This window comes from Metapseudomonas boanensis (assembly GCF_018704125.1).
Taxonomy (GTDB): Bacteria; Pseudomonadota; Gammaproteobacteria; order Pseudomonadales; family Pseudomonadaceae; genus Metapseudomonas; species Metapseudomonas boanensis.
Map to the genome: position 1 here is coordinate 112,599 of NZ_JAGTIS010000008.1, position 54,981 is coordinate 167,579.

A 54,981-nucleotide genomic window follows, 5' to 3' on the forward strand; every position below is an offset into this window, starting at 1 on the left:
GACCACCGCCGTCAGTGCTGCGCGCCCCCTGCCGTAGCGCTGGAAGACGTACTGCAGCACCTCTTCCCGACGCTCGTGTTCGAAGTCGATGTCGATATCCGGCGGCTCGTTGCGCTCGCGGGAGAGGAAGCGTTCAAACAGCATTTTCATCCGCGACGGGTCGATCTCGGTGATGCCCAGCACAAAGCACACCGTGGAGTTGGCCGCCGAGCCGCGTCCTTGGCAGAGAATGCCGCGATCACGCGCGAAACGGACGATATCGTGCACCGTCAGGAAGTAGCTCTCGTAACCCATCTCGGCGATAAGCTGCAGCTCCTGCTCCACCTGTTTCCGTGCCGACAGCGGAGCACCATCAGGCCAACGCTCCTCCATCCCCGCCTCGGTCAGTACGCTTAGCCAACTGGTGGGGCTGTGCCTTGCGGGCACCAGCTCATGCGGATACTGGTAGCGCAACTGGCCGAGGTCGAAGGTGCAGCGCCGGGCGATGCGCAACGTCTCGGCCAGCAGTTCCGTCGGGTAGAGAGCGGCCAGCAGGTCACGTCGACGCAGGTGGCGCTCGCCATTGGGAAACAGGCGTAGCCCGGCCTCGGCCACCGTGCAGTGGTGGCGGATGGCGGTCATGCAGTCCTGCAAGGCACGACGGCCCCGTGCATGCATGTGCACATCGCCCGCCGCTACGGGCGTTATTCCCAGGCTCTCGGCCAGCTCCAGCAAACGGGCCAGGCGCTGACTGTCGTCCGGCCCATGGTGCAACTCCACCGCCAACCACAGGCGCTCGGGAAACTGGTCGAGCAGCCAGCGTCCTTCGGCTCCATCGTCGTCCGGTCTGGGCAGCCAAAGTGCTAGCAGCCCCTCCAACGGCACGTTCAGATCCTCGCGCAGCAGGCGGTACTCGCCCTTTTTCGCTCGACGCCGAGCCTGAGTGATCAACTGGCAAAGGTGCTGATAGCCTGTGAGGCTTTCCACCAGCAGCACGACCTTCGGACCATTCTCGATGCACATCTCACTGCCGATGATCAACGGCAGGCCCGCGTCCTTAGCGGCCTGCCAGGCACGCACGATGCCGGACAAGGTGCACTCGTCAGTAATCGCCAAGGCTTGATAGCCATGCTGCGCAGCCCGTTCGAACAATTCCCGGGCGCTGGAAGCTCCGCGTTGGAAGCTGAAATTGGACAGGCAATGCAGCTCCGCATAATCGAGGCTCATGCGAACCATCCATGCAGCCACAGCGGGCCACTGCCATCTACCGACCGGTACACCCAGGCACGCTGGCCATTACGGGTCTCGACCAGATAGTAATCACGGCGCACGTCGCCGCCGTCCCACCAGCCGGACTCGATGCGTTCGGGGCCGGCGAGGATGCGCGGCGTAGTTTCGCGCAGGGGGACCGGCTCGCGAAGCAACCAGCCAGGCCGCAGCGAGCCTGGCAATAACGGGGCTGATCGGCTGTCGCTCTCCATCCGCCAGGCGCATTCGGGGCGATGGTCGGCCTGCGCGCTCAGCCCATGCACCGCGTCATCGCCAAGGCGAGCACGCAGCCGCTCGCGTAACTGTTCCCAAGGTACGGACTGCTGTGGACGCTCGTCGAACAACTCACGCCGCTCCGGCATGAACGCCGGCAGGTCTCGCGCCACCAGGCGGAAGCCACGCACCGGCGCGGGCACCTGGATCTGCTCCAGCCGCCCCCGCGCCAGTTCGAACAGCATGGCCGCCTCGCGCTCTGCACTGAGCAGCCCGACCGACACCTGCGTATCCACACGATCGCGGTGCTCCAGATGCAGGGTGAAGCGCTGCACGCCGCTATCACGACCGGCAAGATAGGCCGCCAGATCGGAGGTCAGGCGCCGCAGCGGGAACAGCAGCGCCTGGTGCGACTCGACCTCGAAGTTCAGCTCGATGCGCACATCGAACTCATCCGGCGGCGTGTAGCAGCCCAGCGCCAACGGTCGGACGCCGAGCAGGGTATCCAGGTGCCGTAACACATCGGCCGGGAAGCGTTTGGCCAGGGTTTCGCGCGGCAGGGCCATGACCTGGCGCACGCTGCGCAACCCCATGCGACCGAAAGCCGTAGCCACCTCACGGGACCATCCTGCCCTGTCTACGGGCAACTGCCCGAGTATCAAATGCAGTTCGGCCTGGTCTGTCACCGCCAGGCCGTCATGGGCATTGGCCAACATCCGAGCCGCTGCCGGGTTAGGGGCTGCGACGATGCGATGGCGAAACCCGAGCTCCGCCAGCTCACTGCGCAAACGCGCCTCAAACTGCGGCCAAGGGCCGAACAGACCAAAGCTGGACTGCACCTCCAACAGCAGTGCACGTGGGTAGAACAAGCTCACCTGGGAGCTGAAGCGGTAGGCCCAGGCGGCAAGGAAGCGGTGCCAACGCTCGATATCCGCCGAGTCGTACTCGGCCATGGCGAAATCCCGCGTCATGGCATGGGCGGACGTCAGCGATTGGCCGGGACGCAGGCCCAGTGCTCGCGCTGCCGGATTGAGCGCCCGCAGCATGCGGCGCTGCGGCGTGCCCGTCACCAGTGCCAACGGCGCATCAGGCGTGGGGTGGCCACGCAGGACGCCATCCAGCGCCAGTTGCGGTAACAGAATGCAGGCCCAACGCATGTGAAGCTCACCCGCCCAAGGCAATGGGCGATGCAGGCGGCAGCCCACCCCGACACTTCAGCACCCGTATCTCCGCAGGCCGCGCGTCGAGAGCGATGCGCAAAGCGGCCGGCGAAGGGTTATGTGCAGCATCCAGGGGGCGGTAGGCAAACGCCAGGGTCTGGCCGGTTTCGGCAGCGACCTGCAGGCGACGCATGGCGCGATCATCCGCCTGCTGCGGCCAGCACAGCACCGCACCGCAACTGCCCGAGCGCAGGCACTGCTCGGCCGCCCACAGGGCATCACGGCCACTCGCCTCTATCAGCGCCAACCAACGCAAATCCACGCCAGCGGCCTGCCAGGCCAAGGGATAGGGAATGTAGGGTGGTGCCACCAGCACGACACGCTCGCCGCTGGCGGTCAGCCGCGCCAGGGTCGGCCACAGCAGGCAAAGCTCGCCCAATCCATCACACGGAGCCAGTATCTCGGTGAGTGCGGCCTCCGGCCAGCCACCGGTCGGCAGGGCCATATCCAGTGCAGCATGGCCCGTCGGCTGAGTGCTGGTCGGCAAAGCGCTCGGCTGGCCCCTCCAGACCCGCCGCTCGTTGAGCAGCGTATCCAAAGCAATCACGGCGCCCATCAGGTACGCCTCGCCAACGGCTTGCAGGAATAGAAAGACAGCAGCTCGAAGAGCGAGCTGCCGATGGGGCCAGGAACGATTACCGAGGCCATGAGGGGAATCCACGAATACTGTATTTATATACAGTAAATCGCAGAGACCTTTCCCGGTCAATCCGGGAAGACGGAAGGCAGGCGGTCAAGGACCCGCGGGAGCGCATCGCTCCCACAGGTCAGGTCGTCAGCCTATGGTTACTTGACGTAGTCGCTGCCCCAACGCTCGATATCGCGTACCGCCTGCTTACGCAGAGTCGGGCCTTGCGCCTGCTGCGCGGCAGCGATTTCGTCATCGATGATCTTGGTCGACAACGAGAGCCAACTGGTAGCAAACGCCATAGCATCGCCATTGACCTCCAGAGCATTCAGATCGAGATTGCCGATACCATCGCAGGCTTGGTGATAGCAGGGGTCGAAGGGCTGACCCGCAGCACCACCATAGCGTTGCGCCTGCTCCTCGCTCTTGATGTCTTCGGCACCGGTGAACAGGCCGCCGAAGGCAATGCCATCGTCGAAGAACTGCGCATAGTCGGAGCGAAAGTCGATCTCGGTGCCCTCATAGGCCTCCCCACGCAACTTGAAGTACGCCTCGAACAGCCGCTCGATCGCCGCCGAACCGGGCGGGCCCTGCAGGCCGAAGGACGAGCCATCGCCGTCATAGATGAAGTTGGCGAAGTTCGGCGAGCCGATCATGTCGAAGTTCAGGTAGGCCTTGATGTGCTGCTTCTCCTCGTCACTGAGACTGTTGACGTAGAAGGTCGAGCCGACAAGCCCCGACTCCTCTGCCCCCCACCAGGCAAAACGTACCTTGTTGTTCGGATGCGCCTTGCCCAAGAGTACGGCCATTTCCAGCAATGCTGCACTGCCCGAACCATTGTCATTGATGCCGGGGCCCTCGAACACCGAGTCCAGGTGCGCGCCCGCCATGACCACATTGTCCGGACTGCCGCGTCGGGTTTCGGCGACGAGGTTGAAGGTCTCGGTCTTCTTGCGCAGCACGTCCGACACCATGCGCAACCGCAGCCCGGGGGTCTGAGACCAGGTCACGCCGTTATCGTAGGTTGCGAAAAACACCGGTATGCCACCTTCATAGCCATCACCCAGGGTGACGTTTTCCAGCCCCTTGCGATCCTCGGTATTGCCCTGATTGAAGATGATGACCCCGGCAGCACCTGCGGCTGCAGCATTCTCCGCCTTGATCTCAAAGGTACAGCTGCCACGCTGGACCAAGGCGATGGAGCCACTGAGGAAACCAGCGAAATCTTCAGGCTCGCAAGCGCTGCTGGAGGTATTGCCAGCCCCCAGGGACAGATCCACCGCCACCACCGACGCACTGACATCACCCGCCTCGGTCTGCGACAGGTAGTTGAAGTCCTCTTCCCACACATAGTTGGCTGGCATGGGTGCCAGTGCCGTCAGCGTTCCCGGCCCCTTGGGGAAGAACGCGGTGAAAGGAAATGGCTGCACCTGCACCTGATAGCCGGCTTGCTCCAGGGTTGTCTTCACATAGTCGACGGACGCCTGGTAGCCCGGCAGGCCGGCGGCACGGTTACCGTCGTTGAGAGTGGCAATGTCCTGCAAGGCTTGTAGGCGCGTCATCACATTGGTCGCTTCCAGGCAGCGCGGAAGACCTAGCGGTGTGCCCACCAGCACGGACGACTTGCATATGCCGGGGTTGGGTTTTCCTGGGCTCCAGTACTCCTTGAAGGCTTCACCTTCCAGCTCTGGTGCGGCAAGGGACGACGTGGAAACGGCAAGAACGAAAGAACCAACAACACATCTGACGCTGTTCTTCTGAGTCATGACTTCAATCCTTTTGAAGTGGTTGTGGCAGGCCTGCAATGGCATTGCGCCATCGTCCTGTACGGCTTCCTCGGGATGTGGCCTAGGAAACTAGACTGGCCGCAGTCTGTTCAGTTCGCGTCGGGTTGATGAAAAAACGTGCTGTTAGTCGCCCTTTTGATGAAAAGCTGGAACGCCGCAAAGTATCGGCAATTCACCCGGGATATGCCTTGCCAACCTATGCTGTTAGTTCACCCTTTCAACTGGATTCAGCCATGTGCGGTCGCTTTGCCCAGAACCGCAAGCCGCATCGCTACGCAGAAGCTCTCGGCCTGCAGCCGGAACAGCTGCGCATGAGCGAACTGGACGAACCGATCGGCCGCTACAACGTGGCGCCACACACACCAGTCCATCTGCTGCACCTGGATGACGATGGCCTGCGCGACGACTTGGTGACTTGGGGCTGGGCGCCCATCTGGGCCACAGGCAAGCACCCGACACCGTTCAATGCCCGGATCGAGACCGTAGCCACGAGCAACTTCTTCCGCAGCATCTGGAAAACCGGTCGCGCACTGATCGGTGCCGACGGCTGGTACGAGTGGAGAGCCAGCCTGACCGATCCCACACTCAAGCAGCCCTACTTCATTCGCCTGAAGAATCACCAGCCGCTCTTCTTTGCCGCCATTGGCCAGTTTCCCCGCGAGGGCCAGGAGCCCCTGGAGGGTGATGGCTTCGTGATCCTCAGCAGCGCCGCCGATGACGGGTTGACAACCATTCACGAGCGCAAACCCATCGTCCTGTCCCCTGGCCTCGCACGAGCCTGGCTCGACCCCGGCGTCACTTCCGAAGAAGCCGAAGACATTGCTCGCTTCAATGCTTCAACTGCGGAAGCGTTCGAGTGGTACCCGGTCAGCCGGGCCGTAGGCAATACCCACAACGACCACCCCGGCCTGATCAAGCCGATCAATGATCCGTTGGTGTGAAGGGTTATTTGCGGTCGATAAAAAGCCCCCGACTCCTTGCGGAATCGGGGGCTCTTTGAATGGCGGGAAGATAGGGATTTGAACTCTAAAAATGACTGGCTCAGTCTGTCGCAAAGCTTGTCATTGCTGGGGGGGCTGGCGATTCGAGGTGTCGATTTGGGCCTTTGACTGTCTATGATTTCGACACCTCTTCGACACCTACCCAGCAGTGAAGGCGCCCGATACAAGCGCTAATGATCTTGAGTAGTGCTCAGACGCTCAATAAGATGCCAACGAGCCAGCTTACTGCCCCCCATCTGCATCAGGACTACCGTTGAGCATCACAACAATCTCGATCCCCCGCCTGAATGATGAATTGTGGGATTACATGCAGCTCGCAAGAATTTGGCAGGCTACAGTGTCCGCACCTCCAAGGAGCGAAGTGCATTTTGAGTTCCTAGGTTGTGATTTTTTAAGGCCCAATGCAGTGGTGATCTTGGGAGGTCTGATCCGGCTCCTACAAGGAGCCGGGAGGATCGTACGGGTCCACGCCAACACCATGCGTGACAGCGTCCAGGCCAATCTGATGCAGAACGGCTTTCTTCATGCAATGGGAGCGTCCTGCAATCCTTGGCGTGGTAATGCGATCCCATATCAAGAGTTCACGGTCGCAGACGAAGAAAGGATCGTAAGCAGTCTGCGTAACGACTGGCTCGGCCGCGGATGGATTTCAGTCAGCGACCGGTTGGCTTACGCGATCATGGGACAGGTCTGGGAGCTCTTTATAAACGCCTTTGAGCATGGCCAATCGCCCATCGGGGTGATTTGCTGTGGGCAGCACTTTCCTAGACGAAGAGAGCTGCTACTCTCCATCGCAGATTTCGGGGTAGGAATTCCTGCAAACGTGAGGGATTTCCTGCAACGCGACTGCCACGGAGGGGATGCAATGATGCAGGCGTTCCACCGAGGCTTCTCTACCGCTGGGAGCGCCATGCCCCGCGGCATGGGCCTTGATCTGGTCAAGGAATTTGTGCAGAAGACCAACGGGTGCCTTGAGATTTTTAGCTACGACGGGCATGCTCGGGTTGACGCCCAAGGCGAGCGGTATCAAAATATTGGCCCCATTTTTGCGGGGACTTTGGTTCAGATTCGGCTTCGGTGTGATGACAAGTTTTACCTGCTGTCAAATGAGCTGAATGAGCAGCCATTTTTCTGATGAGGCACGGTATGTATTTGCAGGTTCGTACGCTAGTCGGCGAAAACGCCATGACGCTGGACGACGGGAAGGCAATCTTTCAGTCGATCCATGAACCTCTTCTTCACGGCGAAAAAGTTGAGCTTGATTTCGACGGCGTAAAAGTCTTCGCCTCGCCCTTCTTTAACGCAGGCATAGGCGCTTTACTTGCCGACTTGAAAGCTGAAGATCTGAGAACAAACCTTCATATCGTTCACATTTCCGACTTCGGATCAAGAGTTCTCCGTCGCGTGATCGACAATGCCAAAGAGTATTACAGCAGCTCTCCGGAGCAACGTAATGCCGCATCAAGGATTGTGGAAGACACCATCAAGGCAATGTAATGCCAATCAACGTAAAAGCTGACGTTGTAGATATCAGAACAGACTCACCTCTTCCAGAAGACAAATTCCTAGTCGATACGAATGCTTGGTATTGGCTTTTCTATCCAAAAGCCACACAGCAAATTCTGCAGGCACAGAACTACCAAACCTCTGAATACCCTGCATACTTGAAGAGCGCCATAAGCGCTGGCTCCTCACTTCTATGCACGCCACTGAATTTCTCTGAGCTCGCGCACAATATTGAGCGTTCAGAAAGAGAGATCTATGCCTACAACGCCAACCGGACGATTCAATCAAAAGAGTTTCGGCATGGCTACCCAATGCAAAGAAAGAAGTGCATTGACCTGATCAAGGATATATGGGAAGACGTTACTAGCATTAGCAGCGTGCTTCCACTAGACCTCCACCAAGCTTTCCTAGACTCGTCTATTGCCAGATTCGACGCCATAGCGCTCGACGGCTACGACTTGTTCACAGTTGAACAGATGCTTAGCCAGGGAATTACCAATGTAATCACGGACGACGGAGACTTCTGTACCGTTCCTGGCATAACAGTCTTCACCGCGAACCGAACAGCGATTAGAGACGCAACCGCAGCCAAAAAACTCGTTGCCCGATAACTCTCTGGCCACACCCTCTTGCACTAACGACACATATGTGTTGAAGCGCATACGCACCAACTGATGCAGCCATGGCAAACCTGTTACTACTCCGCTCGAACCGTACTGCGCCTCCCTGGCAGTAGTTTCGCGGTAGGATTCCGCTAGTACCACTGCCACCAAAGTTGGAATTCTGGTCAAGCTTTGTGGCTTTCACACCACGCCCCATCCAACCCCGATAGATAGCGTCACGTATAAAAATTCGATATTGCAGATGGCTTTATTTTTTCATAGTCAGTAAAAGCAAGTTCATTATAAGTCTCGAGCGCCATTCTCTGCCCCGCGAGACAACCAGACAGCTCAAGATGTTTTAGCATCGAATATTTTTCTACATACTTTTTCAGACCTCCACCTGTCTTAGTAAGACAGTTTAAAGACAACATTATCAATTCATCATTTGTAAGAAGAGCCCTAAGCATGTTGCTATATTGGCGGCACGTAAAGTAGCGCACAGCAGGATCATTTTCACCTTGCGAACCAGCCTTAAACCCATCAATAATCTTCAATATTTGATACATATTTCTGTAATAATGAGAAAGTACGTTTTTATGTCTAATCTCAAGAATTTCAGAAGCAGTAGAAGAGAGAATGCTTACTTCATGCTGGCGTCTCAAAAACCACTCCCCCGCCAGACCAAGGTTTTTAGGCATAACAAATGGCTTTGAAGACGTCTGCACAGCTATTTCGCTTCTGGCATCTGCATTAAGAATGTCAAACAAAGACCGTCCACTTCGCCCTCCATCCATTAAACGCTCAGTAATTTTCACATGCACATCCAGCAGGCGAAACAGCACCGACTCAAAGTTCTGCCTTTCAAATATTTCTGTTTGCTTATCTTGTATTTTATTTGCGATTCGCGTTTCTTCTCGCGCCTCTTTCAACTCTTCACGCTGCAATCTAATCGTGTATAGAACCGCCATCAGCGCCATAAAGCTCAGAAGAGGATTCAATATACCCCCAAAAAAATCGCCTATCTGCCCCCAATACTGAATTTCTGCCTTATTGACAACCTTCACTGCCGGAATATCTACCCCAAGAGCAAATCTGGAAAACAAAACAACTCCAACAATCAACACAAGCGTAATACTGGAGGCAAAAATCACACCACCCAAACTAGCCTTCCTGTAAACATCCCTAACCCTAAAAGCGTTAAACAACGCAATTCGGCGGACTTGCTCCTTCAGCACCATCCATCTAAAAGACCACTTCAACCTGCTAATACTAGGACCGTTTTTTAAATTATCATCCAGATATTTTTCACGTGTGGTCATGATGTGCCTTAAACATCCTTCTACTAGGTTCCCTCTCCTACCATTGCGGGCAGAAAAGTGCAGCTTGGAAAATTGCGCTGTAGGAGTAACCCACAAATAGATTATGCCCTACCATCTTCGAGTCGATGTGGATAATGATTACAGAAAAATTGATTTTCACTAATTAGAAGAATCAGGCATCGACCCATGACTGCCGTTGGTTATCCTCTCGTTTCACCCTTTCACGGCCCCAGTTGGTGAACCAGTTTTCGATTCTGCTGCATGCGGCAGCCAAGAGGCCTTTTGACCTCAGGGAAGGTAATCGGCAAGCCACTCTCGTTCAACGGTTTTTCTCGTTTAGCACAAGGAAATTTCTGAGCCTTCATCTCCTATCTTACATACACTCGACACTGTGTTTTCCTCTCGCCAAACGCACGAGGATAACCCCATGCAAGTCCACGAAGGTGAGTGTCAGAAGGGTGATGTTCTGTCGCTGAACATCCTAGAAGGCAGGGCGAGTGAGGAGCTGATGCGGTTGCTGCTCACTCACGGGATAGAGATCGAGGTTGCGGCGATCCAGGGCGACTCGGTGAGGCTGATTGTTCGGGCGCCGGGGAAGATGCTGATCGTTGAGGAGCTGGCTGGCCCGCCTTGAGGTGGCGGGCAGCCGTGAACGACTCGTGTTATGAGTAACTAGAGATATCAGAACTCAATACAGATGGCGGTTATGTCGTCCCAGCTCACCTTGTAACCGGCCGCAGATAGCTCCTGAGTCACTTCATTTATGAGGTTATCCAGGTCAGCGTCTGGAATTCCCACATCGAGATGTAAATCCCCGACCTCAACGGCCGCATTGCTGTGGCCGAGTCTGACTGCGCGAGCAATAGCCTCAATAGCTCTTCTGCGGATCTCATCGGGTATCCCCGCTCTGGCCATAAGCGCCAACTCTCTTGCTCTCTCTGCCGGCATCAGCTTTTCGAGCGTGGACGCACCAACGAAGCTCCCCTCAATGCGGGCAACTAGCTCGGAGTTCAGTGATCGGCCTGAATTCTTGGCTGCTTGCTCAACTTGAGCACGCAACTCGATAGGCATCCGTAGTTTGAATTGGGGGTCTTCTCTGCTCATGCGCAAGAGAATGGACCACGGTGGTCTTGACATCAATGGAACCACCGTGGTCCTATCCAATCAAAATGAACCACCGTGATCCCATCGAGTGAAACGGAGTCAGCTCATGGAACTGGAAGACCTCTCCCCGGCCAATCTGGCCGGCCCGCAACAGGACGTAGAACCCATCGCCGCCTGGGCGGATCGCAACGGCGTCACCTGCGACACCGCCCGCGCCTGGGTGTATCGGGGAATCATCCCCTCGGTGAAGCTTGGCAAGCTGCGCATGGTGAACTGCGCCCTGCTCCGCCAATGGCTTCTGGAACAGGAGTGGACCGCATGAACGGCAACAACGAACACCTCAACCTCAGCCGCCTGCCCGTTGGCCGCGTTGATGCGGTGTGCAGCCCGGAAGCCTTTGCCGAGATGTGCGGCGTCTCCGACGACACCGTGATGGGCTGGATGCGCACCGGCACCGTGCCCACCGTGAAGGTGCGCGACGCCCGACTGATCAACATCGAGCGCCTGTGCGAGGACCTGGAGCAAGGCAAGGACCTGTTTGCCGAGGGGGACTACGACAATGACTAGCCCCCGCTCCATCGTGAACCCCGCCACCGCTGCCTCCCTCATCGGCCAGACCGTGATGGTTGAACTGGTCCTGGAAGAAGAGCCGGAATCCCTCTGGCGCTGCTTCCACATCGTGGGGCTGGTGGCACCTGTGCCGGGCCTCGTCAAGGAAGGCCACTTCCTGGTCTTCAACGCCTTCCAGGATGAGCAGTTCCCGAACGAAATCTTCTGGTCAGATATCCGCACCCTGACCACGCTTCACCGCCGCCCGCTGGAGGGCACCGACCAGCTCCCGCCCGCGCTCGGCGGCCTGATCCGGTCAGGGGCCGCGCTCCCGGCTCGTCGGAACAGCTCCACCGTTCCGGCGAACGGAAGCACGGGCGCAGCGCACCCTTGACCGCCCTCCTGCCCGAACAGCCTCGGCTGGGGAGTGCGGGGCCGCTTCACCGCCCCGCGCTCCCGAGCCCTCGGCGGCAAGAGCGGGATGACAAGGGCAGCGCCCTTGGTGTTTTCAGTGTCCTGCTCTGCGCCCTGCCGCTCTTCGCTGCACTGGCCGCCCCGCCCCGGGTTCAGTTCCGGGACCCACCGCCTCCGCTGGAAAGCCTGCTGTTCCTCTGTTGGTTCGAAAGCCCTTCCCCATCCATCACGTCGATAAGCCCTCCCAGGGTGAATGTGAGTACCCGAGCGCTCGCACGTTTTGCACGGATAGCCGCGCAGCGGGTATCCGCGCAAACGCGTGAGCGCGGGAGGGCTCCCGCGTGCGGGTGGGACCCGCGCTCAAGCGGCCTGCCGGACGTCCCTGTAGCACGTCCTATCAATGGCTTAACGCCGTTTCAATTCGTGTCATTTCATGGAGTTTGACGACATGAGAAAAGCCGTAGACCAGATTCGCGTCGATTTGCAGACCGGCCAGGAGTGCCGGAACTCCCGCCTGTTCTTCGACCCGAAGGCAGCCCGCATGACCAACCTGTCGAAGGTCCGCCTGTTGGGCTGTCGCGTCGACACCGTGCGCCAGTTGTACCGGGGCATGGTCCGCCCCGAGGTGCTGGCCCTGTTCGAGGAAAGCGGTCTGGTCAGCTTTGCCGGGCACCAGTGGCATGCCGGGCGCGTGAGCCGGGATTCCGGCTACCAGTACAAGCTGCAGAACAACGACCTGGGCTTTGTGCTGCTGCTGAAGAACTTCAACGTGAAGGCCGATGTGATCGGCGCGCACATGAAGATCGAGGTCAGTCCTCACGCCATCCAGTCGAGCCCGCCAGACGTGCTGCAGGAGTGGATGGACCGCTTCGCCAAGGCCGCCCTGGAGTGCATGGAGGCCAACCAGTGCGCCGTGCACCTCGCCCTGGACGTGCAAGGCTGGCAACCCCCGAAGGACCTGATGGACCGTCTGCTCTGCCGCGCCCGGACCCGCCGCAGCATCACCGGCATCAACGAAGTGTTCTATGACGGGGAAGCCGTCTCCTACGGCAACGGCCAGTCCTTCCTGTTCGGTTCCGCCTCGGGCATGCAGCTCGCCATCTACGACAAGACCCTGCAGGCCTACAGCATCGACAAGCTCGACTACTGGCAGTCGGTGTGGAAGACCATGGACAACCCCTTCGCCCCCGACGACGACCAGAACTACGACGCCAAGGCCCCGGTGTGGCGGGTGGAGCTGCGCTTCCACCACTCCATCGTCCAGCAGTTTGCCGACGGCTCGGCCAGCATGGACACCGGCGCCATGATCGACAGCCGCACCTACCGCGAACTGGCCCCGCACCTGGACGGACTGTTCCAGTACGGCCTGGAGTCCTTCCGGCTGTGCTCCAGCAAGGGCGTGTTCGATGCGTTCTGGACCCTGCTGCGCCAGGACACGAAGGTTTCCGTGCCGGCCGTGTCCCTCGCCGGCCGTACCCACTACAAGCGCCACTACAAGACCTCGCAGGGCTTCTCCGGGAAGAACGTGGACCTGTTCATCGGCAACTTCATCAGCCTGGTGGCGCGTGAGCGGGTCGGGGCAAAAAAGGCCTTTGCCAGCCTCCGTAACTGGGAGTGCTGGCCGGTGATCCGTGACCACTACGCCCACAAGGGCATGGATGAGCGGGCCCTCTACAAACGCATCAAACAGCTCCTGGAGGAACGCGTCGTCCGATGGGGGCGAGCCGTCTGATGGCCATCGAGCAACTGCCTGACGGCCGCTGGAAAGTCGATACCGAGCCCATCAAGGGCAAACGCTTCCGCAAGACGGTGAAAACCAAGGCTGAAGCCCTGCGCTTCGAAGCCACCTGCCGAGCCAAGGTGATTGATGCTCCCGACTGGTCACCGCGGCCCAAGGACACACGACGACTCCTGGACCTGATCGACCGCTGGGCCGTGCTGCATGCCCACACGCTGGCGGATGGGGAAGCACGGCGACGCCTGCTCGACTCCATGGCCAAGGACCTGGGCAACCCGATTGCCGTGCGGATGACGGGCAAAGATTACGCCGAGTACCGCGCCTCGATGCTCAAGAAGGGAGCGAATCCGAAGACGCTGAACAACCGGCTCGCCTACCTTCGCGCGGTGTTCAACGTGCTGTTCCAGCTGGAAGAGATCGACTACCCCAACCCGCTTGCCCGGGTACGCCCACTGCGCCTGCAGGAGCGAGAGCTGGCCTATCTGAACGATGACCAGGTCCAACAACTCTTTGCAGTTATCCACAAGCGCTGCAAGACGCCCCACGTCGCCATGATCGCGGCGATCTGCCTGTCTACCGGCGCTCGATGGGGTGAAGCGCAGGCCCTGACCCCGCACCAGGTCAAGGATGGGCGGGTGCTGTTCGTGAATACCAAGGGCAAGCGAACCCGCTCGGTGCCGATCGATCCCGTCCTGGAGCAACGCATCCTGGAACACTTCAAGCGGCATGGCCTGTTTTCGAAGTGCCTCAACAGCTTCGACCAGACCTTGGGCGTATCCGGTTTGCCGATTCCTGCCGGGCAGTCGTCACACGTGCTACGGCATACCTTCGCCAGCCGATTTGTGATGAACGGCGGCAACATACTTACGCTTCAGCGGATTTTGGGGCACACGTCGCTGGCGATGACGATGCGCTATGCGCACCTCGCGCCTGATCACTTGCAGGACGCGGTGAGATTCGGCCCTGTCCCCGACTTTCGACAGTTCTTCGACAGTTGGCCGACCTGAAAAACAAAAGCCCCCGAAACTCTAGGAATTTCAGGGGCTTAGGCTACGTATATGGCGGGAAGATAGGGATTTGAACCCTAGGTGCCATTGCTGACACAACGGATTTCGAATCCGTCCCGTTCGGCCACTCCGGCATCTTCCCGTAGCGGCGCGCATGATATCAGCTCAGAGGGCATTGGCGAAGCCCGAAAAGCGATTTTTTCGCGTGGTTTCAGATGGTTGCGTGGTGAGACAGGGTTGGCACGCGCATTTGAAGTATTGAAGTACCTGATACAGGTTGGGTTGGGCGAAGCAAAGCCCAACGGGGCGCGGGAGATTGGCATCCCTCACGCCCGCCCCTCTCGCAGAGAGAGGAGAGATACGACCCGTCAGGACGTCAGTTTGGTCAGGGCTTCGCGGTATTTGTCGGCGGTCTTCTGCGCGACTTCGGCAGGCACGGCCGGAGCTGGCGGCTCTTTGTTCCAGCCGGTAGATTCCAGCCAGTCGCGAACGAATTGTTTGTCGAAGCTGGGCGGGTTCTTGCCTTCGACGTAGCTTTCTACCGGCCAGAAGCGGCTGGAGTCAGGAGTCAGCACCTCATCCATCAGGGTCAGGGTGCCGTCTTCATCGAGGCCGAATTCGAACTTGGTGTCTGCGATGATAATGCCGCGAGTGGCAGCGTATTCGACGGCCGTGCTGTAGAGGGCGATGGCGGTGTCGCGCACCTTGGCCGCCAGCTCTTTGCCGATGATGGCTTCGCACTGTTCGAAGGAGATGTTCTCGTCATGGTCGCCGACAGCGGCCTTGGTCGAGGGGGTGAAGATCGGCTGGGGCAGCTTGGAGGCTTCTTTCAGACCGGCCGGCAGTTGAATGCCGCAGACGGTGCCGGTCTTCTGGTATTCCTTCCAGCCGGAACCAACGATGTAGCCACGCACGATAGCTTCGACTGCAACCGGTTTGAGACGCTTGGCCACCACTGCGCGGCCTTCCACCAGCGGCAACTCGGCGGCCGGCACGACGTCTTCCACCCTGTCACCAGTGAAGTGGTTGGGCACCAGACCGATGAGTTTGTCGAACCAGAAGTTGGAGATGGCGGTGAGGATCTTGCCCTTTTCCGGAATCGGCTGATCGAGGATCACGTCAAATGCAGAGAGGCGGTCGGTCGCGACCATCAGCATGCGCTTGGCATCGATTTCGTAGAGGTCGCGGACCTTGCCCGAGTAGATTTTCTTCAGGCTCAGAGTGGTGGGAGTGCTCATGTCGTTTTTCCGCCTATATCAAACGAAACAGGCGAAACCCATGGGTTTCGCCTTTCGGTTTCAACAGCCCGCCGCTGAGGAAGCGGCTAGCCAAGATTAGCCGAGGTTTTCCTGGATCAGAGTCAGGATGCGACGTGCCACATCGGCTGGCGCAACGGTGTTGATGTCCTTGTCCACGGTAACCTGCACGGTATCGCCAACCTGGGTCAGGCGAACTTGGTACCGCTCAGCGCGGGCATCGACCTCTTCCTGGCTTGGCTCGCCACCCCACAGGCTGGCGAAGAAGCCAGGCTTCTCATCCTTCTTCTCAGCACGCTCAGCCAGGTTGATGTAGTAAACACCCAGGCTACGGTTGATGTCGTCGACGCGTACGTCGCCCGCTTCCAGGGCGCGACCGATGCTGGACCAGGAACGGTCAAAATCAGCGCCCAGGCTGAGCATGGGGTTGCCGTTGCCATCTTCGGACAGGGTTACGCGATTCGGTGCATCGAAATCACGTGCTGCCAGGAGGGAGACGGAACCGCCCTGCTCCGCACTGCGAGCCATGCTGGCAAGCATCTCATCGAGCAGCGCGGCCTCGAGGCTCGGGCTGTCGGAACGGCTCGGCCAATCGGTATCGGCGCTGCTGCCGGCAGGACGGGTGGTGGTCAGAACAAAGATTTCGCTGCTACCACGCTGCACGCCCGGCTCGATGCGAACACGAGCGCGCATTTCGCTGTTTGGCTCGACACCGCTCACGCGGCTGCCGAGGCGGCGCGCCAGAGGAGCGGAAAGATGGTCTAGGCGTTGCCAGCTGGTACTGAATTCGCCGGTCTGCGGGCGCTCGTCGACGACGCCGAAGCCGCCATCTTCGAAGAACTGACGAGCAACCGGCCAGACTTCCGCAGGAGCACGCTGGGCGACTACCCAGCGAGATTCGCCGCTTTTTTGCAGGCTGTAGTCACTGACCTCGCCCTTGGCTTGCAGAGCCAGCGGACGCGGTACCTCGAATTCACCTTCAGCACGGCTGTCGGCGACGTTCATGGGCACCGGCAGCAACGGGTCGATGCGCTTGGCTTCGACACTCGGGGGCATTTGCATGGGCGCAGTCTGGCGCGCTTCGAGGTAATCACTGCCGCGGTCGCGGAAGTAGCCGTCTTCGCCCCAAAGCCAGCCGCAACCGCTGGTGTTGGAGATAATCAGGGCGAGTGCGGAGAGTCCGGCCAGTCGCTTCATGCGTAATGCTTCCTCGGATTAAGCCAGAATGCCGGACTGGCGGAGTGCCTGACGCAGCGGTTCATGGCAACGCGGGCTGAGCCAGGTCAGCGGCAGGCGGATGCCATCGGGGATCAGCCCCATTTCGTGGAGGGCCCACTTCACCGGAATCGGGTTGGACTCGATGAACAGCGCCTTGTGCAGCGGCATCAGCTTGTCGTTGATGGCGCGAGCGGTTTCGGCATCACCATGCATGGCAGCTGCGCAAAGGTCCGCCATGGCACGCGGGGCGACGTTGGCGGTCACCGAGATGTTACCTTTGCCACCCATCAGCATCAGTTCGACGGCAGTGGCATCGTCACCGGAGTAGACGAGGAAGTCCTTGCTGACACGATCCAGGACTTCCTGGCCGCGCTGCAGGTCGCCGGTGGCTTCCTTGATACCGATGATGTTGCCGATCTTCGACAGGCGCTCGACGGTCTCCGGAAGCATGTCGCAAACGGTGCGGCCCGGTACGTTGTAGAGGATCTGCGGAATGGCCACCGCTTCGGCGATGTGGCGGAAATGCTGGTACAGGCCTTCCTGGGTCGGCTTGTTGTAGTACGGCGTCACCAGCAGGCAGGCGTCAGCGCCGACCTGCTTGGCCGCATTGGTGAGTTCCACCGACTCGCGGGTGGAGTTGCCACCGGTGCCGGCGATGACCGGGATGCGGCCATTGACCTGATCCACCACGCGGCGGATCACTTCTACGTGTTCACTGACATCCAGCGTAGCGGACTCACCCGTGGTGCCGACCGCGACGATAGCGTTGGTGCCCTCTTGGAGATGGAAGTCCACAAGCTTGGTCAGGCTGTCCCAGTCCAGTTGACCCTGTGCATCCATGGGCGTAACCAGTGCCACCATACTGCCCGCAATCATGCAACCGCTCCTGCCGGAAAAAGAGAGCCGTAATGGTACTGTCGCCTATGGCCTTGCACAAGCTGAGCGCACGGCCGTCAAACAGGTCGAAGCATTTCCCTCGGCGGCGCTTTTCGCTAACCTTTCCGGTTTGAACAGTGCGGCCCCGCCCGCCCTCCCCTCGCTTTAGGAATGCTGCATGTCCACCACCCCGCCCCGCGAACAATTCCTTGTGATCAGTGCCCTTGGCCGCAACCCGATGGAGCTGACCAATGTGCTGTGCCGTGCCAGCCAGGAAAACCGCTGCGCAGTGGTCAGCAGCCGACTGACTCGCCATGGTGAGTACTGCGCCCTGGTGGTCCAGGTGTCCGGCACTTGGGATGGCCTGGCGCGCCTGGAGTCCGGTCTGCCGATTCTCGCCAAACGCCATGCGTTCACCGCCAATGTGGTACGCAGCAGCGCGTTGGAGCCACGTCCGCAATCGTTGCCGTACGTCGCCTATGTCAGCGCAGTTTATCGCCCCGACATCCTCAATGAGCTGTGCCAGTTCTTCATTGATCACCGCGTCGAGCTGGAAAGCCTTACCTGCGACACTTATCAGGCGCCGCAGACCAACGGCACCATGCTCAATGCGACCATCACAGTGACATTACCCGCCGGTACGCAGATCAGTTGGCTGCGCGACCAGTTCCTGGATTTCGCCGACGCGCTCAACCTGGATGCACTGATCGAACCGTGGCGCCCGCAACATCCTTGAAGGAGCAGCAGACATGGCAGTAGCCCTGAATACACCCGTTTCCGAGTTTGTCGTCCAAGCCACCAGCGGCCAGCAGGTGAGCCTCTCCGCGCTCAAAGGCAAGCAGGTGGTGATCTACTTCTATCCAAAGGACAGCACACCGGGATGCACCACCGAGGGTCAGGGCTTCCGCGACCAGTACAGTGCTTTCCAGGCCGCCAATACCGTGGTGTTCGGCGTCTCGCGCGACAGCCTGAAGTCTCACGAGAACTTCAAGTGCAAGCAGGAGTTCCCCTTCGAGCTGATTTCCGACCCGGACGAAGCGCTCTGCCAGTTGTTCGACGTGATCAAGCTGAAGAAGCTCTATGGCAAGGAGTACCTGGGCGTGGACCGCAGTACCTTCCTGATCGACAAGGAAGGCGTGCTTCGCCAGGAATGGCGAGGCGTGAAAGTGCCCGGCCACGTGGATGCGGTACTCGCCTCTGCCCAGACACTAAACAAGGGCTGATCCGCCCGACGAAAGCAAAAAAGGCCGCGACCTCCATCGCGGCCTTTTCGTTTCCAGAAGACGTAGACGGGGTCAGCGCATCATCTGCTTGACCACTCTCTGCTGCTCGATCATTTCCTGTTGGCGAGCGTCGATTCGCGCGGCCAGCGGGAAGTTGGTGCTGGCACGGCGCTTGGCGAAGTCCAGCTGCTCAATCGCCTGATCGAAATCGCCAACCAGGGCGAAATACTCCGCGCGAGCCTGGTGCAGGCCAATAGTGTTGCCTGCCAAGCCTCGAACCTCGGCAACCTCATACCAGACATCTGGATCCTGCGGTCGACTCTTGAGCAAGCCATCCAGCATATTCTCTGCTTCCTTAGCCTTGCCCTGCTTGATCAAGAGATCGCTGCGCATCTGCCTGAGCGGGTAGTTGTTGGGGTAAAGCCCCAGCATCCGATCGACGCGTTGCCGGGCAACGTCCAGGCGATTACCGGTGATCTCCAGATCTACCTGGGCGAGGTTGTAGACGATCTCGTTCGGCGCCTTGGCCAACAGCGGCTCGAGGTTCTTGCGTGCCTCGTTGAGCTGGCCGCCCTTGATCTGGGCAATCGCGAGACCATAGCGGGCAGCGTCCAGCTTGGGATCCTCGTCAAGCATGGCACGGAAACGCTTGGCGGCTATGCCTGGCGTTTCCTCGAACATGAGCTGCACCCGAGCACGCATCAACTGGTAGCGCAGGCTGTTTTCCACACCGCCCGGCGGAAACTGCTCCGCCCGATTGCGCGTATCAGCGATCCGCGACTCGCTCACCGGGTGAGTGAGCAGGAACTCCGGCGGCTTGGCGTCATAGCGGTATTGGCGCATGAGGCGCTCAAACATTCGCGGCATCGCACGCGGATCGTATCCTGCCTTCTCCAGGTTGAGCAGGCCGATGCGGTCCGCCTCCTGCTCGTTCTGCCGGGAGAATCGGCGCTGTTCCTGTATTGCCGCCGCCTGGGTAGACATGATTGCCGCCATGCCCGCATCGCCCGCACCAGCTGCAGCAGCAACGATGCCAGCGAGCATGGCCGCCATGACCGGAATCTGCATCCGCTGCTGGGCCTCGACACCCCGAGCGAAGTGCCGCTGTGACAAGTGCGCCAATTCGTGGGCGAGTACCGAGGCATACTCAGCCTCGGTTGGCGCGTATAGAAACAAACCACCATTGACGCCAATGATCCCACCAGGGGCAGCGAAGGCGTTCAACTGTGGGCTATTGAGCAGCACGAACTCCAGCCGCCGATCCTGCAGCTGACTGGTTTCCGATAGACGATAGACACTGGTCTCGACGTAGTCTTTCAGCTGCGGATCAGATAGTTGGTCGACCTGACCGCGCAGTAGGCTCAACCAGGCCCGGCCGAGTTGGTGCTCTTGATCCGGAGATACGATCGATGAACTCGAATCGCCCAACGAGGGCAGGTCATCCGCCATGACTGGCGGCGCGAGGAGGCATGCAAGCGTCAACAGAGTGGGGCGCAGCAGATTCATGCACGAGGCTCTTGGCGGCAAAGCCATCACTTTAGCCTCCCTGCCGGCCGGCTGGCCAGGGTTGCACTGCGTTGGGTATCCTAGTGTGCCTCCCTGGAGATAATCGATGACTGACACAGCGAGTCGAACAGAGACTTTCGACGCCGAGCTGGACGCCAGCGGCCTCAACTGCCCGCTTCCTTTGCTCAAAGCCAAGCTCGAACTCAATCGCCTGCCCAGCGGGGCCGTGCTCAAGATCATCGCGACCGACGCTGGCTCGCAACGCGATTTTCGAGCATTCGCTCAGCTCGCCGGGCACCAACTGCTCCATGAAGAGGTCGAAGACGGCGTCTACCGCTACTGGCTGCGCAAGGCCTGATTTGCACCAGCCCGCACTGCGGGCCTACCCAAGGATTTTTGATGCTCAAGGTGCTTCGCGACTGGGTTCAACGCTACTTCTCGGATGAAGAAGCGGTCGTACTAGCTGTAATCCTCGTGCTCGGTTTCACGGCCATACTTACCCTCGGCGATATGCTCGCTCCGGTGCTTGCCGGCCTGGTGCTGGCCTTCCTGATGCAAGGCGCGGTCAACTTGCTGGAGCGCCTGCACCTACCCCAATCTTTCGCAGTGTGGATTGTATTTACCCTTTTCATCGGCGCCCTGACAGTGATCCTGGTGGTGCTGGCTCCGCTCCTCTGGCAGCAGTTGAGCACCCTTTTCAGCGAAATTCCACGCATGCTCGGCGAATGGCAATCACTGCTACTGCTGCTGCCGGAACGGTACCCACACCTGGTTACTGACGAGCAAGTGCTCAAGGCCATCGAGGTCACCCGCAGCGAGATCGGCAAGTTCGGCCAGTGGGCGTTGACCTTCTCGCTGTCTAGCCTGCCGCTACTGGTCAACATCATGATCTATCTGGTCCTGGTGCCCATCCTGGTGTTCTTCTTCCTGAAAGACCGCGTGCTGATCGGTCGCTGGCTAAGCGGCTACCTGCCGCAGGAGCGCGCCCTGATGACACAGGTTTGGGATGAGATGAACGACCAGATTGCCAATTACATCCGCGGCAAGGTCATCGAGATCGTGATCTGCGGCGGCGTTACCTACGTGGCATTCGTGTCCCTGGGTCTCAACTACGCCGCCCTGCTGGCATTGATGGTAGGTCTTTCGGTGGTGGTGCCTTACATCGGAGCCGTCGTGGTAACGGTACCGGTCGCCCTGATTGCCCTGTTCCAATGGGGCTGGGGAGACCAGTTCATCTATCTGATGGTGGTCTATGGTGTGATCCAAACGCTCGACGGCAACGTCTTGGTGCCCCTGCTATTCTCCGAAGCGGTCAATCTGCATCCCGTTGCGATCATTTGCGCGGTGCTGCTGTTTGGCGGTCTGTGGGGCTTCTGGGGGGTATTCTTCGCCATCCCCCTGGCCACCCTTTTCAAAGCTGTCCTCGACGCCTGGCCACGTACCAGCCCCACGACAGAAAACGAATAGCTTTTTCCCTGGACAAAAAAACCCGGCATTGTTGCCGGGTTTTATTGCTGCATGAGGCCTGGCTCAGGCGTTGCCGGTCGACTTCAGGCGAGCGGCCTGAGTGAAGTCCAACATGCGCTTGAGCGGCTGCACCGCACGCGGGATCAGTGCCGGATCAACTAGGATCTCATTGCTACCTTCGCGCAGGGACTTCAAGGTTCGCTCCAGGGTGTTCATCGCCATCCAAGGGCAGTGCGCACAACTACGGCAGGCAGCACCGTTGCCAGCGGTAGGCGCCTCTATGAACTGCTTGTCCGGACAGAGCTGCTGCATCTTGTAGAAGATGCCCCGGTCAGTGGCGACGATGAATGTCTTGTTCGGCAACATCTGGGCAGCCTTGATCAGCTGGCTGGTGGAGCCTACTGCATCGGCGAGTTCGATGACCGCTTCAGGTGACTCAGGATGGACCAGCACAGCCGCGTCCGGGTAGAGCGCCTTCATGTCCTCAAGTTGCTTGGCCTTGAACTCTTCATGGACGATGCAGGCACCGTCCCAGAGCAGCATGTCGGCTCCGGTTTCACGCTGGATGTAACGACCCAGATGCTGGTCAGGCGCCCAGATGATCTTCTCGCCGTTGTCCATCAGGCTTTCGACGATCTCCAATGCACAACTGGACGTCACCACCCAGTCAGCACGCGCTTTCACCGCAGCTGAAGTGTTCGCATAGACCACCACCGTGCGCTCCGGATGCTGGTCACAGAAGGCCGAGAACTCCTCCACCGGGCAGCCCAGGTCAAGCGAGCAAGTTGCCTCCAGGGTTGGCATCAGCACACGCTTTTCCGGATTGAGTATCTTGGCGGTCTCGCCCATGAAGCGGACGCCTGCCACAACCACCGTCTGCGCCGGATGCTGATTGCCGAATCGGGCCATCTCGAGGGAATCGGCCACGCAGCCGCCCGTCTCTTCAGCCAACGCCTGAATCACCGGATCACAGTAATAGTGGGCCACCAGCACAGCATTCTGAGCCTTCAGCTCAGCGGTGATGGCAGAACGAAAATGCGCTTCCTCTTCCGCCGTCAGCGGTTTGGGCTGCTTGGCGGCAAGGTGAGCTTGGACCAGGAAGCGTTCGGAAAGCTGTGTCATGTGTGCTGAACCTGCCGGCGCAGTAATACGGAAGAAAATTATACCACCCACACCTGAGGCCCAAGTCGCTGGCCACTAGCTGCAGGTCGCGGATGATAGCGCAGATTGAGAGCCACCGGGTCAGCCCTGCAGACTGCTGCTTGGCTTGCGAACACAGAGGTGGGTCGGGCAGGAAAAATGGAAAATCCCAGGCTCGGCATCCAGGCAGAAATACCCGAGACATGAGCCTTAACTTTCGATTTTTGGGAGAAGATGCCTGAACGGCGAGAATGAAAGCTACAACAGGATGGAAGGAGTGGTGGGTCGTGTAGGATTCGAACCTACGACCAATTGGTTAAAAGCCAACTGCTCTACCGACTGAGCTAACGACCCAACGCGAGGCGTATAATACTGATTTAATTCAGGAATTCAACACCTCATCGTAATTTTTTTACAGATAGCGTGTGGGATCCTGCACCCCTGCTACAACGAAACCCGCAGCGCGCAATCTGCAGCTATCACATTTCCCGCAAGCACGGCCGTCGTCGTCAGCCTGATAGCACGATACCGTCAGGCCGTAATCAACCCCAAGCCGTATTCCCGCCTGAACAATTTCCGCCTTGCTCAGGTTCTGCAACGGTGCGCGGATACGGAATCCCTGCCCTTCTACGCCGGCCTTGGTCGCCAGGTTCGCCATGCGCTCAAACGCCTCGACAAACTCTGGGCGGCAGTCTGGATAGCCGGAATAGTCGACCGCATTGACGCCGATGAAGATGTCACGCGCTCCTATCACTTCGGCCCACCCCAGCGCCAAGGAAAGAAAGACGGTGTTACGCGCCGGGACATAGGTGACCGGAATGCCCTCGGTGGGGCTCTCGGGCACCTCGATGGAATCATCCGTCAACGCCGAGCCGCCAATACCATTGAGGTTGAGCCCGATCACCTTATGCTCCACCACACCCAACTGCCGCGCAACACGCTCAGCCGCGTTGAGTTCGGCTCGATGACGCTGCCCGTAGTCGAAACTCATCGTGTAGCAGGCGTAGCCTTCGGCGCGAGCCATGGCTACGACGGTGGCCGAATCCAGACCACCGGACAGCAGGATGACAGCATTCTTCTCGCTCATAGTATTTCCCTCGATATCGCTCTGCCTTGCGCCGTAGCGCAAGGACTGGAATGGTGCGCAACCGGGCTCGATCAATGACCCGGCTCGTCGTTCCAGAGAATCTTGTGCAACTGCAACTGCAGCCGAACAGGCAGGTTGTCGGAGACGATCCAGTCCGCCAGCTCTCGGGCGTCCACCTGCTTGTGGCTTGGCGAGAACAGGACCTCGCCAGCCCGCTGGTCCAGCCCGTACTCGATAAGCTTGGAAACGGCCCAGTCGTAGTCTTCGCGCGAGCAGATGACGAACTTCACCTGATCATTGGGCGTCAGGTGTGCGATGTTCTCATAGCGATTGCGTCCGACCTCGGCCGAACCTGGCGTCTTCAGGTCAACGACCTTGCTGACGCGCGAATCCACCGCCGACACATCAAGGGCGCCACTGGTCTCGATGGAAACCTCGTAGCCCACATCGCAGAGGCGCTGTAACAACGGGATGCAATTGGGCTGGGCAAGTGGCTCACCACCAGTGACGCAGATATAGCGAGGCTTGTAGCTCGCTACCTGCTCGAGGATGGTGTCGAGCGTCATGATCTCACCACCACTGAACGCATAGGCGGTATCGCAATACTGACAGCGCAGGGGGCAGCCGGTGAGGCGCACGAAAACCGTCGGCAGGCCGGCGGTACGTGTTTCCCCCTGCAGCGAGTAGAAAATCTCTGTAATTCGCAGGGTATGTTGCATATCAGCCACGGGCGTGACGGCGAAACAGGCCATCCGCCTCCGTTGCGGGAAAAGAGGGTTAGAGGACGGGGATTCTAACGAAAAAACCCGCGACGAGCGCGGGTTTTCTTGATCTCTGAATCAGGATCAGGGAAGACGTTGCAGATCGCGCTGCGCCAGCTGGGCGGCAGAGCTGCCAGGATACTGCGCGACGACCTGCTGGAGAATAGTCCTGGCCTTGGTGGTGTTGCCCATGCGTTGCTCGACATCCGCCAGCTTGTAGAGCGAATCAGGTACCTTGGGGTGTTGCGGATAGGCTTGGCCAACGCGGGCGAACGCCTGGCTCGCACCCGGCAGGTCACCTTTGGCCAGATTGACTTCGCCCAACCAGTACTGGGCATTACCGGCGTATTGGCTATTGGGGTACTTGCGCAGGAAAGCGTTGAACGCCTGGCTGGCCTTATCGAAGTCCTTGGTCTTGATCAGGTCGAAGGCAGCGTCGTAGTACAGCTTTTCCTTGGCCGGATCGCCAGGCTCAGCACTGGCTGCGGGCTGCTGAGGCGACGGGGCGCTGCCGGCTGCGGGTGCGCCAGCGGGAGGAGTACTCAGAGTAGCCGGCGCGCCAGCTGCGGCACCTCCGGAAAGACGACGATCCAGGTCCTGATAACGCTCCAGGTTTTCCTGCTTCATTCGCTGAATCTCGTACTGCTGCTCCTCAAGCATTCCTCGCAGACGGGAAATTTCTTCCTGCATCTGCTGGAGCTGCATGAATAGCTCGCCCTGCGCCGAGACCGGGGCAGAGGCAGGGGCCGAAGCCCCCGTCCCGGCGTAGGCGCCAGCCGTGCCGTAACCGGCAGGCGGATAGGTGCCACCGTAGACGGCAGCATCATTGTCCACCACGGGAACCTCAGCCAGCGCCGCGAACGGCAGGCTGGAGAGGGCCAAGAAGGTCAAAGCACGACGGCACTTGCGCATGGCGAATTACTTGCGCAGTTCTACGCGGCGGTTCTGCGCCCAGGACTGCTCGTCGGTGCCAGTGGCAACCGGACGCTCTTCGCCGTAGGAAACCAGTTCCAGCTGAGCCGGGGACACGCCCTGCAGGACCAGGTAGCGCTGAACTGCCTTGGCACGACGCTCGCCCAGAGCCATGTTGTACTCGCGGGTACCGCGCTCGTCGGTGTGGCCTTCCAGAACGACGCGAGCGCCGTTGCCTTTCAGGTCCTTGGCGTGTACGTCCAGAGCGCGCATGGCTTCCGGCTTCAGGTCGGAGCTGTCGTACTCGAAGTAGAAGGTGGTGATAGCGCGCAGAGCGGCTTCTTCGCTCATGCTGCCATCTACGCCGCTACCGCCAGCGTTGTAGCCAGCGTTCGGGTCAACGGCACCTTCGCCAGTGCCTTCGCCGCCTTTGGACGAGCAACCAACAGCTACGGCCATGGCCAGTGCGAGAGCAGCAAATTTGCCGAATTTCAGCATTTCCATCATGTAACTCCTAATGAACCCCAGGTGTGTTTAGCAAAAGGTATTTTTTTTGGGTAACCGCTTCAGTTCAGGTACGGCGACCAGGACGGTTCGCGAATGTCGCCCTGAACTGTGGGAATCGGATTACGTACGCGCCCGTTTGTAGACACGAGCATCAGCACGCCCCGGCCCTGCTGGCGAGTTGCGTAGATTAGCATGGTGCCATTAGGCGCAACAGTGGGCGAATCGTCCAGAGAAGTGCCGGAAAGGATGCGCGGAGCCGAGCCGGCGCGGGTCAGATCCTGGGCGGCGACCTTGAAGTTGGTGAAGCCGTCCTGGCGATGGATCATCACCAGCATCTTTTCATCAGCCGACAGTTTCGGGTTGGCGTTGTAGTTACCCACGAAGGTCACGCGCTGCGCTTCGCCACCGCCGATGCTGGTCTTGTAGATCTGCGGCTTGCCGGCACGGTCGGAGGTGAAATAGATGGTTTGGCCATCAGCCCCCCAGAAGGGTTCGGTATCGATCGCCATGTTGTTGGTCACACGACGCAGCTGACGGCTACCCAGATCCATCACGTAGATCTCCGGGTTGCCATCACGGGACAGCACGAAAGCCAGTCGATTGCCTTCCGGCGACCAGGCCGGAGCGCCGTTGAGCCCTTCGAAGTTGGTGATCTGCTCGCGGCGACCCGTGTCTACATGCTGGATAAAGATGCGCGGACGCTTCTGTTCGAAGGAAACATAGGCGATGCGGCGGCCATCAGGCGCGTAACGCGGCGACAGGATCGGCTCACGCGACTGCAGCAGGGTCACGGCGCGCTGGCCGTCATAGTCGGAACGCTGCAGGGTGTAGCGGGTATTGTTCACCGAAAAACGTTCAGCAGTCACATAGAGCATGCGAGTGGAGAAGGCGCCCTTGATGCCGGTGAGCTTTTCGAACGACTGATCGGCAATGTAGTGCGCCATGTCGCGCAACTGGTCAGTGGAGCCACTGACATTACCCGCCATGACCTGTTGCTCGGTAGTGACGTTGAACAAGGCGAACTGCACCTGCAGACGGCCACCGGCCGGGACGATACTGCCCACCAGCACGTACTGGGCGCCCAGGGCTTTCCAGTCGCGGTAAATGACTTCGCTGGCCTGGGTCGGCAGGCTGATCATGTTCTGCCGCGGGATAGGCTCGAAATAGCCGGAATTGCGCAGATCGCTACCAACCACGTCGGAAATGTCGGTGGGCAGCACGGAGCCGCCCTGCCAGCCAAAGGGCACCACGGCGATGGGGGTCGCCCGATCAGTACCGCTGGTGATTACCAGCGGGTCAGCGGCCTGGACGGAGCCAACCAGCATGGCCACTCCGAGCAGGACGATACGAATCAGCGTGTTCACAGACCTAAATCCTCCGGTTTGAAGATGATGCGGCGCTGCCTGTACATCCGGTCAAAGGTAGCGCGATCCAGTTGTTGCATCTCGGGAATACGCCCGACACTGCGCACCGCACTCACGGCGGAGCTGTCGAACGGCGCATCGCCGCTGGAGCGGGTAACACTGGCATTGGTGATGGTGCCGTCGGGCAACATCTCGATCAGTACTTCTACGCTCATGCCATTACGAGCCGAAGGCGGACGACGCCACTGGTCACTGACCAGCTTGATGATCAGATCATCGAGGCTGCCGGCAACCTGGTCGCCGACTTCATCGGCTAATGCCTGCTGACGCCCAACGTCCTCGGACAGCAGTTCCGCCAATGCAGCGGCCTTCTTGTCTTCTGCGGCCTTGCGCTTGGCCTCTTCAGCCGTTTTCTTCTTGGCGGCCTCCGCTGCAGCTTTCTTCTTGGCTTCCTCGGCAGCCTTTTTCTTCGCGGCTTCGGCTACAGCTTTCTTCTTCGCTTCTTCCGCAGCCTTTTTCTTGGCCTCTTCAGCTTCCTTCTTCTTGGCTTGCTCTTCGGCTTTCTTCTTGGCGATATCGGCCAGCTTCTTCTCTTCTGCCTTCTTGGTCTCCTCCACCTTTTTGGCTTCGGCTACCTTTTTGGCCTCTTCGGCCTTCTTCGCCTGCTCGGCCTTTCGAACCTCATCGGCTTTCTTTTGTTCCGCCGCCTTGGCCGCTGCAACCTTCTGCTCGTCGGACTTTTTCTGCTCCATCTGCTCGGTTTCGAACTGGGGAGCAGAGGTCTTCTTGGCCTCGCCGGCGATCTTCTGGTTGGTCTGCGTCGTCGCCTGACTCTGCGATTTCAGCTGGTACAGGGTGGCCTGCACGATCGGCCGGGATGGCGGCAACTCGGGGGTAAAGGCAAAGCTGACGAACAGCATGCCGAACATCAGGACGTGAAGACCCACGGCCCAGACGGTCGGCCAGAAGTAGCTTTCCGAGGAGGAGCGTTCGCTCTGCTGCTGCATCAGGGCGCCTCGGTAATCAGCCCGACGTTGGCCACGCCAGCCTTCTGCAGACCACCCATGACCGCCATGACGGCGCCGTAGTCGACCGACTTGTCGCCGCGCACGAACACCTGGACGGTTTTACCCTGGCGGCTGTTCTCAGCCATGATGCCGGATGCTGCAGTCACCAGTTGGTCGAGGGAAACAGCGGTGTCGCTGTTCTTGCCCTGATCGGTATCGACCTCCTCGCCCATATTCCAGAAATAGGACTTATCGGCCTTGATCGAGATGGTCAGGACCCGAGCATTGTTGTCCTGCGGCAGTGCCTCGCTGGAGACTTTCGGCAGGTCGACCTTGACGCCCTGATTGAGCATGGGCGCGGTGACCATGAAGATCACCAGCAGTACCAACATCACGTCGATGTAAGGCACCACGTTCATCTCGGCGACCGGTTTGCGTTTGTGGCGAATTCTGGCCATGACTTGAAACCTATCCTCTCGGGGTACCTGCGTCTCAGTCGTCGCTGGTGTGCACCTTACGGTGCAGGATCGCCTGGAACTCGTCGGCGAAGGTGTAGTAGCGACCGATCAGGGTTTCGCCGCGAGCGGCAAAACGGTTGTAGGCGATAACAGCAGGAATCGCGGCGAACAAGCCGATGGCGGTGGCGATCAGTGCTTCGGCGATACCCGGAGCCACGGTGGCGAGGGTGGCCTGCTGGACCTGGGCCAGACCACGGAAGGAGTTCATGATCCCCCAGACGGTGCCGAACAGGCCGATGTAGGGACTGGTGGAACCCACGGTCGCCAGGAAGGGCAGGCTCTGCTCGATCTTTTCTTCTTCTCGGGAGATCGCCACGCGCATGGCTCGGGAAACACCCTCCATGACCGCATCCGGGTCTACGCCGGCCTGCTGGCGCAGGCGGGAAAACTCCTTGAAGCCGGCGCGAAAAATCTGTTCGACGCCGCTGTCCGGGTCGGGGTTGCTGCCCGCCTGGCGATAGAGCTTGGACAGGTCGATACCCGACCAGAAGCGCTCTTCGAAGGTTTCCAGGGCCTTCTTGGCGGCGCGAAGCATGTTGCTGCGCTGGAAAATCATGATCCAGGAGGTGACCGATGCGGCCACCAGGGTCAGCATCACCAGCTGCACCACGATACTGGCGTTGCTGATCAGGCTCCACATGGAGGTATGGTCGACGACGTTGGCTTCCACGCTTAATCTCCTGCAGGGGATAGACCCGGATCGACAGCGAAGGCCGAACGCAGCACTTCGGGAATCGCCCGGGGTTTCAAACTGTCGGTACGCACACAGGCGACCAGGAACTGCCCTTCGCAAAGCAGCGCATTATCAGCGACGCGCCTGACCTGTTGACGAAATCGCAGGCTGGCACGGTTCAACTCGATCACTTCAGCACTGACATCCAACTCGTCATCGAGCTTGGCTGGCGCGAAATAACGGGCTTCAGCCGAGTGCACGACGAACAGCAGGTTCTCTCCGGCCAGCTCTGACTGGGCAAAGCCCAGGCTTCGCAGACGCTCGGTTCGAGCCCGCTCCATGAACTTGAGGTAGTTGACGTAATAGACAATGCCGCCAGCGTCGGTGTCTTCGTAATAGACACGGCAACGATGCTGGAAAGGCTGGGCCCCATTTTGCGCGCGCATACTCTAGTGCTTACTCCAAAGGTTGCCAATCCGGGCAGACAACTGTTTTTCCGTCCGTGGTTCCTGAAGACCGCTTTGACCACGGACTTCGCTATTCGTCACCCGCTTCGAAGAGATCAGCGGTCGGGTTATCAGCCATGCGCTTGGGCACATTCAGCCCGAAGTGCAGGTAGGCATGACGGGTCACTACCCTCCCCCTTGGCGTGCGCATGATATAGCCCTGCTGAATCAGGTAGGGCTCCAGCACGTCTTCGATGGTGTGACGCTCCTCGCTGATGGCCGCAGCCAGGCTATCGATGCCTACCGGGCCGCCGTCGAACTTGTCGATCAGGGTCAGCAGTAGACGCCGGTCCTGATGGTCGAAGCCACGTTCATCTACATCCAGCAGGTTCAGAGCCTTGTCGGCGATGGTGCGAGTGATATGTCCCTGGCCGCGCACCTCGGCAAAATCCCGCACCCGGCGCAGCAAGCGGTTGGCGATACGTGGGGTACCACGCGCGCGCCGGGCAATTTCGAAGGCCCCCTCAGCCTCGATCGGCAAGCCAAGGATGCCAGCGGAACGACTGACGATGGTGGACAGGTCCTGCGTGTTGTAGAACTCCAGGCGCTGGACGATGCCGAAACGGTCCCTCAGCGGATTGGTCAGCATGCCGGCACGCGTTGTGGCGCCCACCAGGGTAAAGGGCGGCAGGTCCAGCTTGATGGAACGGGCCGCCGGCCCTTCGCCGATCATGATGTCGAGCTGGAAGTCCTCCATCGCCGGATAGAGCACTTCTTCGACGATGGGCGAGAGGCGGTGGATCTCGTCAACAAAAAGCACATCACCCGCCTCCAGGTTGGTCAGGAGCGCAGCCAGGTCGCCCGGGCGCTCCAATACCGGCCCAGAGGTGCTCTTGATCGACACCCCCATTTCGCTGGCAATGATATTCGCCAAGGTCGTCTTGCCGAGGCCAGGCGGACCGAAGATCAAGGTGTGATCCAAGGCTTCGCTGCGACCCTTGGCGGCCTGGATGAACAACTCCATCTGCTCGCGCACCACCGGCTGACCTATGTAGTCGGCCAACCGGAGCGGGCGAATGGCACGATCCAGTTGCTCGTCACGGTCGCGGCTGCTGGCGGTGATCAGGCGGTCGGCTTCAATCATGGTTGCTTACACCATCCCTTTCAGGGCGCGACGAATCATTTCTTCGCTCGACAGCCCATCTTCCTTGACGGCGGACACTGCGCGACTGGCCTCCTGCGGCTTGAAGCCGAGGGCGACCAGCGCACTCAAGGCATCATTCTCCGCGGCGGAGACTGCCACACCGCCGCGAGGCTCGACCACCAGGGTGGCAATGGCCGGCATACTTTCCCAAGCCTTGAAGCGGTCCTTCAGCTCCACCAGCAGGCGCTCGGCGGTCTTCTTGCCGACGCCCGGAATTTTCACCAGGGTAGAGGTATCCTGAGCCTGCACGCAGCGTACCAGCTCATCCACTTCCAGGCCCGACATCAGCGCCAAGGCCAACTTCGGCCCCACTCCGTTGAGGCGAATCAGTTCGCGAAAGAGCTCGCGCTCGCGCTTTTCGAAGAAGCCATAAAGCAGGTGGGCATCCTCACGCACCACCAGATGGGTGTGCAGAGTCACCGGCTCGCCCACCGATGGCAGGCGATAAAGGGTCGTCATTGGCACTTCCAGCTCGTAGCCAAGGCCGTTGATGTCAAGTATCAGGTGCGGCGGCTGCTTTTCCGCCAAGGTGCCACGCAGGCGTCCAATCACGAATAACGTCCTTTGAAGAGGTTACAAACGAAGCCGACCACCACGGCGCTTGGCACTTGCCAGACCATGGGGAATGAGGCTCTGCCGGTGGTGCGCATGGCACAAGGCAATGGCCAGGGCATCGGATGCGTCGATCTGCGGCTTCTGTACCAGCTTCAGCAGGTGCATGACCATCATCATCACTTGCTGCTTGTCGGCCCCGCCGGTTCCGGCAATGGCCTGCTTGACCTGACTGGCGGTGTATTCGGCAATCTCCAGCCCTTCCTCGGCAGCCGCCACAATAGCGGCGCCACGAGCCTGGCCCAGCTTAAGGGCGGAGTCCGCATTGCGCGCCATGAATACCTGCTCGATGCCCATCGTCACCGGGCCGTAGGTCTGGATCACCTCGCGCACGCCGCGAAAGACAATCTGCAACCGCTCATGCAGCACGCCGGCGCCCGTCCGTATGCAGCCGGAAGCCACGTACTCACAGCCACGACCGGTGTCGCGCACAACGCCATAGCCAGTGATGCGGGAGCCAGGGTCGATGCCAAGTATCAGAGTCATAAACGAGGAACTCGAGACAGAAAGCCAAGAGCCGGAAGTGGCGGCACCTGCAACAGCGCAGCCAGCTTCCGGCCCTCCAGACTCAGGTGACCGGTGTCGATCAGCCGAGCTGCTCCATAATCTCGTCAGGAATCTCGGCGTTGTGGTAGACGTTCTGCACGTCGTCGAGATCTTCCAGCATGTCAATCAGTTTCAAGACTTTCTGGGCTGTCTCGAGGTCAGCGACAGGTGCACTGATCGACGGGATCATCGCCACTTCGGCCTCGTCACCCTTGAAGCCCGCTGCGGTTAGCGCTTCGTTGACCGAAAGGAAATCGGCAAAGGTGGTGTAGACCTCGACCGAGCCGTCCTCCTCAGCCACTACATCGTCCGCACCTGCTTCGAGAGCCGCTTCCATCAGGGCTTCTTCGTTCACGCCAGGGGCATAGCTGATCTGGCCCTTGCGATCGAACATATAGGAAACCGATCCATCGGTACCCAGGTTGCCACCGCACTTGCTGAAAGCATGACGTACTTCGGCCGCAGTCCGGTTCCGGTTGTCGGTCATGGCTTCGACGATGATGGCCACACCACTCGGCGCATAGCCTTCGTAGCTCAGCTCGACCATGTTGTCGGTGTCATTGGAGCCGGCGCCACGGGCGATGGCACGGTCAATGGTGTCGCGAGTCATGTTTGCGGTCAGCGCTTTGTCGACAGCCAGGCGCAGACGCGGGTTGTCCGCCGGGTTGCCGCCGCCATGCTTGGCGGCCACGGTCAGCTCACGAATGAGCTTGGTAAAGATCTTGCCGCGCTTGGCATCCTGGCGTTCTTTGCGGTGCTTGATGTTGGCCCATTTGGAATGACCAGCCATAACTCACTCCGTACTCTTCTTGACGGGGCGGCGCGCAACAGGCGCCGCCCGGGTTGATTCGACTTACTCGGCCTTCGGCTGCTCGCGCAGACGAATATGCAGTTCACGCAGAGCCTTGGCATCCACGGCGCCCGGCGCCTGGGTCATGACGCATGCAGCGCTCTGGGTTTTCGGGAAGGCGATCACTTCGCGGATCGACTGGGCGCCGGTCATCAGCATCACCAGGCGATCCAGACCGAAGGCCAGACCACCGTGCGGCGGCGCACCGAACTTCAGGGCATCGAGGAGGAAGCCGAACTTCTCTTCCTGCTCTTCTTCACTGATGCCCAGCACCCGGAATACCGCCTGCTGCATGGACTTGTCGTGGATACGGATGGAGCCGCCACCCAGTTCAGTACCGTTCAGCACCATGTCATAGGCACGGGACAGGGCGGCAGCCGGATTGGCTTCCAGCTCTTGCGGGGAGCACTTGGGCGAGGTGAAAGGGTGGTGCAACGAAGTCAGGCTGCCGTCGTCGTTCTCTTCGAACATCGGGAAGTCCACGACCCACATCGGCGCCCACTCCTTCGTGAGCAGCTTCAGGTCATGGCCGACCTTGATGCGCAGTGCGCCCAGGGCTTCGCTGACGACTTTGGCGCGGTCAGCGCCGAAGAACACGATGTCGCCATCCTGAGCATTCACGCGATCGAGGATCACGTTGAGGTTGGCCTCGGGGATGAACTTGACGATCGGGGACTGCAGGCCCTCGACACCTTTGGCGCGCTCGTTGACCTTGATGTAGGCCAGGCCTTTGGCGCCGTAAATGCCGACAAACTTTGTGTAGTCGTCGATCTGGCTCCGCGGCATGCTGGCGGCGCCAGGCACACGGAGGGCGGCAACGCGGCCTTTCGGATCGTTGGCCGGGCCACTGAACACCTTGAATTCGACTTCCTTGAGCTGGTCGGCGACGTCGACCAGCTCCAACGGAATGCGCAGGTCCGGTTTGTCGGAACCGTAGCGACGCATGGCCTCTTCGAAGGTCATGTGCGGGAACTCATCGAATTCCAGGCCCAGCACTTCCTTGAACAGCTTGCGGATCATGTTCTCGGTGATGCCCATGATGTCGCTTTCATCGAGGAAGCTGGTCTCGATGTCGATCTGGGTGAATTCCGGCTGGCGATCGGCGCGCAAGTCTTCATCACGGAAGCACTTGGCGATCTGGTAGTAACGGTCAAAGCCAGCCACCATCAGCAACTGCTTGAACAGCTGCGGAGATTGCGGCAGAGCGAAGAAGCTGCCCGCATGGGTGCGGCTCGGCACCAGATAGTCGCGCGCGCCCTCTGGAGTTGCGCGGGTCAGAATCGGCGTCTCGACATCGAGGAAACCGTTTTCGTCAAGGTAGCGACGGATGCTGCTGGTAATGCTTGAGCGCAGCTTCAACTTGGCGGCCATTTCCGGGCGGCGCAGGTCGATGAAGCGGTAACGCAGGCGGGTCTCCTCGCCCACATCGGAGTATTCGTCCAGCGGGAACGGCGGAGTCTCGGCCTGGTTCAGCACTTCCAGTTCGTAGCCAAGCACTTCGATGGCGCCAGAGGGCATGTTCGGATTGACTGCGCCGGCCGGGCGCAGACGCACTTTGCCGGTAATCTTGACGACATATTCGCTGCGCACGCGGTCAGCCCGAGCGAAAGTTTCCTCACGGTCAGGGTCGAAAACTACCTGGGCCAGGCCTTCGCGATCGCGGATATCGAGGAAAATGACCCCACCGTGGTCACGGCGACGGTGTACCCATCCGCAGAGGGTGACTTCCTGGCCGTCCAGGCTCTCGTTCAGTTGGCCGCAATAGTGGCTGCGCATCATGGTCGTGTTTCGCTTCTCTTGAGTCTTGAATTCGTCGGGCCGCTCAGTCAGCGGCGGAACATCCAGCGGCGACACAGCCACCTGCCGGACAGGCCGGGGCGGCATCGCCAGCGGCCAGGTTCTTCTTCGCGCCGGTCTTGAAGTCAGTCTCGTACCAACCCCCGCCCTTGAGGCGGAACCCTGGCAAGGAGAGCATTTTCTTCAACTCGGGCGCCTTGCAGGTCGGACAATCGACCAACGGTGCATCGCTGAACTTCTGGATCGCTTCCAGCTGATGGCCACAGGAAGCGCACTGATACTCATAAATAGGCATCTGCCGACTCCGGTCATCGGTGCAAACGAGCCGCAAGCCGAGGCTAGGCGGCAAAGCGCGCGATTATATAGGTTTAATCGCCGCCGCGCAGCCGCCCCTCACCCCATCCCAACCAGCCATCCGACACAACAAGGTACAACGACAACTGGCCGGATCCGCTAGCCCCTCCAGGCAAACACTGAGAGCGGGAAGCAGCTTCAGCTCAATCAGCCCACCCCCCGCCGCACCAGAAAATGGTTGAATCCAAGGCCTGCCAATTACTTCTAACCATTGCCTCCATTGGCTCAAGCCAAGGCCGAGCCGCAATCACCCTGTGCTAGTCTGTGGCCATCATCGGGCCAGCCAAGCCCGCAGCCACCCAGAGGAGAACTGGTATGGAAATCAATATTGGAATCGCCGAGCAGGACCGCGCAGCCATTGCCGAAGGACTGTCGCGCCTGCTGGCCGACACCTATACCCTCTACCTGAAGACCCACAACTTCCACTGGAATGTCACAGGCCCCATGTTCAACACGCTGCACCTCATGTTCGAAGGGCAGTACAACGAACTGGCCCTGGCGGTGGATGCCATCGCCGAACGTATTCGCGCACTCGGCTTCCCGGCTCCGGGAACATACGCTGCCTATGCCCGACTGTCCTCCATCAAAGAGGAGGAAGGCGTCCCCAGCGCCGAGGACATGATCAGGCAACTGGTCCAGGGCCAGGAAGCGGTCGTACGCACAGCGCGCGGTATTTTCCCGCTGCTGGACAAGGTCAGCGACGAGCCCACTGCGGACCTGCTGACCCAGCGCATGCAAGTGCACGAGAAAACCGCCTGGATGCTGCGCAGCCTCCTGGCAGCCTGAGCCAGCCAACCAGTACGGAAGGCCCTGTTTTCCGGGCCTTCCGCTATGCGACGAGAGCCTCGCTGTTCTATGCTCTGCCAACTCGAAAAATCGCAACAGTGAAGTGCATGAGCCAGCCTCCGAAACATCCGTCGCTGCTTGAGCTTTACCCCGAAGAAACCCGAGAAGCCGCCGACCTGCTAAAGCAGGCCGTGCCGCTGATGGTGCGCCACGCAATTCCCCCAAACCCAGTGCACTATGCACTTTGGTACACCTACAGCAAGGGCATGATGCCCGATCTGAATCGTCGCCTCGACAAGATCGTCAGTGACTTCGACGTCTTTCCGCCCGAGTCTGCCCTGAAGCTGTTTCGCGACTACATCATCCGCGGAGAGCTTGAGGAGGCTCGCACAGGGCAGCAGCAGGTCATCGATCTGGTGGACGATATCGAGGGCGACGTTTCGCGCAGCGTCAGTGGCAGTCATTCCTATCAGACCAGCCTCGCTGCGGGCCTGGCCGCACTGCACGAACCGATCATCGACGACCTCCCAAACGTGCTCAGCCAGTTGCAACAAAGCACCCAGATCATGCAAGAGCAGCAGGAGCAGTTCCTCTATCGACTCCGCGCCGCCCAGTCAGAAATCCAGCACCTGCGTAATCAGCTGGAACGCGCTCAACTGGCTGCAACGCTCGATGGCCTGACGCAAGTCTTCAATCGGCAGGCATTCACCCGCCTGCTCGAGCAATCACTCAACAATGGGCATCAGGGCCTTGCCCTGGTAATGCTCGATATCGATCACTTCAAACAGTTCAACGACCAGTTCGGCCACCCCCTGGGCGATCGCGTTCTGCAACACGTGGGACAACTGTTGCGCGACCTGCTCCCCCCTCGCGCCATGGCCGCGCGGTACGGCGGCGAGGAATTCTGCATCATTCTGCGTGACTGCAAGGACCTCGAAGTGGCACGCAACTTTGCCGAACAGCTACGCAGCAAGGTTCAGGCACTTCGAGTGAAGGTGCGGCGTACCGATCAGGTGCTCGACACCATTACCGCCAGCTTCGGGATGGCCCTGGCCGAGCCATGCGATACGGTGGAAACCCTGATAACCCGCGCCGACGATGCGCTCTACCAAGCCAAGCGCAATGGACGCAACCAGGTTCATCCGGCACTCAAGGAGCCGGTGCCAAGCGCTTGAATTGAGAACCCCAGCCCTTTGCTGTTAAATACGCCCCGTGCCGCGATCTCGATACCAGGATCCCGGCATAGGCCAGTGTCTGCGTCCATTTCTTGCCCAGACTGCTCCTGGGTTTCAGGCAGACACGGCTCTTCCGCTGATGATTCATGTCGAAGGTGAGCCCATTGAACATCTTGAAAATCGTCCATCTCCTGACGGGCGCTGCTGCTTTGTTTTTGTCTTTCATCCCAAGCCTGCGCACCGATACTCTGCCTTACCTGCAACAACCGGATGCCGTCTACCTAGCACTGTTCGGCCTGCTCAACCTTCTACTGGCCCCCGTCGTTCCAGCGTGGTCGAAAGGCTCTCGCAACCAGCTCCAGAGCCTGGTTTCCGCACTTCTGGTGCTGTCTGTCATCCTGCAAACGCTGATCCTTCTGGCACCACTGACCACCATCAGTGAACAACCTGCCATCCTGATCAGCATTTCTAGTGCGATCCTGGCAATCGCACTGCACCTGGGAGTCAACCTGCGCAAAGTCACACAGACTGCCCTCCTCTCCCAGGACATGAGCAATCGCGAAACCGGCACAGTGAAATGGTTCAACACCTCCAAAGGGTTCGGCTTCATCTCCCGAGACTCGGGGGACGATATCTTCGTGCACTTCCGCGCCATCCGAGGCGAAGGCCACCGCGTACTGATCGAAGGACAGCGTGTTGAGTTCTCGGTCATTCAACGCGACAAAGGCCTGCAAGCGGAGGACGTAATCGCCGCTCAGCCCACCCGACGCTGAATAGCGTCAATGACACGAAAAAGCCCGCCTAATGGTGTAATGCTGTTCACTTAGGCATTGGCGACAGCGCATAGGAGGAGGAGCGTGATCGGCCTTCGGAGCAGTCTGCCACCTCGTAGCCCGGATGAATCCGGGTGCAGGGGTTGGACTTTTCCCCGATTTCATCCGGACTACCAAGCTGAAGGCCCCGTAGGAGCGAGCTCTGCTCGCGAAGGAGGCGGGTTCGCGAGCAGAGCTCGCTCCTACGAGAGATACCTGCCCAACAGAAACAACTTCGTGATGATGTAAAACCAAAAACGCCGCCCTCCTGCCGAAGGAAAAGCGGCGTATTTTCTTATGTGAACAGCATTACGCCTAATGGCGGGCTTTTTCATGAAAGCCGATCAATAGTGAGGCGGCGGCGCCTCATCCTCGACTGAACCGAACTGACTGAGCAATTCCTCCTGACGCCTGGCCAGCGCAGCAAGTTGCAGCTGCATCCGATCGACGACGCGCTGCTGAGCGATCAAGACATCGTTGAGGGCTTGGATAGTGTCATCCTGAAACGCCAAACGGCTTTCAAGATCCGCAATACGCATTTCCAGGCTCATGACTCACTCCTCACAAAAACGGAAGTCGTCCGTCAGCACCAGACGCAGCTTGGTGCGAATTGCGGCCACCTGATCATCGCTATAGGACTGAACTGGATGGCGCCCCCACACCGGGGCAGGCCAACTCACGTCATCACGTCGACGAACGATGACATGCATGTGCAACTGACTGACGACATTGCCAAGACTGGCCACATTCATTTTATCGGCGCGGAAGGTGTCCTTCAGAGTTTCAGCAAGGAATGTGGATTCACGCCACAACTGCTGCTGGTCCTCGTCGCTGAGCTGGAACAGCTCGCTGACCTCCTCCCGACGCGGCACCAGGATGAACCAGGGGTACTGCGCATCGTTCATCAAGAGCAGACGGCACAGGTGAAAATCGCCAATGACCAATGTGTCCTTCTGAAGCCGCGGATCCAGGGCGAACATACTGACTCTCCTGTTCGACTGCATGAGTGTTGAGCTTAGCCCTCCAGCCACCACCAGCAAAGCAGTGAGATCGGTAAGCCGGAGCGCGCGCAGCATAAGCGAATGCCACCCCGAAACGAAACTCGCAAGGTTCCGAGTTGCCTTCCTTATATAAGAAGGCTTACCGTCCAACATCGCTCACAGCCATACCGCTGATACACTCGAACCGGCATCCACGCATACGCACTCGCTCGAGGCCGGCGGAACAGCAGCGAGACACTGACGTTACTCTATGCACCAAAACGGCCCACACCGACCACTTTCGTTACGAGTCGCCACAGCGAGGTTACGTCTTCGCGCACACCAAACGGGGACAGGCAATCGGGATCAATCGCTCCATGCCATGTCAACCCCCACCCCACCCTCGAGCCAACCGGAAGCCTGCTCTGGAAACCATTTCAGTGGAGCGCATCAACACAAACTGACGCCCCAATGAGGCCGCCCGAGCACCAGTCGGAAATTTTTTCTCAAGTGAGCAAGAGTTTGTGCACGGTTGTTGCTAATCAACTGGAGGTCAAAGACCGGGCGGTGTCGAGACCAGTGGGGAGCCATCGATCTTGCTTCAAGGGCCCGGGGATGAAAGGATGCACGGCAAAAATCTACAAATATGCGACACAACTCTTCTCGAATTGCGACAGCGTCGTGAAGAAATCGTAAGGACCAGGTTTCAACTATCGCCATAATTTTCGTCGTGCTATAAGTTAGCGCCGACACAAAAAGAAAGAACCGCCTTCCATATATAAGAAAGCGGCGAGAATCTTCAAAACCAAAGGAGCAATCACAATGCAAGTGATGAAGTGGAGCGTTATCGCCCTGGCCGTTGCTGCGGGCACCACTCAAATGGCAGTAGCGTCCAGCCAGTCCGAGTCCAAGGGCTTCGTAGAAGACAGCAACCTGACCCTGCTGAACAAGAACTTCTTCTTCTACCGTGACTTCCGCAACAACCCCTCGACCAGCCAGAACTACCGCAAAGAGTGGGCCCACGGCATCAGCGCCATGTACGAGTCCGGCTTCACTCAAGGCACCGTTGGCTTTGGCGTTGATGCCCATGCCATGCTGGGCCTGAAGCTCGACAGCGGTAACGGCACCAACGGAACTGGCCTGCTGCCCACCGGTAGCGATGGTCGCTCCCAGGACGAGTACTCCTATGCTGGCGGCGCAGTCAAAGCCCAGGTTTCCAACACCGTACTGAAGTACGGCAACCTGTTCCCGACCGCACCGGTCTTCGCCACCGGTACTGCCCGCCTGTTCCCGGGTTCCGCTGAGGGCTTCCAGCTGCTGAGCAGCGAGATCGAAGGCCTGAACATCGACGCCGGCCACTTCACTTCCATTCGCGATGGCAGTGCCTCCACCAACAGCCACGGCGAAATCACCACCACCTACACCGGCATCGCCAGTGACAGCGCCGACTACGTGGGCGGCTCCTACGCCTTCAGCGACAATGTCACCGCCAGCGTGTACGGGTCGGAACTGGAAGACATCTGGAATCAGTACTACGGCAACCTGAACTGGAACATTCCGTTCAGCGACAGCCAGGCCCTGAACCTGGACTTCAACGTCTACCGCACCCTGGACGAAGGCAAGGCACTGGCCGGCGACCTCGACAGCACCGCCTGGTCCGCTGCTGCCGCCTACTCCATCGGTGCGCACAAGTTCACCCTGGCCTACCAGAAGGTGAATGGCGACGAGCCGTTCGACTACATCGCGATGGACGGCCAGAACTCCGGCGACTCCATCTTCCTGGCCAACTCGGTTCAGTACTCCGACTTCAACGGCCCGAACGAGAAGTCGATTCAGGTTCGCTACGACCTGAACATGGCTGAGTACGGCGTTCCCGGCCTGAGCTTCATGGCTCGTTACATCACCGGTGACGACGTCGACGGCACCAAGGCCGACCCGAACGGCGCGTTCGCAGGCGCGATCGGCGAAGACGGCAAGGAATGGGAACGTGACATCGAGATGAAGTACGTGGTTCAGGAAGGCGCCGCCAAGGACCTGTCCTTCCGCGTTCGTCACGCCAGCTGGCGCGCCAACAGCGACATGGCCTTCTTCGGCTCCGCTGGCGGTACTGCCAACGACGAAATCCGTCTGATCACCGAGTACCCGCTGGATATCCTGTAATTCCAGCTTCGGTTATTCGAGACGCTAAAAAGAAGCCCGGCCTAGCCGGGCTTCTTTTTTGAACGCACATATAGAAGGCAGTCATTAATTAAACAGGATCATTTAGAGAGGTAACGCGTAAGTTCCCGTTACATGAGCCACAAGCTCGCCCTCCTCCCCTGCGGAAAACAACGACACCTCACACACGGCCTGCCTTCGACTCAGCTTCAGTATGCGGGCCTCGGCAATCAGATCCACCGGTTTCGGCTTGGCCAGGAAGTTGATGTTCAAGCTGGACGTCACGGCCATCTCCACCCGGCCAAGGCTCCCTAACACCACCGCATACATTGCCGCATCGGCCAGCGCCATGATCGTCGGGCCGGACAGCGTCCCTCCCGGGCGCACCAGTTTGGCCTGGAAGGGTACCCGTGCCAAAGCTCCCCGCTCATCAAGCCGGTCAATACGCAAGTCCATATCGTCCGCCATCGGCACGCCGGCACGTATAAGCACCTGAACCTGCTCCGCCGTCAGTCTGTCCATCCCCTGCTTCCTCCGTTTCCAGGACCGCAATCCTGTACGCCACTTGATCAGCGCCGTACAATGCCGAGCCATTCAACCCCATCGCAACCGACGAAACGGCCAAACATGCGTACCAGTCAGTACCTGCTCTCAACCCTCAAGGAAACCCCCTCCGACGCCGTGGTGATCAGCCACCAACTGCTGCTGCGGGCAGGCATGATCCGCAAGCTCGCCTCCGGCCTGTATACCTGGCTGCCGATGGGCCTGCGTGTGCTGCGCAAGGTCGAAACCGTGGTCCGCGAGGAGATGAATGCCGCAGGCGCGCTGGAAGTGCTGATGCCAGCTGTGCAGCCTGCTGAGCTCTGGCAGGAGTCCGGCCGTTGGGAGCAATACGGTCCCGAGCTGCTGCGCCTGCATGACCGCCATGACCGCGAATTCTGCGTCGGTCCGACCCACGAAGAAGTGATCACGGACCTGGCGCGCAATGAGCTGAACAGCTACAAGCAGCTGCCGATCAACTTCTATCAGATCCAGACCAAGTTCCGCGACGAGATCCGTCCCCGCTTCGGCCTGATGCGCGGCCGCGAGTTCATCATGAAGGACGCCTACTCCTTCCACATGAATCAGGAGTCGCTGCAGGAAACCTATGACCGCATGCACCAGGCCTACTGCAATGTATTCAGCCGTCTGGGCCTGGACTTCCGCCCCGTACTTGCCGATACAGGCTCCATCGGCGGCACTGGCTCCCACGAGTTCCACGTGCTGGCCGACTCGGGCGAAGACGACATCGCCTTCAGCGACAGCTCCGACTACGCCGCCAACATCGAGAAGGCCGAGGCACTGCCCCGCGAGAAGGAGCGCGCTGCTCCCAGCGAAGACCTCCGTCTGATCGACACCCCGGACACCAAGACCATCGCCGACCTGGTGGAAAAGTTCGGCCTGCCGATTGAGAAGACCATCAAGACCCTCGTCGTGCATGGCGCGGAAGAAGGCACTCTGGTCGCCCTGATTGTCCGCGGCGACCACGAACTGAACGAAATCAAAGCCGCCAACCTGGCCCAGGTAGCCAGCCCGCTGGTATTCGCCAGCGAGGCCGAACTGCGCCAGGCAATCGGCGCTGGCGCTGGCTCGCTGGGCCCGCTCAACCTGCCGCTGCCCTGCATCGTCGACCGCTCCGTGGCCCTAATGAGCGACTTCGCCATCGGCGCCAATATCGATGACAAGCACTACTTCGGCGTCAACTGGGATCGCGACCTGCCGTTGCCGGAAGTGGCTGACCTGCGCAACGTCGTAGCCGGCGACCCTAGCCCGGACGGCAAAGGCACTCTGGTGATCAAGCGCGGCATCGAAGTCGGGCACATCTTCCAGCTGGGCACCAAGTACAGCGAAGCCATGAAGCTCGACGTACTGAGCGAGCAAGGCAAACCGGTCACCCTGATCATGGGTTGCTACGGCATTGGCGTGTCGCGCGTCGTCGCTGCCGCAATCGAGCAGAACTACGACGATCGCGGCATCCTCTGGCCGGACGCCCTGGCGCCCTTCCAGGTCGCTCTGGTCCCGCTGAAGTACGAGACTCCCGCGGTCAAGGAAGCTACCGACAAGCTCTACGCTGATCTGCGCGCCGCAGGCATCGAAGTACTGCTCGATGACCGTGACAAGAAGACCAGCCCCGGCGTCAAATTTGCCGACATGGAGTTGATCGGCATTCCCCACCGCGTCGTGGTAAGCGAACGCGGCCTGGCCGAAGGCACCCTGGAATACAAGAACCGCCGCGAATCAGATAGCCAGGCTATCCCGGTCGCAGAGGCTCTTTCCTTCATTACCGCCCGCGCAAACCGCTGATCGATAAAATGCCCATGCGTAGTTCCCATCGCCTTGCCGGCGCCGCCTTGTGCGGCGCCCTCTTCGTCAGCGGTTGCGCAAATCACTTGCCGCAGCGTAGCGAACACGAAGAGCGCGTCGAGCGTAAATTGCTCAATCACAGCTTGCAGATCGATGCAGGCGAACCCCAGGTGCTGGAACTGCCACAACGGCGCATTCGGATCATTGAGCAGAAGACCTTCGAAGTCACCGAGTTCGAGGTAAGCCGTCACTACGACCGCTACACCCCTTACCAGCCCTGGCGCGAGCTCTACGAGGTACCACTTGGTGCGGTAGCGGTGGTGGCGGGTATCGGCGCCAACGCGCTCAACGTCATCCTGCTCGGCAGCCTGCCGGATACGGCCACCAAGGACTGGATCAGCTACGGTTTTGCCGGCCTCAACCCGGCGATGAACGTCGAGTCCAACGGCCGCTCGGAGCAGAACCTGGCCAGCCTCGACGAGAAGCAGCTGGATAAGCGGATGGAATACTCCAGCCTCCCCTGGGCGGAGCGGCCAGTGCTGGTCAAGGCGGGCGCGCAAACCCACGAACTGCTCACTGATCGCAATGGCATACTGCGCCTCAACCTGCTCGACGGCCCGTTCGCTGAACAGGACATCAGCCGCATCGGCAAGCTTCAGCTGAACGTCGAGGATCCACTGGACAATGCACGCGCCGATGCCACGCTCATGGTCAGCCACAGCCTGCGCGGCAAGTTAGGTGAAGCCCACTCGCTGATCTTTGAAGACCTCGAAGATGATGAAGTGCCGCAGTGGGTGCACAGGGTCAAGCGCCTGTCCGAGCTGGGCATGGAGGAAGAGGCCAGTGAGCTTGAACAGAGCTTGATCGAATTGACCCGTAATGACCCGGAACTGCAGCAGGAATTTCTCCAGTCCTTGATGAAGGATGCTGGACGAATCGCTGCTGACCCGGGCGAATCGGACTGAACAGCACCTCACCGAGCTGCGACGACAGGAACAGCATCCCGCCCATGGATTCGTGCGCCCTCAACGGCGCACGATGAAACCGGTAATCCCCTGCAAAGGCTGCTGCTGGAGCTCCACAGCACTGACATCGGCCCCCGCGGGCCCTTGCTCCAGCCAATTGGCCAACTCCCGCACGGCCAACTCTTCGCCCTCTATCAGCACCTCCACCCGCCCGTCAGCCAGGTTGCGCACCCAGCCATCCAGCTCCAGGCGATCCGCCTGCTCCTGCGCCGATTGCCGGTAGTAAACCCCCTGGACCTTGCCGCTTACGTAGCCATGCAGACAGATTCTTGCCATTTTCCTATCCCCCTTTGCGTAGAGCTTCGAGCTTTGCGGTCAAGCCAACAGCACTCTGCTCCCCCAGAAGCCGCTCACGCACCTTTCCTTGAGCATCGATGATGTAAGTAACAGGTAAGGCTTCACTGCGTGGCAGCTCAAAACGCTTGGCGGGGTCCGCGGCGAGGACTGTGAAGCTGATGCCCATTCTCTCGGCTGCCTGGTTTAGCTCATCGCCTTGCAAGCCATCGAAGTTCACTCCCAGCACTTTCACACCATTGTCACGCTGCGCTGCGGCAAACGCATTCAGTTCGGGGATTTCCGTGCGACATGGAGCACACCACTCGGCCCAGTAATTGATGACGAGCCACTGGCCTTCAAGACGCTCAGCCGCTACCTTTTGACCATGCTGATCGACACCGACATCGTCCGAGCAACCGGCCAGGAACAGGCTGGCGCAGGTCAGCACGAAAGCCCCAATTGCAACCCGGAGTCGCGATCCCATGCTTTTTATCCTCGTGCACAAGGGGTTGATATGACGCTGGATGCCTTGCGCCTCCAAGTACCCGACGTCCTGAAAGAGAGCGAGGTCCCGCTCGCAAACCTTGCCGGTTTACTCGAGGAGGCCCGCCGACATCCTCAGGATAGTGCCCTACAGCAGATCCTATGCCTTCTGTTCGATCTCAATCGCAGTCACCTGACCTTACTTGAAAGGCAACGGGTGCTGCAAAGCCTCAACGAAGAGTTCCGCTTCTATGCGGCTACACACCTGAACGGAAAGCCGCCGCCCCTCTTCGTCAAGCTCTGCGACGAAATGGCGTGCGGGTTCAAGCGCCTGCTACTGCAAATCCTGCAGGGCCATCAGCCTTCACGCCCCCACCTGGCGTGGTGCCTCTATATGGCACAAAGCTTTCTAGCCCAGTCAGCACTTCGAAATTACGAACTCTATCAGGAGCCTCCACCCGCTCTGTGGCGTGACAGCCACCTGCTGTACTGGATCGGCGACCACCAGAAGTGCCTGGATGAGCCAGTCGCTGCAGCCTTTCGACCGACACCGGCCAATACCCTGCGCGGCTTGTACCAGCAAACGTTGCTGCTGGCCTTGAGCAACCCCTTTCATCTGGACGAGGGTGCATGCACGACGCTGTTCGGCGCCTTGGCGCCTCTGGCAGGGCTGGCGCGGCTGATGCCCTGGGATGCCGATGATGAAAACGGCGGCCCCACGGTCGACCTCACTGAGTCGCAACCCTGTCTTCCGTTCGACCAACAGCCAGACGGCGCAAGGACCTACCTCCGAAGACTGGAGTTGGGGGCTTTACTCGTCGCTCTTCACGAACACGCACCTCTGCGTTCAGATACGGAACAGCAGCTACTGGAGAAAGTCCGGCCAAACTGGCTGGGCCAGCAACAACGCCGGCACCCCCGTATCGAGCACACGGGGGCCGGTTCATTGGCCGTCGGCCTCCACGCCATCCACGCCGATCTGCTATCCAAACACCCGGTGCGTTGCACAGTAAACCTGATTGATGCCAGCCCTGGTGGGGCACGACTGCTCTGCAACTCCGATCAAGGTGGCCAGTTGAAAGTTGGGCAGTTGGTCCTGCTGCACAACCAGGGCTCACCGACACTCGCGCTGGTTCGTTGGCACTACCACAATGCCGAAGGTTTGCATCTGGGCCTGCGCTACCTGAAAGGGTTGGCTCGCCCCGTCTGGTTGCGCCGGGCGCCGAACGCGCAGACGCACCCTGGCATACTCCAGAGTACGCCAGAGCCTGGCGCAGGCTGGCACCACGGCCTGTGGCTGCCGCACAAGCAGTTCGTCGAAGGGGAAAACCTCTGGCTACAGCTGGCCAGCGTGCATAACCAGGCGATTCTGGCCCTCCCAGTAACCAACCTGGCTACCTCAATGGTTGCGCGCTATCCCTTGCAAATGGCCTGAACGAGCAAACTGCGAGCCGGGCCACGCCTGAGGAGGGCCGAGCGCACAGTTCCCACTTGGTCGTGCTGCTTATAATCCGGCCAACTCAGTACGCTCGTACCGCCTGCAACCTGGACTAACCATGTCAAAAAACCAGGACACACTCATCGCGCCGATCTGCGACAGCATCATCACGAGTGCCCGCGCCTCACTTACGACCTACGACGGTCGAGTGACAGAGTTCAACGTCGCGGCCTGGCTGCAAGCGCCTGGCCTGAGCAGTTTCCCCGTGTCGCTTCTGGTGCGTTACTCCGACGGCGGGGCTCAACGGGAAGTGTTCGTCGATCACGGTAAATTGAACGCAAAGGGCAAGATCCTGCTGGCCGGCATCGCTCGCCTGCCCTTCAAGAAGAAGATCGAAGCGATGAAGATCCACTTGCGATCGGCCGTGCCGATCAAAGGTCTACTGGTAGATGAGTTGTTCGTGCAGGCGGTCGAGACCGTCGAAACCAGGGCCGATCGACTCCAAGCCTGACTACTTCGTCATGCTTGAGTGAACAAGCCATCACTCAGCCTGCGCTTTCAACCACTGAGCCAGGCTGCCTCCGAACAATGCGCGGTGCTCCTCCTGCAGCATCTCCAGGGCGTTACGCAGTGGCGGATACCAGTCCTCGTCCAGATGCGCCGGCAACTGCCCCAGTCTGGGCAAGGGCCAGGGGCAGTGGCTCAGCAACTGATGCAGGCTGTAGTTGCCAAGATCCCTGCACAGTACCCAAGTGCCACCACTGACACGGCACACCAGATTCTGCGCTTCAAGCAGCTCGAGCATCTCCAGCCACTCGTCCTCCGGCAAATGCCAGCCGGCACGCTGCACATCCAGATGCCGCACTGGCAATCCGCGAAGCTGGCGATCATGGAATACCCGGAGAATGCCCAGCAAAACCAGCAAAGGCGGCAACGCTCTGCGGCGCCAATGCCAAGGTGTGGACAGGTTGCACACCAGTTCAGCGCCGAACAATACGATGAGCCAGGACAGGTAGATCCACAACAGGAACAGAGGCACCGTGGCAAAGGCGCCATAGATCAACTGATAGCCAGGGAAAAAGCTGACATAAAGCCCGAACAACGCCTTGGCGGCTTCGAACAACAGGGCCGTGAAGGCGCCCCCGGTTAACGCATGGCCCAGCGGAACCCTCGCATTGGGCACCGCGGCATAGATCAGGGTGAAGGCCGCCACGCTGAACAGCAACGGCATGAAGCTCAGGAGTGTCTTGGCGCCGATCAGCGCATCCAAGCCGGAGAGCAGTGAAAGCGAAGTGATGTAGGTGCTCACCGCAAAGCCGGCACCAAGCAGCAAGGGGCCGAGGCTCAGGATCGCCCAGTAAAGCAGAAAGCTGGAGACACCACGCCGGGGCTGACGAACCCGCCAAATGGTATTGAAGGCCTTTTCGATGGTGACCAGCATCATGAACGCGGTCACTACCAACACAGCCACCCCAACCCAGGTCAGTTGCCGAGCCTGAACTGTAAAAGCCCGCAGATACTCCTGCAGCGCCTCGCCAGCGGACGGTACGAAGTTGCGGAAGATAAAACTCTGGATCTGCTCTCCCGTGCCTTGGAACGCCGGGATGGCCGACAGCATGGTGAAGGTCACCGTCATCATCGGCACCACCGCGAACAGGCTCGTGTAGGTCAGCGCAGCGGCACTGTTGGCTCCACGGTCGACAACGAATCGCTGAAGCAGAAAGCGCCAGAATTCCACGACATCGCTCAGGCGTTGGCGCATTCCATCTCCTTGATTGTTGACCGGCCGGCCCGCCTCAACAGACCGTTTCTGCCGCGCACGGTTCAGACCGGCGCCCCTACGCGGTTAGAATAGCCGCCTCTACCAAGCCCTTGCGACCCCGATATGACCGAACTCACGCTCTACCACAACCCTCGCTGCTCCAAGTCCCGCGGCGCCCTGGAGCTGCTTGAAGCACGCGGCCTGGCCCCCAAGGTGGTGCGTTACCTGGAGACCCCACCCAATGCAGCCGAACTGCGTGACCTGCTCGCCAAGCTGGGGCTCAGCGCCCGGCAGCTGCTACGCACCGGTGAGGACGAATACAAGGCCTTGCATCTGGATGCCGCCGATATCTCCGAGGACCAGCTGATCGCGGCCATGGTGGCGCATCCCAAGCTGATCGAGCGACCGATTCTGGTAGCTGGAAGCAAGGCTGTCGTTGGACGTCCGCCAGAAAAAGTGCTGGAGATCCTGCCTTGAGCACACCCTATATCCTTATCCTCTATTACAGCCGCCACGGCGCGACGGCAGAAATGGCCCGGCAGATTGCACGTGGTGTCGAGCTTGCAGGCCTGGAAGCTCGACTGCGCACCGTCCCGGCGGTATCCGCGGAATGCGAAGCGGTGGCGCCGGACATCCCTGCCGATGGGGCGCTCTACGCAACACTGGATGACTTGCGCCACTGTGCCGGACTGATCCTCGGCAGTCCGACACGCTTCGGCAACATGGCGGCACCGCTGAAATACTTCCTGGACAGCACCAGCAGCCTTTGGCTAACCGGCGAACTGGTCGGCAAGCCGGCAGCAGTATTCACCTCCACCGCCAGCCTGCACGGTGGCCAGGAAACCACCCAGATTTCCATGCTCCTGCCCCTGATGCACCACGGCATGCTGGTCACTGGCCTGCCCTACAGCGAGCCGGCACTGTTGGAAACCCGGGGCGGCGGCACCCCCTACGGCGCCAGCCACCATGCCGGCGCCGATGGCAAGCGACCATTGGACGAGCATGAAATCACGCTCTGCCGAGCCCTCGGCCAACGCCTGGCGCAGATAGCCCAACGCCTGGAGGCACCGCGTGGCTAGAAAACCCAAGCAACTCCCAGAACTGACCTGGCTGGCCCCCCGTCTGGCAGTCAGCCGTGCCGTCAGCCTGCTGAGCTTCCTGGCACTGGCTGTATTGCTCGCAGTCTGGACGATGGCTTTCGCAGACCTGCATGGTGCCCGTCCATGGGTGATCCTCGCCATCGAACTGGTGCCGCTTGCCCTGCTCACCCCCGGGATGGTCATGGGCAATGCCCGCGTCCACGCCTGGGCATGCTTCGTAGTGAACCTCTACTTCATCCAGGGCGTACTTGCAGCCATCGACCCTGCAAGGGCTGTCTTCGGCTGGCTGGAAGCAGGGCTAAGCCTGGCGCTGTTCTGCTCAGCGCTGCTCTACACACGCTGGCGCTTCCAGTACAACCGCAAGCTAGCAGGGGAATGATGTAAAGGCCGACTGAGCCGCACGATGGAGCCGAGCGTCGACAGCATCATCTGCTGTCGACGCCCTACCAGCCCAGGATTTCCTTCAGAAATGGAATGGTCAACTTGCGCTGAGCCTGCAGGGAGGCCTGATCAAGGATGTCGAGAAGGTCGAACAGGCTGCTCATGCTGCGCGCTCCACGAGTCAGGATGAAGCGACCTACCTCGTCCGTCAGATGCAAGCCACGCCGTGATGCCCGCAACTGCAAGGCACGCAGCTTGTCCTCGTCGGACAACGGCTGCAGCTGGAAAATCAGCGAAAGGGTCAGGCGCGACTTTAGATCCGGCAACTTCACCGGCAAGCCGCGAGGCGCTGTATTGGCGGCCAAGAGCAACTTGCGCCCCGCATCGCGCAGACGATTGAAGAGATGGAACATCCCCTCTTCCCACTCGCGGCGCCCCGCCAATGCGTCCAGATCGTCCAGGCAGACCAGCTCGCACTGTTCGAGATTGTCGAAGATTTCCGGGCCGTATTCCACGAGGTCAGCCAACGGCAGGTAGATCGCCTGCTCACCTCGCTGTGCGAAGCGCAAGCAGGCCGCCTGCAGCAGGTGGCTGCGTCCGACGCCCTCTCCACCCCACAGGTAGATCAGGCTTTCGGTCCAGCCAGCATCCGCTTCGCAGAGACGCTCGACATAGCCGAGGGCCGCAGCATTCGCGCCGGGATAGAAGTTTGCGAAGGTGGCGTCATCACGCAGACGCACACTCAGGGGAAGCTGGATCGGTATCATGCCGTACTGCTGGGATCGTCGGGGCCGCTGACCGGCTTTCCGTAAAGATCCGAAAGTTTATATAAATCATGCGCATGGCGCAGCAAGACCATGACAATTGCTGCAACAGGAAGCGCCAGGAGCACGCCGGTGAAGCCAAAAAGCTGTCCTCCAGCCAGGATTGCAAAGATGACCGCCACCGGATGCAAGCCAATCCTGTCACCCACCAGCATCGGTGTCAGCCACATGCCTTCGAGCAATTGGCCCACCGTGAACACCGCCGCCACACCGATCAGCGGATAGAGTTCGAAGCCACCGAACTGGAACAAAGCTGCCACTACCGCCGCACCAAAGCCAACGACGAAGCCCATGTAGGGAACGATGCTGGCCAGCCCGGCCAACAGCCCGATCAGCAAGCCCAGGTCGAGGCCAACCAGCATCAGACCCACGGCATAGATCAGCCCCAGCGCCAGCATTACCAGCAACTGGCCTCGCAGGAACGCACCCAGTACCTCATGGCATTCGCCTACCAGGGCGACGACAAAACCCTCCCGCTGGCGGGGCAGCAGTCCACGCAGCCTGGCCACCATCAGGTCCCAATCACGCAGCAGATAAAACCCCACGACGGGAATCAGCAGCAGGTTACCGAACCAGGCAAGCAGTGCCAGGCCAGATGCGGTCACCTGGGTCAGCAACGCACTGGCAATATCCGTGGTCTGTCCCAAATGGCTGGTGATAACCGTCTTGAGCTTGTCGAGCTGCCAGAAACCCTGTGGCAGTCCCAGCTTCACCTGGACCCAGGGTAAAGCGCTGTGCTGCAGCCAATCGAGCATCTGCGGCGCCAATTCATACAGGCGCAGCAATTGGCGCCCGAACATCGGCAACGCCACCAGCAGCAAGGCCAGGAGGATGACACCAAAAAGCCCGAAGACGAGGATTACACCCCAAGCACGCGACAAGCCCCAGCGTTCCAGCCTGTCCACCAGCGGATCACCCAGGTAGGCCAACAACATCCCTACCAGGAACGGGGACAACACCGAGTGAAGCTGATAAACCAGCCACCCCAGCAGCAAAAGGCTGCCGAGCCAAAGCCAGCGACGTGAATCGGTCATTTCAGGTTCTCATCCTTGCGTAGCGAAATTTCCGCCCCCACACCCATATGTACTGCGCACCACTGGCCAGCGTAACCGCCGCTACCAGCCAGATCAGCGGAGATATCGCCGGGCCGATAGCTGTTACAAGGCTCACCCCCAGCAATACCACGAGCACCAGGACCATCTGCAACAGGGTGCTCAACTTCCCTAGCCAACTAGGTGTGAACTGCGTTGGTCCCACCAGCATGCGGAACAGTCCGGCACCCAGCAGGATCAGCAAATCACGCAGGCAAACCAACAACGCCAACCAGGAAGGCAGGAGCTGGGCAATCGCCAGACAGATGACGCTGGTGACCAGCAACAGTTTGTCAGCCAGGGGATCGAAGAGTTTGCCGAGGCGACTGGTCCAGCCGAATTGCCTGGCGAGGAATCCATCCAGGGCATCCGACAGGCTGGCAATCACGAACAGCGACAAGGCCTGGGAATAACGTTCAGACAGCAACAACCCGGCAATGGGAAGTACCAATGCCAGGCGGAGCAGCGTGAGCAGATTGGGCAGTTGGTGCATGGCATCCCCGTCCCAGACAGGTTTGCAGTGTACGCCCTCTACCAGTGGAAACGCAGCAGGTTGCTGCGGGGCACCAACTGGGGAGCCGGCGAGCCAGCCTGCCCAGCAGGTTGGACTGCACCTGCCGGAGTTTCACCGACAGGTAACTCGCGCAAACCGATCAGGGCCAACTGGGCGCGCAGTTGTTCGGCACTGGCGTTGACCCGGAACGCCAGACGGTCACCCTCGACCGACACCAGACGAGCACCAAATGGCTCCAGCATTCGCGACAACTCGGCATAGCGAGCGAGATTGGCGCCCTGGACCTCCAACTCAATCTCCTCCCCCGCGCCTGGCGCAGCCACGAAACGGGGGGCAAGACGCTCACTCACTGCCAGCAGCACGGCATCCGCCAACGCTGCGTTGTCAGCGGCCTCGACGGTTCCCTGCTCACGACTGTCGCCGAGCCACAAGCGCCATTGCGCCTGCCATTTCCCATCCGCCTCGGCAGCATCCACTGCCAGCAAAGCATCGGCGGCATAGCGTTCGGAAGCCTGGGTCAGCGCGCCGGGCTGGGCAGACGTCAGCTGTTCGGGCGTTGCCAACAACTGCTCATCCAGATCAGCAAGCGGCAGACGAAGCGGCAAACCACGATTCTGCGCTGCCTGATACAGCGAGGCCGCTGCATCCTGCCCGTCACCTACCAGACTGGCGCCTTCATTGCCGCGGTTCAGCCACCAGGCAAGGATCGAAGGGCGATTCGCACCCCACATCGGGATACCGGCCTGGCGCAGGGTGCGCTCGGTGGTCACAGGATCGAAATCCACCACCAGCATCTGCCCTTCGTAGCCGTACTGACTGATCAGTTCCTGCGGGTCCTTACGCACAGTTTCCAGAGCAGGATTCTGTGCGGCCTTGCGATCGCCGGTCAGACGCAGGAGCAGGGTTTCCAGGGCACGGTTCAGCGCCTGAGTGCGCTCTTCAGGCTGTTGCGAAGCGACCGGCTCACGAACCTGGTAAAGGTCGCTGACCGGCTCGGCGTGGACAGCCAAGCCGAACAGCGACAGACAGAGCAAGAGCAACGGGGCAATCAGGCGCATGGTGAGTTCTCTGATTAGGCGGGACACGGCACAGGCCGCAACTTGAGAGCTATACCTTAAACAGCCGTCCTTCGATGGGCAACGGCGCGGCCTTTTCCCGGGCAAAGGCGCAGCTTTTTTCAAGCTTTTCACCATGCCCGACCGCTGCCGATGGCCGCTACCGGGCAACCCTGATAAAATCGCGCGCCTTCGCAAACCGGCAGCCAGACTTGCCGGTCGATCCTCGAATTTCCCCTATAGGCCTGGATTTATGAGCAAGCAACCCTCCCTGAGCTACAAGGACGCCGGTGTAGACATCGACGCTGGTGAAGCCCTGGTCGAACGCATCAAAGGCGTGGCCAAGCGCACCGCACGCCCGGAAGTGATGGGCGGCCTGGGCGGCTTCGGCGCCCTCTGCGAAATCCCGGCCGGCTACAAGCAGCCCGTGCTGGTTTCCGGTACCGACGGTGTTGGCACCAAGCTGCGCCTGGCGCTGAACCTGAACAAACACGACAGCATCGGCCAGGACCTGGTGGCCATGTGCGTCAATGACCTGGTGGTGTGCGGTGCCGAGCCGCTGTTCTTCCTCGACTACTATGCCACCGGCAAGCTCAACGTCGACGTCGCCGCAACCGTCGTTACCGGCATCGGTGCCGGTTGCGAACTGGCCGGCTGCTCCCTGGTGGGCGGCGAGACTGCCGAGATGCCCGGTATGTACGAGGGCGAAGACTATGACCTGGCCGGCTTCTGCGTCGGCGTGGTCGAGAAGGCCGAGATCATCGACGGCTCCAAAGTCCGCACCGGCGACACCCTGATTGCCCTGCCCTCCTCCGGCCCGCACTCCAACGGCTACTCGCTGATCCGCAAGATCATCGAGGTCAGCGGTGCCGACATCGAGCAGGTCCAGCTCGATGGCAAGCCCCTGACCGACCTGCTGATGGCGCCGACTCGCATTTACGTCAAGCCGCTGCTAAAGCTGATCAAGGAAACGGGTGCGGTGAAGGCCATGGCCCACATCACCGGTGGCGGCCTGATCGAGAACATCCCGCGGGTGCTGCCGGAAGGCGCCCAGGCCGTCCTGGACGTCGCCAGCTGGACGCGCCCGGCGGTCTTCGACTGGCTGCAACAGCAAGGCAA

At 59.9% G+C, this 54,981-nt stretch carries 62 protein-coding genes and 2 tRNA genes (2 of these 64 running past the window's edge); 26 read left to right on the top strand and 38 right to left on the bottom strand.

Annotated features, from left to right (window positions below; translation table 11 throughout):
• From J7302_RS15700 to J7302_RS15715, 4 genes are all read right to left on the bottom strand, one after another.
• Positions 1-1,227, bottom strand: the 5' end (the start) of a protein-coding gene (locus tag J7302_RS15700; RefSeq protein ID WP_215376624.1) for an error-prone DNA polymerase. The gene continues 1,872 nt to the left of window position 1, outside the view; the window shows 1,227 of its 3,099 coding nt (coding positions 1-1,227); its start codon is at positions 1,225-1,227; its stop codon lies beyond the left edge, outside the window.
• Complete coding sequence (locus J7302_RS15705; protein ID WP_215376627.1) at positions 1,203-2,618, bottom strand: Y-family DNA polymerase; 1,416 nt, start codon at positions 2,616-2,618, stop codon at positions 1,203-1,205. Before J7302_RS15705 ends, J7302_RS15700 begins: the two co-directional genes overlap by 25 nt.
• Positions 2,619-2,625: 7 nt before the next feature.
• Positions 2,626-3,237: a translesion DNA synthesis-associated protein ImuA gene (gene imuA / locus J7302_RS15710; RefSeq protein ID WP_215376631.1), complete on the bottom strand. Its 612-nt coding sequence runs from the start codon at positions 3,235-3,237 to the stop codon at positions 2,626-2,628.
• A 230-nt stretch (positions 3,238-3,467) separates the two neighbouring features.
• Positions 3,468-5,075 (bottom strand): M28 family metallopeptidase, encoded by a 1,608-nt coding sequence (locus J7302_RS15715; protein WP_215376634.1) that lies wholly within the window; start codon positions 5,073-5,075, stop codon positions 3,468-3,470.
• Between the two features lie 254 nt (positions 5,076-5,329).
• Here J7302_RS15715 and J7302_RS15720 point away from each other — a divergent pair, with 254 nt between their 5' ends.
• From J7302_RS15720 to J7302_RS15735, 4 genes are all read left to right on the top strand, one after another.
• A complete protein-coding gene (locus tag J7302_RS15720) occupies positions 5,330-6,037 on the top strand; it encodes an SOS response-associated peptidase family protein (protein WP_215376637.1) in 708 nt (235 codons plus the stop codon).
• 313 nt (positions 6,038-6,350) lie between these two features.
• A complete protein-coding gene (locus J7302_RS15725; protein ID WP_215376640.1) occupies positions 6,351-7,232 on the top strand; it encodes an ATP-binding protein in 882 nt (293 codons plus the stop codon).
• Positions 7,233-7,243: 11 nt separating this feature from the next.
• Positions 7,244-7,594, top strand: coding sequence for an STAS-like domain-containing protein (locus tag J7302_RS15730; protein WP_215376644.1), 351 nt, complete (start codon positions 7,244-7,246; stop codon positions 7,592-7,594).
• The gene (locus J7302_RS15735) at positions 7,594-8,214 is read left to right on the top strand and encodes a PIN domain-containing protein (protein ID WP_215376647.1); all 621 of its coding nucleotides are present in this window, start codon (positions 7,594-7,596) and stop codon (positions 8,212-8,214) included. Before J7302_RS15730 ends, J7302_RS15735 begins: the two co-directional genes overlap by 1 nt.
• Before the next feature lie 227 nt (positions 8,215-8,441).
• On the opposite strand, the gene J7302_RS15740 is transcribed toward J7302_RS15735, so the two are convergent.
• A complete protein-coding gene (locus tag J7302_RS15740) occupies positions 8,442-9,524 on the bottom strand; it encodes a putative phage abortive infection protein (RefSeq protein ID WP_215376650.1) in 1,083 nt (360 codons plus the stop codon).
• Between the two features lie 427 nt (positions 9,525-9,951).
• On the opposite strand from J7302_RS15740, the gene J7302_RS15745 reads away from it, so the two are divergent.
• Positions 9,952-10,158 (top strand): carbon storage regulator, encoded by a 207-nt coding sequence (locus J7302_RS15745; RefSeq protein ID WP_215376653.1) that lies wholly within the window; start codon positions 9,952-9,954, stop codon positions 10,156-10,158.
• A gap of 47 nt (positions 10,159-10,205) precedes the next feature.
• Here the strand turns inward: J7302_RS15745 and J7302_RS15750 are convergent, their stop codons facing one another.
• Positions 10,206-10,628, bottom strand: coding sequence for an Arc family DNA-binding protein (locus tag J7302_RS15750; RefSeq protein WP_215376656.1), 423 nt, complete (start codon positions 10,626-10,628; stop codon positions 10,206-10,208).
• 106 nt (positions 10,629-10,734) lie between these two features.
• Here J7302_RS15750 and J7302_RS15755 point away from each other — a divergent pair, with 106 nt between their 5' ends.
• From J7302_RS15755 to J7302_RS15775, 5 genes are all read left to right on the top strand, one after another.
• Entirely contained in the window at positions 10,735-10,950 is a 216-nt protein-coding gene (locus J7302_RS15755; RefSeq protein WP_215376658.1) for a helix-turn-helix domain-containing protein, read from the top strand.
• The gene (locus J7302_RS15760) at positions 10,947-11,195 is read left to right on the top strand and encodes a helix-turn-helix domain-containing protein (RefSeq protein ID WP_215376661.1); all 249 of its coding nucleotides are present in this window, start codon (positions 10,947-10,949) and stop codon (positions 11,193-11,195) included. Before J7302_RS15755 ends, J7302_RS15760 begins: the two co-directional genes overlap by 4 nt.
• Entirely contained in the window at positions 11,188-11,571 is a 384-nt protein-coding gene (locus J7302_RS15765; RefSeq protein WP_215376664.1) for a hypothetical protein, read from the top strand. Before J7302_RS15760 ends, J7302_RS15765 begins: the two co-directional genes overlap by 8 nt.
• A 468-nt stretch (positions 11,572-12,039) precedes the next feature.
• Positions 12,040-13,323, top strand: a complete 1,284-nt coding sequence (locus J7302_RS15770; protein WP_215376667.1) for a hypothetical protein — start codon at positions 12,040-12,042, stop codon at positions 13,321-13,323.
• Positions 13,323-14,336, top strand: a complete 1,014-nt coding sequence (locus tag J7302_RS15775; RefSeq protein ID WP_215377077.1) for a phage integrase — start codon at positions 13,323-13,325, stop codon at positions 14,334-14,336. Before J7302_RS15770 ends, J7302_RS15775 begins: the two co-directional genes overlap by 1 nt.
• Positions 14,337-14,388: 52 nt before the next feature.
• On the opposite strand, the gene J7302_RS15780 is transcribed toward J7302_RS15775, so the two are convergent.
• The 4 genes from J7302_RS15780 to dapA form a co-directional block, all read right to left on the bottom strand.
• A tRNA-Ser gene (locus J7302_RS15780) sits at positions 14,389-14,478 on the bottom strand.
• Between the two features lie 226 nt (positions 14,479-14,704).
• Positions 14,705-15,574, bottom strand: a complete 870-nt coding sequence (locus J7302_RS15785; protein WP_215376670.1) for a phosphoribosylaminoimidazolesuccinocarboxamide synthase — start codon at positions 15,572-15,574, stop codon at positions 14,705-14,707.
• 96 nt (positions 15,575-15,670) lie between these two features.
• Positions 15,671-16,789, bottom strand: a complete 1,119-nt coding sequence (gene bamC / locus J7302_RS15790; protein ID WP_215376673.1) for an outer membrane protein assembly factor BamC — start codon at positions 16,787-16,789, stop codon at positions 15,671-15,673.
• A gap of 18 nt (positions 16,790-16,807) precedes the next feature.
• The gene (dapA, locus tag J7302_RS15795) at positions 16,808-17,686 is read right to left on the bottom strand and encodes a 4-hydroxy-tetrahydrodipicolinate synthase (RefSeq protein ID WP_215376676.1); all 879 of its coding nucleotides are present in this window, start codon (positions 17,684-17,686) and stop codon (positions 16,808-16,810) included.
• A 178-nt stretch (positions 17,687-17,864) separates the two neighbouring features.
• Here dapA and J7302_RS15800 point away from each other — a divergent pair, with 178 nt between their 5' ends.
• Positions 17,865-18,422 (top strand): glycine cleavage system protein R, encoded by a 558-nt coding sequence (locus J7302_RS15800; protein ID WP_215376680.1) that lies wholly within the window; start codon positions 17,865-17,867, stop codon positions 18,420-18,422.
• A 13-nt stretch (positions 18,423-18,435) separates the two neighbouring features.
• Positions 18,436-18,909, top strand: coding sequence for a peroxiredoxin (locus tag J7302_RS15805; protein WP_215376685.1), 474 nt, complete (start codon positions 18,436-18,438; stop codon positions 18,907-18,909).
• 72 nt (positions 18,910-18,981) lie between these two features.
• On the opposite strand, the gene J7302_RS15810 is transcribed toward J7302_RS15805, so the two are convergent.
• Positions 18,982-20,415: a M48 family metalloprotease gene (locus J7302_RS15810; protein ID WP_215376688.1), complete on the bottom strand. Its 1,434-nt coding sequence runs from the start codon at positions 20,413-20,415 to the stop codon at positions 18,982-18,984.
• A gap of 106 nt (positions 20,416-20,521) precedes the next feature.
• On the opposite strand from J7302_RS15810, the gene J7302_RS15815 reads away from it, so the two are divergent.
• Both J7302_RS15815 and J7302_RS15820 read left to right on the top strand, forming a co-directional pair.
• The gene (locus J7302_RS15815) at positions 20,522-20,773 is read left to right on the top strand and encodes a sulfurtransferase TusA family protein (protein ID WP_215376691.1); all 252 of its coding nucleotides are present in this window, start codon (positions 20,522-20,524) and stop codon (positions 20,771-20,773) included.
• Between the two features lie 41 nt (positions 20,774-20,814).
• Positions 20,815-21,882, top strand: coding sequence for an AI-2E family transporter (locus tag J7302_RS15820; RefSeq protein WP_215376694.1), 1,068 nt, complete (start codon positions 20,815-20,817; stop codon positions 21,880-21,882).
• 63 nt (positions 21,883-21,945) lie between these two features.
• Here J7302_RS15820 and nadA read toward each other — a convergent pair whose 3' ends face one another.
• The 17 genes from nadA to J7302_RS15905 all read right to left on the bottom strand — a co-directional run bounded on the left by nadA (position 21,946) and on the right by J7302_RS15905 (position 35,601).
• On the bottom strand, positions 21,946-23,004 hold the full coding sequence (nadA, locus tag J7302_RS15825; protein WP_215376698.1) for a quinolinate synthase NadA: 1,059 nt from the start codon (positions 23,002-23,004) through the stop codon (positions 21,946-21,948).
• Between the two features lie 296 nt (positions 23,005-23,300).
• Positions 23,301-23,376: transfer RNA gene (locus tag J7302_RS15830), tRNA-Lys, on the bottom strand.
• A gap of 58 nt (positions 23,377-23,434) precedes the next feature.
• Positions 23,435-24,109, bottom strand: a complete 675-nt coding sequence (gene queC, locus J7302_RS15835; RefSeq protein WP_215376700.1) for a 7-cyano-7-deazaguanine synthase QueC — start codon at positions 24,107-24,109, stop codon at positions 23,435-23,437.
• A gap of 71 nt (positions 24,110-24,180) precedes the next feature.
• Positions 24,181-24,828, bottom strand: a complete 648-nt coding sequence (gene queE, locus J7302_RS15840) for a 7-carboxy-7-deazaguanine synthase QueE (RefSeq protein WP_215376704.1) — start codon at positions 24,826-24,828, stop codon at positions 24,181-24,183.
• A 126-nt stretch (positions 24,829-24,954) separates the two neighbouring features.
• Positions 24,955-25,782: a tol-pal system protein YbgF gene (gene ybgF / locus J7302_RS15845; protein WP_215376708.1), complete on the bottom strand. Its 828-nt coding sequence runs from the start codon at positions 25,780-25,782 to the stop codon at positions 24,955-24,957.
• 6 nt (positions 25,783-25,788) lie between these two features.
• The gene (pal, locus tag J7302_RS15850) at positions 25,789-26,286 is read right to left on the bottom strand and encodes a peptidoglycan-associated lipoprotein Pal (RefSeq protein WP_215376711.1); all 498 of its coding nucleotides are present in this window, start codon (positions 26,284-26,286) and stop codon (positions 25,789-25,791) included.
• Positions 26,287-26,348: 62 nt separating this feature from the next.
• Positions 26,349-27,653 carry a Tol-Pal system beta propeller repeat protein TolB gene (gene tolB, locus J7302_RS15855; RefSeq protein WP_215376714.1) on the bottom strand — a complete coding sequence of 435 codons (1,305 nt, stop codon included), beginning with the start codon at positions 27,651-27,653 and terminating at the stop codon, positions 26,349-26,351.
• Entirely contained in the window at positions 27,650-28,660 is a 1,011-nt protein-coding gene (gene tolA, locus J7302_RS15860; RefSeq protein WP_215376717.1) for a cell envelope integrity protein TolA, read from the bottom strand. Before tolA ends, tolB begins: the two co-directional genes overlap by 4 nt.
• Positions 28,660-29,118, bottom strand: a complete 459-nt coding sequence (tolR, locus tag J7302_RS15865; RefSeq protein WP_215376720.1) for a protein TolR — start codon at positions 29,116-29,118, stop codon at positions 28,660-28,662. The genes tolA and tolR overlap by 1 nt, the downstream gene beginning before the upstream one ends.
• Before the next feature lie 34 nt (positions 29,119-29,152).
• A complete protein-coding gene (gene tolQ, locus J7302_RS15870; protein WP_215376723.1) occupies positions 29,153-29,848 on the bottom strand; it encodes a protein TolQ in 696 nt (231 codons plus the stop codon).
• A gap of 2 nt (positions 29,849-29,850) precedes the next feature.
• Positions 29,851-30,297, bottom strand: coding sequence for a tol-pal system-associated acyl-CoA thioesterase (gene ybgC, locus J7302_RS15875; protein WP_215376726.1), 447 nt, complete (start codon positions 30,295-30,297; stop codon positions 29,851-29,853).
• A gap of 91 nt (positions 30,298-30,388) precedes the next feature.
• Entirely contained in the window at positions 30,389-31,441 is a 1,053-nt protein-coding gene (ruvB, locus tag J7302_RS15880) for a Holliday junction branch migration DNA helicase RuvB (RefSeq protein ID WP_215376729.1), read from the bottom strand.
• Between the two features lie 6 nt (positions 31,442-31,447).
• Positions 31,448-32,053 carry a Holliday junction branch migration protein RuvA gene (ruvA, locus tag J7302_RS15885; protein WP_215376732.1) on the bottom strand — a complete coding sequence of 202 codons (606 nt, stop codon included), beginning with the start codon at positions 32,051-32,053 and terminating at the stop codon, positions 31,448-31,450.
• A 21-nt stretch (positions 32,054-32,074) separates the two neighbouring features.
• Complete coding sequence (gene ruvC / locus J7302_RS15890; protein WP_215376735.1) at positions 32,075-32,599, bottom strand: crossover junction endodeoxyribonuclease RuvC; 525 nt, start codon at positions 32,597-32,599, stop codon at positions 32,075-32,077.
• Between the two features lie 100 nt (positions 32,600-32,699).
• On the bottom strand, positions 32,700-33,449 hold the full coding sequence (locus tag J7302_RS15895; protein WP_215376738.1) for a YebC/PmpR family DNA-binding transcriptional regulator: 750 nt from the start codon (positions 33,447-33,449) through the stop codon (positions 32,700-32,702).
• A gap of 63 nt (positions 33,450-33,512) precedes the next feature.
• Complete coding sequence (gene aspS / locus J7302_RS15900) at positions 33,513-35,288, bottom strand: aspartate--tRNA ligase (protein WP_215376741.1); 1,776 nt, start codon at positions 35,286-35,288, stop codon at positions 33,513-33,515.
• Positions 35,289-35,331: 43 nt separating this feature from the next.
• Complete coding sequence (locus J7302_RS15905) at positions 35,332-35,601, bottom strand: FmdB family zinc ribbon protein (RefSeq protein ID WP_215376744.1); 270 nt, start codon at positions 35,599-35,601, stop codon at positions 35,332-35,334.
• A gap of 374 nt (positions 35,602-35,975) precedes the next feature.
• Here J7302_RS15905 and J7302_RS15910 point away from each other — a divergent pair, with 374 nt between their 5' ends.
• The 3 genes from J7302_RS15910 to J7302_RS27020 all read left to right on the top strand — a co-directional run bounded on the left by J7302_RS15910 (position 35,976) and on the right by J7302_RS27020 (position 38,394).
• Positions 35,976-36,446, top strand: coding sequence for a Dps family protein (locus tag J7302_RS15910; RefSeq protein ID WP_215376749.1), 471 nt, complete (start codon positions 35,976-35,978; stop codon positions 36,444-36,446).
• 107 nt (positions 36,447-36,553) lie between these two features.
• Positions 36,554-37,621, top strand: a complete 1,068-nt coding sequence (locus J7302_RS15915; RefSeq protein WP_215376753.1) for a GGDEF domain-containing protein — start codon at positions 36,554-36,556, stop codon at positions 37,619-37,621.
• A 170-nt stretch (positions 37,622-37,791) separates the two neighbouring features.
• Positions 37,792-38,394 carry a cold-shock protein gene (locus tag J7302_RS27020; protein ID WP_394359095.1) on the top strand — a complete coding sequence of 201 codons (603 nt, stop codon included), beginning with the start codon at positions 37,792-37,794 and terminating at the stop codon, positions 38,392-38,394.
• 383 nt (positions 38,395-38,777) lie between these two features.
• Here J7302_RS27020 and J7302_RS15925 read toward each other — a convergent pair whose 3' ends face one another.
• Together J7302_RS15925 and J7302_RS15930 are read right to left on the bottom strand one after the other, a co-directional pair.
• Positions 38,778-38,984: a SlyX family protein gene (locus J7302_RS15925; RefSeq protein ID WP_215376756.1), complete on the bottom strand. Its 207-nt coding sequence runs from the start codon at positions 38,982-38,984 to the stop codon at positions 38,778-38,780.
• Between the two features lie 3 nt (positions 38,985-38,987).
• Positions 38,988-39,413: an HIT family protein gene (locus tag J7302_RS15930; RefSeq protein ID WP_215376759.1), complete on the bottom strand. Its 426-nt coding sequence runs from the start codon at positions 39,411-39,413 to the stop codon at positions 38,988-38,990.
• 822 nt (positions 39,414-40,235) lie between these two features.
• On the opposite strand from J7302_RS15930, the gene J7302_RS15935 reads away from it, so the two are divergent.
• Positions 40,236-41,573 (top strand): OprD family porin, encoded by a 1,338-nt coding sequence (locus tag J7302_RS15935; RefSeq protein ID WP_215376762.1) that lies wholly within the window; start codon positions 40,236-40,238, stop codon positions 41,571-41,573.
• Positions 41,574-41,675: 102 nt separating this feature from the next.
• Here the strand turns inward: J7302_RS15935 and J7302_RS15940 are convergent, their stop codons facing one another.
• The gene (locus J7302_RS15940; RefSeq protein ID WP_215377087.1) at positions 41,676-42,083 is read right to left on the bottom strand and encodes a PaaI family thioesterase; all 408 of its coding nucleotides are present in this window, start codon (positions 42,081-42,083) and stop codon (positions 41,676-41,678) included.
• A 114-nt stretch (positions 42,084-42,197) separates the two neighbouring features.
• Between J7302_RS15940 and J7302_RS15945 the strand changes: the two genes are divergently transcribed.
• Entirely contained in the window at positions 42,198-43,913 is a 1,716-nt protein-coding gene (locus J7302_RS15945; protein WP_215376765.1) for a proline--tRNA ligase, read from the top strand.
• Positions 43,914-43,921: 8 nt separating this feature from the next.
• Positions 43,922-44,878 carry a hypothetical protein gene (locus tag J7302_RS15950; protein ID WP_215376768.1) on the top strand — a complete coding sequence of 319 codons (957 nt, stop codon included), beginning with the start codon at positions 43,922-43,924 and terminating at the stop codon, positions 44,876-44,878.
• Positions 44,879-44,938: 60 nt separating this feature from the next.
• Here the strand turns inward: J7302_RS15950 and J7302_RS15955 are convergent, their stop codons facing one another.
• Both J7302_RS15955 and J7302_RS15960 read right to left on the bottom strand, forming a co-directional pair.
• Entirely contained in the window at positions 44,939-45,214 is a 276-nt protein-coding gene (locus J7302_RS15955) for an acylphosphatase (protein ID WP_215376771.1), read from the bottom strand.
• Between the two features lie 4 nt (positions 45,215-45,218).
• Positions 45,219-45,698, bottom strand: a complete 480-nt coding sequence (locus tag J7302_RS15960) for a TlpA disulfide reductase family protein (protein ID WP_215376774.1) — start codon at positions 45,696-45,698, stop codon at positions 45,219-45,221.
• Between the two features lie 30 nt (positions 45,699-45,728).
• Here J7302_RS15960 and J7302_RS15965 point away from each other — a divergent pair, with 30 nt between their 5' ends.
• Both J7302_RS15965 and J7302_RS15970 read left to right on the top strand, forming a co-directional pair.
• Entirely contained in the window at positions 45,729-47,132 is a 1,404-nt protein-coding gene (locus J7302_RS15965; RefSeq protein ID WP_215376777.1) for a PilZ domain-containing protein, read from the top strand.
• A 121-nt stretch (positions 47,133-47,253) separates the two neighbouring features.
• Positions 47,254-47,646 (top strand): hypothetical protein, encoded by a 393-nt coding sequence (locus J7302_RS15970; protein ID WP_215376780.1) that lies wholly within the window; start codon positions 47,254-47,256, stop codon positions 47,644-47,646.
• A gap of 30 nt (positions 47,647-47,676) precedes the next feature.
• Here the strand turns inward: J7302_RS15970 and J7302_RS15975 are convergent, their stop codons facing one another.
• A complete protein-coding gene (locus J7302_RS15975; RefSeq protein WP_215376783.1) occupies positions 47,677-48,897 on the bottom strand; it encodes a YihY family inner membrane protein in 1,221 nt (406 codons plus the stop codon).
• 123 nt (positions 48,898-49,020) lie between these two features.
• Here J7302_RS15975 and arsC point away from each other — a divergent pair, with 123 nt between their 5' ends.
• Genes arsC through J7302_RS15990 form a run of 3 tightly spaced genes read left to right on the top strand, consistent with a single transcriptional unit; the run spans position 49,021 to position 50,376 of the window.
• Complete coding sequence (gene arsC, locus J7302_RS15980; RefSeq protein ID WP_215376787.1) at positions 49,021-49,374, top strand: arsenate reductase (glutaredoxin); 354 nt, start codon at positions 49,021-49,023, stop codon at positions 49,372-49,374.
• Positions 49,371-49,976, top strand: a complete 606-nt coding sequence (wrbA, locus tag J7302_RS15985) for an NAD(P)H:quinone oxidoreductase (protein WP_215376791.1) — start codon at positions 49,371-49,373, stop codon at positions 49,974-49,976. The genes arsC and wrbA overlap by 4 nt, the downstream gene beginning before the upstream one ends.
• Positions 49,969-50,376 (top strand): DUF2069 domain-containing protein, encoded by a 408-nt coding sequence (locus J7302_RS15990; RefSeq protein WP_215376794.1) that lies wholly within the window; start codon positions 49,969-49,971, stop codon positions 50,374-50,376. The genes wrbA and J7302_RS15990 overlap by 8 nt, the downstream gene beginning before the upstream one ends.
• A gap of 64 nt (positions 50,377-50,440) precedes the next feature.
• Here J7302_RS15990 and hda read toward each other — a convergent pair whose 3' ends face one another.
• The 4 genes from hda to J7302_RS16010 are packed head-to-tail and all read right to left on the bottom strand — an operon-like array spanning position 50,441 to position 53,865.
• On the bottom strand, positions 50,441-51,145 hold the full coding sequence (hda, locus tag J7302_RS15995) for a DnaA regulatory inactivator Hda (RefSeq protein ID WP_215376797.1): 705 nt from the start codon (positions 51,143-51,145) through the stop codon (positions 50,441-50,443).
• Positions 51,142-52,236: an AI-2E family transporter gene (locus J7302_RS16000; RefSeq protein WP_215376800.1), complete on the bottom strand. Its 1,095-nt coding sequence runs from the start codon at positions 52,234-52,236 to the stop codon at positions 51,142-51,144. The genes hda and J7302_RS16000 overlap by 4 nt, the downstream gene beginning before the upstream one ends.
• Position 52,237: 1 nt before the next feature.
• Entirely contained in the window at positions 52,238-52,786 is a 549-nt protein-coding gene (locus tag J7302_RS16005) for a CDP-alcohol phosphatidyltransferase family protein (RefSeq protein ID WP_215376803.1), read from the bottom strand.
• A 38-nt stretch (positions 52,787-52,824) separates the two neighbouring features.
• Positions 52,825-53,865 (bottom strand): DUF2066 domain-containing protein, encoded by a 1,041-nt coding sequence (locus J7302_RS16010; RefSeq protein ID WP_215376806.1) that lies wholly within the window; start codon positions 53,863-53,865, stop codon positions 52,825-52,827.
• A gap of 250 nt (positions 53,866-54,115) precedes the next feature.
• Between J7302_RS16010 and purM the strand changes: the two genes are divergently transcribed.
• Positions 54,116-54,981: the 5' portion of a phosphoribosylformylglycinamidine cyclo-ligase gene (purM, locus tag J7302_RS16015; protein ID WP_215376809.1), read on the top strand. 193 nt of this gene lie beyond the right edge of the window; 866 of the gene's 1,059 nt are visible here — the first part of the coding sequence; it begins with the start codon at positions 54,116-54,118; the stop codon falls past the right edge of the window.

Coding starts and splice junctions, on each gene's coding strand:
- hda (WP_215376797.1), bottom strand. CDS start 51,145: ATGATACCGATCCAGCTTCCCCTGAGTGTGCGTCTGCGTGATGACGCC.
- J7302_RS15715 (WP_215376634.1), bottom strand. CDS start 5,075: ATGACTCAGAAGAACAGCGTCAGATGTGTTGTTGGTTCTTTCGTTCTT.
- J7302_RS15950 (WP_215376768.1), top strand. CDS start 43,922: ATGCCCATGCGTAGTTCCCATCGCCTTGCCGGCGCCGCCTTGTGCGGC.
- J7302_RS15930 (WP_215376759.1), bottom strand. CDS start 39,413: ATGTTCGCCCTGGATCCGCGGCTTCAGAAGGACACATTGGTCATTGGC.
- J7302_RS15705 (WP_215376627.1), bottom strand. CDS start 2,618: ATGCGTTGGGCCTGCATTCTGTTACCGCAACTGGCGCTGGATGGCGTC.
- arsC (WP_215376787.1), top strand. CDS start 49,021: ATGACCGAACTCACGCTCTACCACAACCCTCGCTGCTCCAAGTCCCGC.
- J7302_RS15970 (WP_215376780.1), top strand. CDS start 47,254: ATGTCAAAAAACCAGGACACACTCATCGCGCCGATCTGCGACAGCATC.
- J7302_RS15915 (WP_215376753.1), top strand. CDS start 36,554: ATGAGCCAGCCTCCGAAACATCCGTCGCTGCTTGAGCTTTACCCCGAA.
- ybgC (WP_215376726.1), bottom strand. CDS start 30,297: ATGCGCGCGCAAAATGGGGCCCAGCCTTTCCAGCATCGTTGCCGTGTC.
- J7302_RS15800 (WP_215376680.1), top strand. CDS start 17,865: ATGTCCACCACCCCGCCCCGCGAACAATTCCTTGTGATCAGTGCCCTT.
- J7302_RS15815 (WP_215376691.1), top strand. CDS start 20,522: ATGACTGACACAGCGAGTCGAACAGAGACTTTCGACGCCGAGCTGGAC.
- tolA (WP_215376717.1), bottom strand. CDS start 28,660: ATGCAGCAGCAGAGCGAACGCTCCTCCTCGGAAAGCTACTTCTGGCCG.
- J7302_RS15735 (WP_215376647.1), top strand. CDS start 7,594: ATGCCAATCAACGTAAAAGCTGACGTTGTAGATATCAGAACAGACTCA.
- dapA (WP_215376676.1), bottom strand. CDS start 17,686: ATGATTGCGGGCAGTATGGTGGCACTGGTTACGCCCATGGATGCACAG.
- J7302_RS15960 (WP_215376774.1), bottom strand. CDS start 45,698: ATGGGATCGCGACTCCGGGTTGCAATTGGGGCTTTCGTGCTGACCTGC.
- J7302_RS15720 (WP_215376637.1), top strand. CDS start 5,330: ATGTGCGGTCGCTTTGCCCAGAACCGCAAGCCGCATCGCTACGCAGAA.
- J7302_RS15750 (WP_215376656.1), bottom strand. CDS start 10,628: ATGAGCAGAGAAGACCCCCAATTCAAACTACGGATGCCTATCGAGTTG.
- J7302_RS15785 (WP_215376670.1), bottom strand. CDS start 15,574: ATGAGCACTCCCACCACTCTGAGCCTGAAGAAAATCTACTCGGGCAAG.
- J7302_RS15760 (WP_215376661.1), top strand. CDS start 10,947: ATGAACGGCAACAACGAACACCTCAACCTCAGCCGCCTGCCCGTTGGC.
- aspS (WP_215376741.1), bottom strand. CDS start 35,288: ATGATGCGCAGCCACTATTGCGGCCAACTGAACGAGAGCCTGGACGGC.
- imuA (WP_215376631.1), bottom strand. CDS start 3,237: ATGGGCGCCGTGATTGCTTTGGATACGCTGCTCAACGAGCGGCGGGTC.
- J7302_RS16000 (WP_215376800.1), bottom strand. CDS start 52,236: ATGACCGATTCACGTCGCTGGCTTTGGCTCGGCAGCCTTTTGCTGCTG.
- J7302_RS15730 (WP_215376644.1), top strand. CDS start 7,244: ATGTATTTGCAGGTTCGTACGCTAGTCGGCGAAAACGCCATGACGCTG.
- J7302_RS15910 (WP_215376749.1), top strand. CDS start 35,976: ATGGAAATCAATATTGGAATCGCCGAGCAGGACCGCGCAGCCATTGCC.
- J7302_RS15965 (WP_215376777.1), top strand. CDS start 45,729: ATGACGCTGGATGCCTTGCGCCTCCAAGTACCCGACGTCCTGAAAGAG.
- J7302_RS15820 (WP_215376694.1), top strand. CDS start 20,815: ATGCTCAAGGTGCTTCGCGACTGGGTTCAACGCTACTTCTCGGATGAA.
- ybgF (WP_215376708.1), bottom strand. CDS start 25,782: ATGCGCAAGTGCCGTCGTGCTTTGACCTTCTTGGCCCTCTCCAGCCTG.
- J7302_RS15935 (WP_215376762.1), top strand. CDS start 40,236: ATGCAAGTGATGAAGTGGAGCGTTATCGCCCTGGCCGTTGCTGCGGGC.
- J7302_RS15945 (WP_215376765.1), top strand. CDS start 42,198: ATGCGTACCAGTCAGTACCTGCTCTCAACCCTCAAGGAAACCCCCTCC.
- J7302_RS15905 (WP_215376744.1), bottom strand. CDS start 35,601: ATGCCTATTTATGAGTATCAGTGCGCTTCCTGTGGCCATCAGCTGGAA.
- J7302_RS15740 (WP_215376650.1), bottom strand. CDS start 9,524: ATGACCACACGTGAAAAATATCTGGATGATAATTTAAAAAACGGTCCT.
- J7302_RS15805 (WP_215376685.1), top strand. CDS start 18,436: ATGGCAGTAGCCCTGAATACACCCGTTTCCGAGTTTGTCGTCCAAGCC.
- J7302_RS15770 (WP_215376667.1), top strand. CDS start 12,040: ATGAGAAAAGCCGTAGACCAGATTCGCGTCGATTTGCAGACCGGCCAG.
- J7302_RS15810 (WP_215376688.1), bottom strand. CDS start 20,415: ATGAATCTGCTGCGCCCCACTCTGTTGACGCTTGCATGCCTCCTCGCG.
- queE (WP_215376704.1), bottom strand. CDS start 24,828: ATGCAACATACCCTGCGAATTACAGAGATTTTCTACTCGCTGCAGGGG.
- J7302_RS15745 (WP_215376653.1), top strand. CDS start 9,952: ATGCAAGTCCACGAAGGTGAGTGTCAGAAGGGTGATGTTCTGTCGCTG.
- J7302_RS16010 (WP_215376806.1), bottom strand. CDS start 53,865: ATGCGCCTGATTGCCCCGTTGCTCTTGCTCTGTCTGTCGCTGTTCGGC.
- J7302_RS15895 (WP_215376738.1), bottom strand. CDS start 33,449: ATGGCTGGTCATTCCAAATGGGCCAACATCAAGCACCGCAAAGAACGC.
- tolR (WP_215376720.1), bottom strand. CDS start 29,118: ATGGCCAGAATTCGCCACAAACGCAAACCGGTCGCCGAGATGAACGTG.
- J7302_RS15755 (WP_215376658.1), top strand. CDS start 10,735: ATGGAACTGGAAGACCTCTCCCCGGCCAATCTGGCCGGCCCGCAACAG.
- bamC (WP_215376673.1), bottom strand. CDS start 16,789: ATGAAGCGACTGGCCGGACTCTCCGCACTCGCCCTGATTATCTCCAAC.
- J7302_RS15775 (WP_215377077.1), top strand. CDS start 13,323: ATGGCCATCGAGCAACTGCCTGACGGCCGCTGGAAAGTCGATACCGAG.
- queC (WP_215376700.1), bottom strand. CDS start 24,109: ATGAGCGAGAAGAATGCTGTCATCCTGCTGTCCGGTGGTCTGGATTCG.
- J7302_RS15765 (WP_215376664.1), top strand. CDS start 11,188: ATGACTAGCCCCCGCTCCATCGTGAACCCCGCCACCGCTGCCTCCCTC.
- nadA (WP_215376698.1), bottom strand. CDS start 23,004: ATGACACAGCTTTCCGAACGCTTCCTGGTCCAAGCTCACCTTGCCGCC.
- J7302_RS15975 (WP_215376783.1), bottom strand. CDS start 48,897: ATGCGCCAACGCCTGAGCGATGTCGTGGAATTCTGGCGCTTTCTGCTT.
- ruvB (WP_215376729.1), bottom strand. CDS start 31,441: ATGATTGAAGCCGACCGCCTGATCACCGCCAGCAGCCGCGACCGTGAC.
- J7302_RS15925 (WP_215376756.1), bottom strand. CDS start 38,984: ATGAGCCTGGAAATGCGTATTGCGGATCTTGAAAGCCGTTTGGCGTTT.
- ruvC (WP_215376735.1), bottom strand. CDS start 32,599: ATGACTCTGATACTTGGCATCGACCCTGGCTCCCGCATCACTGGCTAT.
- J7302_RS15955 (WP_215376771.1), bottom strand. CDS start 45,214: ATGGCAAGAATCTGTCTGCATGGCTACGTAAGCGGCAAGGTCCAGGGG.
- J7302_RS16005 (WP_215376803.1), bottom strand. CDS start 52,786: ATGCACCAACTGCCCAATCTGCTCACGCTGCTCCGCCTGGCATTGGTA.
- pal (WP_215376711.1), bottom strand. CDS start 26,286: ATGGAAATGCTGAAATTCGGCAAATTTGCTGCTCTCGCACTGGCCATG.